The organism is Geodermatophilus sp. SYSU D00710 (genome assembly GCF_054050195.1).
On the sequence record NZ_JBJGYX010000021.1, the window covers coordinates 1 to 56,788 of the forward strand.

51 protein-coding genes, 2 tRNA genes and 1 pseudogene (1 of these 54 cut by a window edge) are annotated in these 56,788 nt (G+C 75.5%); 15 read left to right on the top strand and 39 right to left on the bottom strand.

Annotation, left to right across the window (positions count from 1 at the left end):
- Positions 1–68: 68 nt before the first annotated feature.
- The 5 genes from ACI78U_RS11790 to ACI78U_RS11810 are packed head-to-tail and all read right to left on the bottom strand — an operon-like array spanning position 69 to position 5,570.
- Complete coding sequence (locus ACI78U_RS11790; protein ID WP_456875503.1) at positions 69–758, bottom strand: hypothetical protein; 690 nt, start codon at positions 756–758, stop codon at positions 69–71.
- Entirely contained in the window at positions 755–1,237 is a 483-nt protein-coding gene (gene coaD / locus ACI78U_RS11795; RefSeq protein WP_456875504.1) for a pantetheine-phosphate adenylyltransferase, read from the bottom strand. The genes ACI78U_RS11790 and coaD overlap by 4 nt, the downstream gene beginning before the upstream one ends.
- Positions 1,234–1,788 (bottom strand): 16S rRNA (guanine(966)-N(2))-methyltransferase RsmD, encoded by a 555-nt coding sequence (rsmD, locus tag ACI78U_RS11800; RefSeq protein ID WP_456875505.1) that lies wholly within the window; start codon positions 1,786–1,788, stop codon positions 1,234–1,236. Before rsmD ends, coaD begins: the two co-directional genes overlap by 4 nt.
- The gene (gene recG, locus ACI78U_RS11805) at positions 1,785–3,971 is read right to left on the bottom strand and encodes an ATP-dependent DNA helicase RecG (RefSeq protein WP_456875506.1); all 2,187 of its coding nucleotides are present in this window, start codon (positions 3,969–3,971) and stop codon (positions 1,785–1,787) included. The genes rsmD and recG overlap by 4 nt, the downstream gene beginning before the upstream one ends.
- Positions 3,972–5,570: a DAK2 domain-containing protein gene (locus tag ACI78U_RS11810; RefSeq protein ID WP_456875507.1), complete on the bottom strand. Its 1,599-nt coding sequence runs from the start codon at positions 5,568–5,570 to the stop codon at positions 3,972–3,974.
- Positions 5,571–5,739: 169 nt separating this feature from the next.
- Here ACI78U_RS11810 and rpmB point away from each other — a divergent pair, with 169 nt between their 5' ends.
- On the top strand, positions 5,740–5,922 hold the full coding sequence (rpmB, locus tag ACI78U_RS11815) for a 50S ribosomal protein L28 (protein WP_456875508.1): 183 nt from the start codon (positions 5,740–5,742) through the stop codon (positions 5,920–5,922).
- A 77-nt stretch (positions 5,923–5,999) separates the two neighbouring features.
- Here the strand turns inward: rpmB and ACI78U_RS11820 are convergent, their stop codons facing one another.
- From ACI78U_RS11820 to ACI78U_RS11830, 3 genes are read right to left on the bottom strand one after another with little or no spacing between them, the layout of a single operon-like run.
- Positions 6,000–6,629, bottom strand: a complete 630-nt coding sequence (locus ACI78U_RS11820) for a cytidylate kinase-like family protein (protein ID WP_456875509.1) — start codon at positions 6,627–6,629, stop codon at positions 6,000–6,002.
- Complete coding sequence (locus tag ACI78U_RS11825) at positions 6,617–7,159, bottom strand: GNAT family N-acetyltransferase (RefSeq protein WP_456875510.1); 543 nt, start codon at positions 7,157–7,159, stop codon at positions 6,617–6,619. Before ACI78U_RS11825 ends, ACI78U_RS11820 begins: the two co-directional genes overlap by 13 nt.
- The gene (locus ACI78U_RS11830; RefSeq protein ID WP_456875511.1) at positions 7,143–8,177 is read right to left on the bottom strand and encodes a thiamine-phosphate kinase; all 1,035 of its coding nucleotides are present in this window, start codon (positions 8,175–8,177) and stop codon (positions 7,143–7,145) included. The genes ACI78U_RS11825 and ACI78U_RS11830 overlap by 17 nt, the downstream gene beginning before the upstream one ends.
- A gap of 68 nt (positions 8,178–8,245) precedes the next feature.
- On the opposite strand from ACI78U_RS11830, the gene ACI78U_RS11835 reads away from it, so the two are divergent.
- Both ACI78U_RS11835 and ACI78U_RS11840 read left to right on the top strand, forming a co-directional pair.
- The gene (locus ACI78U_RS11835; protein WP_456875512.1) at positions 8,246–8,503 is read left to right on the top strand and encodes an Lrp/AsnC ligand binding domain-containing protein; all 258 of its coding nucleotides are present in this window, start codon (positions 8,246–8,248) and stop codon (positions 8,501–8,503) included.
- Between the two features lie 103 nt (positions 8,504–8,606).
- Positions 8,607–9,122: a DUF3515 domain-containing protein gene (locus ACI78U_RS11840; RefSeq protein ID WP_456875513.1), complete on the top strand. Its 516-nt coding sequence runs from the start codon at positions 8,607–8,609 to the stop codon at positions 9,120–9,122.
- Positions 9,123–9,128: 6 nt separating this feature from the next.
- Here ACI78U_RS11840 and ACI78U_RS11845 read toward each other — a convergent pair whose 3' ends face one another.
- Positions 9,129–9,770 carry a hypothetical protein gene (locus ACI78U_RS11845; protein ID WP_456875514.1) on the bottom strand — a complete coding sequence of 214 codons (642 nt, stop codon included), beginning with the start codon at positions 9,768–9,770 and terminating at the stop codon, positions 9,129–9,131.
- Positions 9,767–10,903, bottom strand: a complete 1,137-nt coding sequence (locus tag ACI78U_RS11850; protein ID WP_456875515.1) for a D-alanine--D-alanine ligase family protein — start codon at positions 10,901–10,903, stop codon at positions 9,767–9,769. The genes ACI78U_RS11845 and ACI78U_RS11850 overlap by 4 nt, the downstream gene beginning before the upstream one ends.
- A gap of 84 nt (positions 10,904–10,987) precedes the next feature.
- On the opposite strand from ACI78U_RS11850, the gene ACI78U_RS11855 reads away from it, so the two are divergent.
- Positions 10,988–11,797: a CDP-alcohol phosphatidyltransferase family protein gene (locus ACI78U_RS11855; protein WP_456875516.1), complete on the top strand. Its 810-nt coding sequence runs from the start codon at positions 10,988–10,990 to the stop codon at positions 11,795–11,797.
- 97 nt (positions 11,798–11,894) lie between these two features.
- Here ACI78U_RS11855 and ACI78U_RS11860 read toward each other — a convergent pair whose 3' ends face one another.
- Genes ACI78U_RS11860 through ACI78U_RS11875 form a run of 4 tightly spaced genes read right to left on the bottom strand, consistent with a single transcriptional unit; the run spans position 11,895 to position 16,499 of the window.
- Positions 11,895–13,535: a TIGR03767 family metallophosphoesterase gene (locus tag ACI78U_RS11860; RefSeq protein ID WP_456875517.1), complete on the bottom strand. Its 1,641-nt coding sequence runs from the start codon at positions 13,533–13,535 to the stop codon at positions 11,895–11,897.
- Positions 13,536–13,540: 5 nt separating this feature from the next.
- A complete protein-coding gene (locus ACI78U_RS11865) occupies positions 13,541–14,686 on the bottom strand; it encodes a cystathionine gamma-lyase (RefSeq protein WP_456875518.1) in 1,146 nt (381 codons plus the stop codon).
- Positions 14,683–15,684 carry an NAD(P)H-dependent glycerol-3-phosphate dehydrogenase gene (locus tag ACI78U_RS11870; protein WP_456875519.1) on the bottom strand — a complete coding sequence of 334 codons (1,002 nt, stop codon included), beginning with the start codon at positions 15,682–15,684 and terminating at the stop codon, positions 14,683–14,685. Before ACI78U_RS11870 ends, ACI78U_RS11865 begins: the two co-directional genes overlap by 4 nt.
- Entirely contained in the window at positions 15,681–16,499 is an 819-nt protein-coding gene (locus ACI78U_RS11875; RefSeq protein ID WP_456875520.1) for a lysophospholipid acyltransferase family protein, read from the bottom strand. Before ACI78U_RS11875 ends, ACI78U_RS11870 begins: the two co-directional genes overlap by 4 nt.
- Before the next feature lie 102 nt (positions 16,500–16,601).
- Between ACI78U_RS11875 and cofC the strand changes: the two genes are divergently transcribed.
- Genes cofC through ACI78U_RS11890 form a run of 3 tightly spaced genes read left to right on the top strand, consistent with a single transcriptional unit; the run spans position 16,602 to position 20,319 of the window.
- Complete coding sequence (gene cofC, locus ACI78U_RS11880) at positions 16,602–17,240, top strand: 2-phospho-L-lactate guanylyltransferase (RefSeq protein WP_456875521.1); 639 nt, start codon at positions 16,602–16,604, stop codon at positions 17,238–17,240.
- A 45-nt stretch (positions 17,241–17,285) separates the two neighbouring features.
- Positions 17,286–19,394, top strand: coding sequence for an RNA degradosome polyphosphate kinase (locus ACI78U_RS11885; RefSeq protein ID WP_456875522.1), 2,109 nt, complete (start codon positions 17,286–17,288; stop codon positions 19,392–19,394).
- Entirely contained in the window at positions 19,384–20,319 is a 936-nt protein-coding gene (locus ACI78U_RS11890) for an NUDIX hydrolase (RefSeq protein ID WP_456875523.1), read from the top strand. Before ACI78U_RS11885 ends, ACI78U_RS11890 begins: the two co-directional genes overlap by 11 nt.
- On the opposite strand, the gene leuD is transcribed toward ACI78U_RS11890, so the two are convergent.
- Together leuD and leuC are read right to left on the bottom strand one after the other, a co-directional pair.
- Positions 20,316–20,921, bottom strand: coding sequence for a 3-isopropylmalate dehydratase small subunit (gene leuD / locus ACI78U_RS11895; RefSeq protein WP_456875524.1), 606 nt, complete (start codon positions 20,919–20,921; stop codon positions 20,316–20,318). The two genes, ACI78U_RS11890 and leuD, sit on opposite strands and share 4 nt — an antisense overlap.
- A gap of 1 nt (position 20,922) precedes the next feature.
- The gene (leuC, locus tag ACI78U_RS11900) at positions 20,923–22,350 is read right to left on the bottom strand and encodes a 3-isopropylmalate dehydratase large subunit (RefSeq protein WP_456875525.1); all 1,428 of its coding nucleotides are present in this window, start codon (positions 22,348–22,350) and stop codon (positions 20,923–20,925) included.
- An 81-nt stretch (positions 22,351–22,431) separates the two neighbouring features.
- Here leuC and ACI78U_RS11905 point away from each other — a divergent pair, with 81 nt between their 5' ends.
- The gene (locus ACI78U_RS11905) at positions 22,432–23,115 is read left to right on the top strand and encodes an IclR family transcriptional regulator (protein ID WP_456875526.1); all 684 of its coding nucleotides are present in this window, start codon (positions 22,432–22,434) and stop codon (positions 23,113–23,115) included.
- 42 nt (positions 23,116–23,157) lie between these two features.
- Positions 23,158–24,267 (top strand): molybdopterin-dependent oxidoreductase, encoded by a 1,110-nt coding sequence (locus tag ACI78U_RS11910; protein WP_456875527.1) that lies wholly within the window; start codon positions 23,158–23,160, stop codon positions 24,265–24,267.
- On the opposite strand, the gene ACI78U_RS11915 is transcribed toward ACI78U_RS11910, so the two are convergent.
- From ACI78U_RS11915 to ACI78U_RS11960, 10 genes are all read right to left on the bottom strand, one after another.
- On the bottom strand, positions 24,248–24,832 hold the full coding sequence (locus ACI78U_RS11915; RefSeq protein ID WP_456875528.1) for a helix-turn-helix transcriptional regulator: 585 nt from the start codon (positions 24,830–24,832) through the stop codon (positions 24,248–24,250). The two genes, ACI78U_RS11910 and ACI78U_RS11915, sit on opposite strands and share 20 nt — an antisense overlap.
- 87 nt (positions 24,833–24,919) lie before the next feature.
- Complete coding sequence (locus ACI78U_RS11920) at positions 24,920–25,234, bottom strand: hypothetical protein (protein ID WP_456875529.1); 315 nt, start codon at positions 25,232–25,234, stop codon at positions 24,920–24,922.
- Positions 25,235–25,250: 16 nt separating this feature from the next.
- Positions 25,251–26,933, bottom strand: a complete 1,683-nt coding sequence (locus tag ACI78U_RS11925) for a sodium:solute symporter family protein (protein WP_456875530.1) — start codon at positions 26,931–26,933, stop codon at positions 25,251–25,253.
- Between the two features lie 22 nt (positions 26,934–26,955).
- Positions 26,956–28,119, bottom strand: a complete 1,164-nt coding sequence (gene galK, locus ACI78U_RS11930; protein ID WP_456875531.1) for a galactokinase — start codon at positions 28,117–28,119, stop codon at positions 26,956–26,958.
- Positions 28,116–29,222: a galactose-1-phosphate uridylyltransferase gene (gene galT / locus ACI78U_RS11935; protein WP_456875532.1), complete on the bottom strand. Its 1,107-nt coding sequence runs from the start codon at positions 29,220–29,222 to the stop codon at positions 28,116–28,118. Before galT ends, galK begins: the two co-directional genes overlap by 4 nt.
- 132 nt (positions 29,223–29,354) lie before the next feature.
- Positions 29,355–29,427 (bottom strand) — tRNA-Glu (locus tag ACI78U_RS11940).
- Between the two features lie 50 nt (positions 29,428–29,477).
- Positions 29,478–29,549: transfer RNA gene (locus ACI78U_RS11945), tRNA-Gln, on the bottom strand.
- Between the two features lie 62 nt (positions 29,550–29,611).
- On the bottom strand, positions 29,612–30,865 hold the full coding sequence (locus ACI78U_RS11950) for a CPBP family intramembrane glutamic endopeptidase (RefSeq protein ID WP_456875533.1): 1,254 nt from the start codon (positions 30,863–30,865) through the stop codon (positions 29,612–29,614).
- Positions 30,862–32,331 (bottom strand): glutamate--tRNA ligase, encoded by a 1,470-nt coding sequence (gltX, locus tag ACI78U_RS11955; RefSeq protein ID WP_456875534.1) that lies wholly within the window; start codon positions 32,329–32,331, stop codon positions 30,862–30,864. The genes ACI78U_RS11950 and gltX overlap by 4 nt, the downstream gene beginning before the upstream one ends.
- Positions 32,328–33,140, bottom strand: a complete 813-nt coding sequence (locus ACI78U_RS11960; protein ID WP_456875535.1) for a fumarylacetoacetate hydrolase family protein — start codon at positions 33,138–33,140, stop codon at positions 32,328–32,330. Before ACI78U_RS11960 ends, gltX begins: the two co-directional genes overlap by 4 nt.
- A 54-nt stretch (positions 33,141–33,194) precedes the next feature.
- On the opposite strand from ACI78U_RS11960, the gene ACI78U_RS11965 reads away from it, so the two are divergent.
- Together ACI78U_RS11965 and ACI78U_RS11970 are read left to right on the top strand one after the other, a co-directional pair.
- Positions 33,195–33,575: a VOC family protein gene (locus ACI78U_RS11965; protein ID WP_456875536.1), complete on the top strand. Its 381-nt coding sequence runs from the start codon at positions 33,195–33,197 to the stop codon at positions 33,573–33,575.
- 25 nt (positions 33,576–33,600) lie between these two features.
- A complete protein-coding gene (locus tag ACI78U_RS11970) occupies positions 33,601–33,930 on the top strand; it encodes a putative quinol monooxygenase (RefSeq protein ID WP_456875537.1) in 330 nt (109 codons plus the stop codon).
- A 57-nt stretch (positions 33,931–33,987) separates the two neighbouring features.
- Here ACI78U_RS11970 and ACI78U_RS11975 read toward each other — a convergent pair whose 3' ends face one another.
- The 4 genes from ACI78U_RS11975 to serA form a co-directional block, all read right to left on the bottom strand.
- Complete coding sequence (locus ACI78U_RS11975) at positions 33,988–34,902, bottom strand: DUF559 domain-containing protein (RefSeq protein WP_456875538.1); 915 nt, start codon at positions 34,900–34,902, stop codon at positions 33,988–33,990.
- Between the two features lie 98 nt (positions 34,903–35,000).
- Entirely contained in the window at positions 35,001–36,611 is a 1,611-nt protein-coding gene (cimA, locus tag ACI78U_RS11980; protein ID WP_456875539.1) for a citramalate synthase, read from the bottom strand.
- Positions 36,612–36,770: 159 nt separating this feature from the next.
- Positions 36,771–37,793, bottom strand: a complete 1,023-nt coding sequence (locus ACI78U_RS11985; RefSeq protein WP_456875540.1) for a 3-isopropylmalate dehydrogenase — start codon at positions 37,791–37,793, stop codon at positions 36,771–36,773.
- A 15-nt stretch (positions 37,794–37,808) separates the two neighbouring features.
- Positions 37,809–39,410: a phosphoglycerate dehydrogenase gene (serA, locus tag ACI78U_RS11990; protein WP_456875541.1), complete on the bottom strand. Its 1,602-nt coding sequence runs from the start codon at positions 39,408–39,410 to the stop codon at positions 37,809–37,811.
- A 174-nt stretch (positions 39,411–39,584) separates the two neighbouring features.
- On the opposite strand from serA, the gene ACI78U_RS11995 reads away from it, so the two are divergent.
- Together ACI78U_RS11995 and ACI78U_RS12000 are read left to right on the top strand one after the other, a co-directional pair.
- The gene (locus tag ACI78U_RS11995; protein WP_456875542.1) at positions 39,585–40,496 is read left to right on the top strand and encodes a hypothetical protein; all 912 of its coding nucleotides are present in this window, start codon (positions 39,585–39,587) and stop codon (positions 40,494–40,496) included.
- 121 nt (positions 40,497–40,617) lie between these two features.
- Positions 40,618–41,211: a hypothetical protein gene (locus ACI78U_RS12000; protein ID WP_456875543.1), complete on the top strand. Its 594-nt coding sequence runs from the start codon at positions 40,618–40,620 to the stop codon at positions 41,209–41,211.
- 72 nt (positions 41,212–41,283) lie between these two features.
- On the opposite strand, the gene ilvC is transcribed toward ACI78U_RS12000, so the two are convergent.
- From ilvC to ilvD, 6 genes are all read right to left on the bottom strand, one after another.
- Complete coding sequence (gene ilvC / locus ACI78U_RS12005; protein ID WP_456875544.1) at positions 41,284–42,312, bottom strand: ketol-acid reductoisomerase; 1,029 nt, start codon at positions 42,310–42,312, stop codon at positions 41,284–41,286.
- Positions 42,313–42,375: 63 nt separating this feature from the next.
- A complete protein-coding gene (gene ilvN, locus ACI78U_RS12010; protein WP_456875545.1) occupies positions 42,376–42,903 on the bottom strand; it encodes an acetolactate synthase small subunit in 528 nt (175 codons plus the stop codon).
- Positions 42,903–44,771, bottom strand: a complete 1,869-nt coding sequence (locus tag ACI78U_RS12015; protein ID WP_456875546.1) for an acetolactate synthase large subunit — start codon at positions 44,769–44,771, stop codon at positions 42,903–42,905. Before ACI78U_RS12015 ends, ilvN begins: the two co-directional genes overlap by 1 nt.
- 231 nt (positions 44,772–45,002) lie before the next feature.
- Positions 45,003–47,666 carry a putative bifunctional diguanylate cyclase/phosphodiesterase gene (locus ACI78U_RS12020; RefSeq protein ID WP_456875547.1) on the bottom strand — a complete coding sequence of 888 codons (2,664 nt, stop codon included), beginning with the start codon at positions 47,664–47,666 and terminating at the stop codon, positions 45,003–45,005.
- Positions 47,659–50,364, bottom strand: coding sequence for a putative bifunctional diguanylate cyclase/phosphodiesterase (locus ACI78U_RS12025; protein WP_456875548.1), 2,706 nt, complete (start codon positions 50,362–50,364; stop codon positions 47,659–47,661). The genes ACI78U_RS12020 and ACI78U_RS12025 overlap by 8 nt, the downstream gene beginning before the upstream one ends.
- Before the next feature lie 81 nt (positions 50,365–50,445).
- Positions 50,446–52,149, bottom strand: coding sequence for a dihydroxy-acid dehydratase (ilvD, locus tag ACI78U_RS12030; protein WP_456875549.1), 1,704 nt, complete (start codon positions 52,147–52,149; stop codon positions 50,446–50,448).
- Positions 52,150–52,231: 82 nt separating this feature from the next.
- On the opposite strand from ilvD, the gene ACI78U_RS12035 reads away from it, so the two are divergent.
- A complete protein-coding gene (locus ACI78U_RS12035) occupies positions 52,232–53,068 on the top strand; it encodes a helix-turn-helix transcriptional regulator (RefSeq protein ID WP_456875550.1) in 837 nt (278 codons plus the stop codon).
- On the opposite strand, the gene ACI78U_RS12040 is transcribed toward ACI78U_RS12035, so the two are convergent.
- The gene (locus ACI78U_RS12040) at positions 53,050–53,430 is read right to left on the bottom strand and encodes a PH domain-containing protein (RefSeq protein WP_456875551.1); all 381 of its coding nucleotides are present in this window, start codon (positions 53,428–53,430) and stop codon (positions 53,050–53,052) included. The two genes, ACI78U_RS12035 and ACI78U_RS12040, sit on opposite strands and share 19 nt — an antisense overlap.
- A 19-nt stretch (positions 53,431–53,449) precedes the next feature.
- Entirely contained in the window at positions 53,450–54,409 is a 960-nt protein-coding gene (locus ACI78U_RS12045) for a 2-hydroxyacid dehydrogenase (RefSeq protein WP_456875552.1), read from the bottom strand.
- A 326-nt stretch (positions 54,410–54,735) separates the two neighbouring features.
- On the opposite strand from ACI78U_RS12045, the pseudogene ACI78U_RS12050 reads away from it, so the two are divergent.
- Positions 54,736–55,572: pseudogene (locus ACI78U_RS12050) on the top strand (PQQ-dependent sugar dehydrogenase); the annotation flags it as partial.
- Between the two features lie 87 nt (positions 55,573–55,659).
- Here the strand turns inward: ACI78U_RS12050 and gatB are convergent.
- On the bottom strand, positions 55,660–56,788 hold the 3' portion of the coding sequence (gatB, locus tag ACI78U_RS12055) for an Asp-tRNA(Asn)/Glu-tRNA(Gln) amidotransferase subunit GatB (protein WP_456875553.1). The gene runs 371 nt beyond the window's last position; 1,129 of the gene's 1,500 nt are visible here — the last part of the coding sequence; the start codon falls outside the window, past its right edge; its stop codon occupies positions 55,660–55,662.

Below are 56,788 nucleotides of genomic sequence, written 5' to 3' on the forward strand. Positions count from 1 at the left end.
CTCCCTCACGGTGGGACGTGAGGGAGGACGCCCGGGGATCAGGTCACCTGATCGTCGCGCGACCGGCCTCAGGACTCCCGGAGGGTCTCCCGGGCCTTCTCCACGGAGCGCAGCATCCGCTCGAGCGTGCTGCCGAAGTCGGCCAGCCGGGTGTCGACGTACTCGTCGACCTCGGCGCGCATCCGGTTGACCTCGGCGACGGTCTGCGCGCCCAGCTCGTCGGCGCGGGCGACCGCCCCGCGGTACACCTCGGTCTCGGTGACCAGCCGCTCGTGCTCGGCCTCGGCGGCGGCGATCATCTCCGCCTGCTGCGCCGCGCCGTCGGCGAGCAGCGCCTCGTGGTGGGCGCGCGCCTCGGCGACCAGCCGGTCGGCCTCGGCCTCGGCCTGGGCGAGCAGGTCCTCGGCCTCGGCCCGGGCGCGGGCGAGCAGCTCGTCGCGCTGCCGGCGGGCGGTGCCGAGGACCTCCTCGCGCTGCCGGCGGGCGGCGGCGACCAGCCGGTCGGCCTCCTCGCGGGTGCGCCCGGTGAGCTGCTCGGCCTCGGCCTGGGCCTGCTCGAGGATCTCGGTGCGCTGCTCCACGATCGCGCCGGCGGCGTGCACCTCGTCGGGGAGGTTCTCCCGGAGGTCGTCGAGCAGGTCGAGCAGCTGGTCGCGCGGCACCATGCACGAGCCCGACATGGGCACGCTGCGGGCGCTCTCGATGACCCGGCTGAGCTCGTCGACGGTCTCGTAGAGCCGGTACACGACCTCGGTCACGGCGCGGCGTCCCGCTTGGCCAGCAGCCGGTCGAGGACCGCCTTGGGCACCAGCCGGGAGACGTCGCCGCCGAAGGTGGCGATCTGCTTGACCAGGCTGGAGGACAGGTGGCCGACCTGCGGGGCGGTGGGCACGAACAGCGTCTCGACGCCGGCGAGCTCGCGGTTCATCTGCGCCATCTGCAGCTCGTACTCGAAGTCGCCGACCGCGCGCAGGCCCTTGACCACCACCGGGATGCCGTGGCTGCGGCAGTAGTCGACGAGCAGGCCGCTGAAGCTGTCGACGACGACGTTGGGCAGCTCGGCGACCGCGTCGCGCAGCAGGTCCATCCGCTCGTCGACGCTGAACAGCCCGGCCTTGCCGGGGTTGACCAGGACGGCGACCACGAGCTCGTCGTACAGCGCGGCGGCCCTCGTGATGACGTCGACGTGGCCGTTGGTGACCGGGTCGAACGACCCGGGACAGACCGCTCGCCTCACGGCAGCCGACCGTACCGGAGCAGCGCCTCCCCGTAGCGGCGGTCGCGGATCCCGGCGAGGGGTGTCGGCCACTCCCACGGCTCCTCGCGGGCCGGCCGCTCCGCGACGACGACCGCCCCCGGGGCCAGCCACTCCCCCGCGACCAGCGCCTCCAGCACGCCGCGCACCTGTGCGGCGGGGACGGCGTAGGGCGGGTCGGCGAGCACCAGGTCGAAGCGCTCCGGCGGCCGGCCCGCGACGACGGCGGGCACCGAGCCCGTGACCACCCGCGCACCGGGCAGCCCGACGGCGGCGACGTTGGCGCGCAGCACCGGCAGCACCCGCGGGCCGTTCTCGACGAGGACGACCCGGGCCGCGCCGCGGGAGAGCGCCTCCAGGCCGAGGGCCCCGGAGCCGGCGTAGAGGTCGAGCACGGTGGCGCCGTCGAGGTCGAGCAGCGTGCCGAGGCTGTTGAACAGCCCCTCGCGGGCGCGGTCGCCGGTGGGCCGCACGCCGCTGGGCGGCACCTTCAGCCGCCGCCCGCGGGCCGCGCCGGCGATGATCCGGGTCACGCCTTCTCGAGGTAGCCGGCCCGCTCGTCGGTGGCCAGCGCGGCGACCTCGGCGGCCAGCCCGGGGTGGTCGGCGAGCCCGCGGTCGGTGGCGAGCAGCGCGGTGGCCTCGGCGCGGGCGGCGGCGATGAGCTCCTCGTCCTCGAGCAGGGACAGCAGCTTGACCGTCGAGCGCCGGCCGGACTGGGCGGCACCGAGGACGTCGCCCTCCCGGCGGGTCTCGAGGTCCACGCGGGCGAGCTCGAAGCCGTCGGAGGTGCCGGCGACCGCGGCCAGCCGCTGCCCGGTCGCCGTCGACCCGCGGACCTCGGTGACCAGCAGGCACAGCCCGCGGTGCTCGCCGCGGGCCACCCGGCCGCGCAGCTGGTGCAGCTGGCTGACCCCGAACCGGTCGGCGTCCATGACGACCATCACCGTGGCGTTGGGCACGTCGACGCCGACCTCCACGACGGTGGTGGCGACCAGGACGTCGACCTCGCGGGCGGCGAAGGCCCGCATGGTCGCCTCCTTGGCCTCGGGCGTCATGCGGCCGTGCAGCACCGCCAGCCGCAGCCCGGCGAGCGGTCCCTCGCCCAGCGCCTCGGCGACGTCGAGGACGGCCAGCGGCGGGCGCCGGTCGCCGTCGCCGCCGCCCTCCTGCGGGGCGTCGGCCTCGTCGGGCTCGTCCTCGCTGCCGGCGTCCTCGTCGCCGATCCGCGGGCAGACGACGTAGGCCTGGCGCCCGGCGGCCACCTCCTCGCGCAGCCGCTCCCACGCGCGGTCGAGCCAGGCGGGCTTGTCGCTGACCGGCACCACCGAGCTGGCGACGCCGCCGCGGCCGCCGGGCAGCTGGCGCAGGGTCGAGGTCTCCAGGTCGCCGTAGACGGTCATGGCGACGGTGCGCGGGATCGGGGTGGCCGTCATGACCAGCACGTGCGGCGGGCGGTTGCCCTTGGCGCGCAGCGCGTCACGCTGCTCGACGCCGAACCGGTGCTGCTCGTCGACGACGACCAGGCCGAGGTCGGCGAAGTCGACGCCCTGCTGCAGCAGCGCGTGCGTGCCGACGACGATGCCGGCGCTGCCGTCGGCCACCGCGGCGCGGGCCTCGCGGCGGGCCGCGGCCTTGAGCGAGCCGGTGAGCAGCACGACCCGCGTCCCGGCGGGGTCGCCGTCGAGCTCCCCGGCGCGGGCGAGCGGGCCGAGCATGGCGCCGATGCTGCGGGCGTGCTGCGCGGCGAGCACCTCGGTGGGGGCCAGCAGCGCGGCCTGACCGCCGGCGTCGACGACCTGCGCCATCGCCCGCAGCGCGACCACGGTCTTGCCCGACCCGACCTCGCCCTGCAGCAGGCGGTGCATCGGGGTGTCGCGGGCGAGCTCCGCGGCCAGCTCCTCGCCCACGTCGCGCTGGCCCTCGGTGAGCGCGAACGGCAGCGCGGCGTCGACGGCGTCGAGCAGCCCGCCGGGACGGCGCGGGCGCGCGGTGCCCGGCTCCAGGGCGGCCGCGCGGCGGCGGGCGCCCAGGACGAGCTGGAGGGTGATCGCCTCGTCCCACTTGAGCCGGTCCTGGGCGCGCTCGACGTCGTCGGCCGTGGTGGGCCGGTGGATGTCGAGCAGCGCGGCCGGGAGGCTCAGCAGCCCGTGCCGGGCGCGCAGGTCCTCGGGCAGCGGGTCCTCGACGAAGCCGAACCCGCCGGCCGCGTCGAGCAGCAGCTTCACCGACTTCTGGAGCACCCAGCTGGAGACGTCCTTGCTCGCCGGGTAGATCGGGATGAGCGCGCGCGCCCAGTCCTCGTCGTCGTCGCCGCTGATGAGGTGGAAGTCCGGGTGGGCGAACTGCTTGGACCGGCGGTACTCCCCCACCGTGCCGGCGAACAGTCCCCAGGCGCCTTGCTCGAGCTTCCCGAACTTCCGGTTGAAGAAGACCAGCTGCATCTCACCGGCGCCGTCGCCGACGGTGACCTCGGTGAGCGTGCCGGGCCGGTTGCGCATCTTCCGGCTGGTCACCCGCCGGACCTGGGCGAGCACGGTCACCCTGTCGCCGACCTGCAGGTCGTCGAGGCGGGTCATCTCGCCGCGGCGGGCGTAGCGGCGCGGGTAGTGGCGCAGCAGGTCGCGGACGGTGCGCAGGTCCAGCGACTCGGCCATCGCCTTGGCCGTCTTGGCGCCGAGGACCCGGGACAGCTCGGTGTCGAGGGTGACGGCCACTCACTCCACCCCGATCTGCAGCGGGATCGCGGCCCCGCCCTCGTAGCGCACGACCTCGACGGTGGGGTGCGCGGCGGCCAGGTGCGCGCAGGCGGCGTCGCCGAGCGCGGGGTTAGGGCCGACCAGCAGCGTGGCCATCTCCCCGCCGGCCGAGAGCAGCCGGTCGAGCAGGTCGCAGGCGACGGCGGCGAGCTCCCGGCCCACGACCACGACGTCGCCCTCCGCCGCGCCCAGCACGTCGCCGGGACGGCAGGGGCCGGCGCTGGTCAGTGCCTCCTGCTCGGCGACGGTGACCTCGGCCCAGCGGGTGGCGGCCGCGGCCTCGGCCATGCCGATGACGTCGTCGCCGAACCGGCGGGCGGGGTCGGCGACGGCGACGGCGGCCAGCCCCTGCACCGGCGACCGGGTGGGCACGACGGCGACCTCCCGGCCGAGCTCGCGGGCCCGCTCGGCGGCGCGGGAGGCGGCGCGGGTCAGCGCGGGGTCGTTGGGCAGCACGACCACCTCGGCGGCCGAGCACGCGACCACCTCGGCGAGCACCTCGTCGGCAGTGACGCCGGCGGGCCCGCAGGGGACCGCGCGCACGCCCACGGCGGCGAACAGCCGGGCCGGCCCCTCGCCGGGGACGACGGCGACGACCGCCCGGCGGCCGGGCACCGGCGGGGGCGGGAGCACGGGGGCGAGCGGGGTGACGCTGATGCCGTGCGGCCGGCCGGCCTCGATGCCGGCCTCGATGGCGGCGCCGATGTCGCTGGTGTGCACGTGCACGTTCCACTGCCGGCCGGACGGGGTGTCGACGCCGACCACGACCAGGCTGTCGCCGAGGGCAGCCAGGCGGCTCTGCAGCACGGCGACCGCGGCGTCGTCGGCGTCGGCGAGCAGGTACTGCACCTCGCTGCCGGGGCCGGCCGGGGGCTGCGCCGGGACCGCGGCCGGGTCGGCGGGGCGGGACCGGCGCGGCACCAGCGGAGGGCGGGCCGGCTCGACGCCGGTGACGGTGGTGACCAGCGCGTCGAGCACCACGCACAGGCCCGCGCCGCCCGCGTCGACCACGCCGGCGTCACGCAGCACGTCGAGCTGGGCGGGGGTGGCCTCCAGCGCCGTCCGCGCGCCGTCGGCGGCCGCGGTGACGACGTCGGCCAGGCCGGTGCGCTGCTCCGCGACGGCGGTGACCGCGGCCTCGGCGCCGGCGCGGGCGACGGTGAGGAAGGTGCCCTCCTCGGGGTCGGCGACCGCCGAGTAGGCGCCCTCGGCGGCCTTCTGCAGCGCGGCGGCGAGGGAGGGCCCGTCGGCGGGTCCGGCGTCGGCGAGCTGGTCGGACAGGCCGCGCAGCAGCTGGGCGAGGATGGTGCCGCTGTTGCCGCGGGCGCCCAGGACCGCGCCGCGGGACAGCGCGGCCCAGGCCGGCTCGGCGCCCTCGCCGTGGTCGTCCAGCGCGGCGAGGGCCGCCTGCGCGGTGAGCAGCATGTTGGTGCCGGTGTCGCCGTCGGGCACGGGGAAGACGTTGAGCTCGTCGAGCCGGTCGCGGGCCGCGGACAGCGCCGCGACCGCGGTGCGGCACCACTGTCCGACCGCGGCGTCGTCGAGCGCCTGCAGCACGGCCGGAGGGTACCCAGGGACGCCGACGGTGCGGCCCCGGCGACGGCGACCGGAGGGCTCGGCGGCGTCCGCGCGCCCGAGCGGTTAGGATGGACGACGGTCTCGCGGTCGCCGTCGGCGCACCGCCGTCTTTCGAGCGATTCTCTGGGAGTGATCCACCGTGGCTGCCGTGTGCGATGTCTGTGGCAAGGGGCCCGGTTTCGGTATGTCGGTGTCGCACTCGCACCGCCGCACGCCGCGCCGTTGGAACCCGAACATCCAGTCGGTGCGGGCGCTCGTCGCCCCCGGCACCCGCAAGCGGATCAACGCCTGCACCTCGTGCATCCGCGCGGGCAAGGTCGTCCGCGCCTAGTCGGAGCGCCCGCTCCAGCATCTCGCCAGGACCCCGGAGGTCGCCGACCTCCGGGGTCCTTCGCGTGCGCGCCCGGGTCAGGCCCGGGTGGTGCCCTTCGCGCGGGCGGCGGTGACCACCAGGTCCACGACCGCCGGCAGCGGCAGCGCCGTCCCGTCGACGACGAGGTGGTAGTGCCGCGCCGCCGCCGGGTCGCACCGGTAGTAGTGGCGCACGTAGGCCTCGCGGGTGCGGTCGTTGGCCTCCATCTCCTGCCGCAGTTCGTCCTCGGGCCGGCCGTAGCGCTCGACCGCCGCCCGCAGCCGCGCCTCCGGCGGGCCGTCGAGCCGCACGTGCAGCACGTCGGGCCGGTCCCGCAGCACCATCGCGCCGGCGCGGCCGAGGACCACGCCGCCGGCGCCGTCGGCGATCTCGCGCAGCACCCGCTCGGTCTGCTCGCGGTAGGCCCGCTCGTCGGGCTCCCCCGTCGTCGGCATGACGCCGCCCACCGGGTCGGGCATCGCCCCGAGCGAGGCGACCAGGCGCCACAGCCCGCGGACGACGCGCTCGTCGTTGGCCTCGGCGTCGTCCCGGGACACCCCCAGCCGGCCGGCGACCTGCGCCGGGATCGCCCGGTCGTGGAAGGCCAGCCCGAGCCGCTCGGCGACGGCGGCGCCCACCTCCGGGCCACCCGCCCCGTACGAGGCGGAGATCGTCACGACGCCCACGGCCGCTCCTCTCCCGCCGGGGCCCGTCCCAGGTCCCTGCCCAGGAACACCGCGCCCGGCTCACCGGCGTAGATGCCGTACCCCGGGACGGGCCGGTAGCCCATCGCCGCGTACAACGCGAGCGCCTCGGGCTGGCGGTCCCCGGAGTTGAGCACCACCGACCGGTACCCCGCGTCGCGGGCGGAGTCCTCCAGCGCCCGCACCAGCACCTGCGCCAGGCCCAGCCGGCGGAACGCGGGGTCGACGTAGACCCGCTTGACCTCGACGACGCCAGGGGGGTCCTCCTCGGTGTGCCGGCGCCATGCGCCGCACCCGGCGGGCCGGCCGCCCACCTCGGCCACGAGGAACAGCCCGGCCGGCGGCACGAACTCGGCGGGGTCGACGACGGCGCCGTCGGGCCCGCCGTACCGGTCGACGTACTCCTGCTGCACCCGGGCCACGAGGTCGCGCGCAACCGGGTCGTCGTAGGGCACCGCGCGCAGCCGGGCCACCGACCCGTCGCGCAGCCGGTGCTCAGCCGAAGTGGACATGCCCGGTCCTCCCCGCTCCCACGGCCAGCGCGACGTCGGCCGCCGGCTCGCCGCTCACCGTCACCCCGGGGGCGCCCTCCCGGACCTCCCCGACCACCGCCCAGCCCCCCGGCAGCACGGTGCCCGGCGGGAAGGTGGCCAGCAGCGCGTGGTCCTCGCCGCCGGTGAGGACCCAGGCCAGCGGGTCGGCGCCGAGCGCGGCCGCCACCTGCTGCAGCGGGCCCGGCGGCTCGAGCATCGTGCGCACCAGCGCCGCCCGGTCGACGTCGACGACCACACCGCTGTCGGCCGCGAGGTGCCCGGCGTCGGCGAGCAGCCCGTCGCTGACGTCGCACATGGCGGTGGCACCGGCGTCGGCCGCCGCCGGGCCGGCGGCGTAGGGCGGGCTGGGCCGCCGGTGCGCGGTGACCGCGGCCAGCGGGCTGCTGAAGCCGCGGCGCAGCACGGCCAGCCCGCAGGCCGACCAGCCGAGCCGCCCGGCCACCGCCAGGAGGTCGCCGGGACGGGCGCCCGAGCGCAGCACCGGCGCGCGCCCGCCGAGGTCACCCAGCGCGGTGACCGACAGCACGACCGCACCGCTGCCGGGGGCCGAGGCCACGGTGTCCCCGCCGACCACGGCGGCGCCCAGCGGCGCGCACTCGGCGGCCATGCCGGCGGCCACCCCCTCCAGCCACGACGTCGGGGTGTCGGCCGGGCAGGCGAGGCCGACCAGCAGCGCGGTGGCGGTGCCGCCCATCGCGGCGACGTCGGCGAGGTTCGCGGCCGCGGCCTTGTGGCCCACGTCCTCCGCGGAGGACCAGTCGCGGCGGAAGTGCCGCCCCTCGACCAGCACGTCGGTGGTGGCGACCACCCGCCCGTCGGGCACCCGCAGCACCGCCGCGTCGTCACCCGGGCCGACGTCGGCCACCGCGGCCGACCCGGCGCGGGCCACGACCCGGGCGATCACGCCGAACTCGCCGACCACCCGCACGGTGTCGGCGAGGTCGCCGCGACCGGTCAGCGGTCGGGGCCGTGTCACCGGTGCCCTCCCCCTGCTGCGGTAGGTTGCGGGCGAGTCCACCAGCCGGGGCCGGGGAGCCGCCGGACGTGCTGCCCGAGGAAGGTCGTTCCGTGGTCCACGCCTACATCCTGATCCAGACCGAAGTCGGCAAGGCCGCCCAGGTGGCCACGACGATCGCCGAGATCGCCGGGGTGACGAAGGCCGAGGACGTCACCGGCCCCTACGACGTGATCGTCCGCGCCGAGGCCGAGACCGTCGACGAGCTCGGCCGGCTGGTCGTGGCCAGGGTGCAGTCGGTCGACGGGATCACCCGCACGCTGACCTGCCCCGTCGTCCACATCTGAGCCGCTGAGCGAGCACTTCCCCGCCGAGGACGCGCCCCGCGACGGGGAGCCCGCGCCCGCCCCCGTCCGCCCCGACCCGCTGCGCCGGCTGGCCCTGCTCAGCGTGGCCGTCGTCGTCCCGGTGCTCGTCGTGCTCGTGCTGGTGCGGGTCCTCGGGGACGGCGACGACGCGGGCGGCGGGGACGACGGCTCCCCCGTGGCCGACGTGAGCGGCTCCGGCGAGCAGCGCGAGGACCTGCCGGTGCTGCCGGTCGACGTCCCGCCGCCGACCCCCGAGGCCGACGCGAACTGCCCGGCGCTGATGGGCGCGCTGCCGCTGGACCTGCTCGGCGAGCCCGCGCGCCTGGTCGACTCCGACACGCCCTACGCCGCCGCCTGGGGCGACCCCGCCGTCGTGCTGGTGTGCGGCGTGCCGCAGCCGGAGGGCCTGGTCCCCGGCGAGGGCCTGTTCACCATCAACGGCATCACCTGGTTCGTCGACCAGTCCGACCCGGACGCCACCGTGTGGACCGCGGTCGACCGGGTCGTGTACGTGCAGGTGAGCCTGCCGCCCGACGTCGACAGCGCCCCGGTGACGGCGCTCAGCGACGTCCTCGGCGCCACGCTCGCGCCCCGCTGAGCCGGCTCAGGCCGGGGGCAGCTCGGCCAGCTGGGCGAGCACCACGTCGCGCGCCTGCTCGGTGGCCGCCTGCTCGCTGTCGGCCACGACGGTCACCGCGACGCTGAACGCGCCGTGCCCGCACCAGGCGAAGGCGGTGGGCCCGGCCAGGCCGGTCTCGGGGTCGGCCTCGGGCACGGTGAGCGTGCTGCAGCCGACGGGCAGGTCGTCGGGATCGTGGCTGAGCACGCCGTCGTAGACCTCGGCGTCGTTGCCGGCGAGGTCGCGGGCGTAGGTGCTCGCGCCGCCGTGGTCGTCGAACTGGTCGAGGAAGACGCTGGTCAACGGGCCGGTGGTGGAGCCCCAGAACCGCTCCCAGCCGTAGCGGTAGCCGTAGTCGCGCAGCACCGTCCGCTCCCGCTGCGGGTCCTCGGCGTAGGAGGCGACGTCGTCGACGGTCTTCGCACCGGCGGGGGGCTGCAGGTCCCCGTCGGGGATCCGCGGCAGGCCGGAGGGGACCTCGGTGAGCACCAGGTCGCCGAGCTCCTCGGCCGACCCCGGCGTCGGCGAGGCCGGGCTCGCGGTGGCGGTACCGGCCTCGGTGGGGGTGCAGCCGGCCAGCGCGAGCGCCCCGGCCAGCAGCGCGGCCGCCGGCGCGCCGGAGGTCACCGGGGGGCCGGCCGGCCCGCCCGCGCCAGCGCGGAGGCGACCAGCCGGTCGACCAGCTCGGGGTAGGACACCCCGCTGGCCGCCCACATCCGCGGGTACATCGAGATCGGCGTGAAGCCGGGCATGGTGTTGACCTCGTTGACCACCAGGCGGTCGGCGCCGTCGGGGCCGGCGGCGAGGAAGAAGTCGACCCGCGCCAGGCCCTCGCAGTCCAGGGCGCGGTAGGCCCGGCAGGAGGCCTCCTGCACCGCCCGGGTCTGCTCGGGGGTCAGGTCGGCCGGGACGTCGAACTCGACGGCGTCCTCGAGGTACTTGGCGCTGAAGTCGTACCAGTCGGTGCCGGGCCGCAGCCGGATCTCGGCGGGGAGGCTGGCCTCGGGCGGCCCGCCGTCGGGGCCGGCGAGCACCCCGCACTCGATCTCCCGGCCGGGGACGGCGGCCTCGACGACGACCTTCGGGTCGACGGCGGCCGCGGTGGCCACCGCCTCCGGGAACTGCGCCCAGTCGGTGACCTTGGTGATGCCGATGCTCGACCCGGCGCGCGAGGGCTTGACGAACACCGGCAGCCCGAGGCGCTCGCGGTCGGCCGCGGTGAGCACGTCGGGGTCGGGGCGGACCGCGCCGCCGGCGTCGCGCAGGACCACGTGGTCGCCCTGGGGCAGCCCGGCGGAGGCGAGGAGCTTCTTGGTGAACTCCTTGTCCATCGAGGCGGCGCTGGCGAACACGCCCGACCCGACGTAGGGCAGCCCGCTCGTCTCGAGCAGCCCCTGCACGGTGCCGTCCTCGCCGTAGGCGCCGTGCAGGACGGGGAAGACGACGTCGACCTCGGTGAGCGCCGGCCCGATCGCGACCGTGGGCTCGAGCACGGCCAGTCCTCGTGCGGCCGGGTCGCCGACCAGCGACACCGCCGTCCCGCCGGTGACCTCGGGGAGCTGCCCGTCGGTGATCGCCAGGCGCTGGCCGGCCTCGGGGAGCACCCACCGGCCGTCGCGGGCGATGCCGACCGGCACGACCTCGTAGCGCTCCGGGTCCAGGGCGGCGATCACGCTCCCCGCCGAGATGCAGGAGATGGCGTGCTCGGCGCTGCGCCCTCCGAACACGACCGCGACGCGCACCCTGCCTGTCCCGCTCATCGCGGCCGACCCTAGTCGACGCCCCCGCCCCTCCCGCGGCTGCCGCGGGGGTTCCGGCCCGCCGGGTGTGGGAACCTCCTCGCGATGCGGGAGAACGCGGCCCCTCCGGTGGACCCCCGGCCTCCGGCGGCGACGGCGCACGAGGGGGATCCCGGTACACCTCGCCATCCGCTGTCCCTGCGGCTGGCCGGTGCCGCGGTGCACGCCTACACGGCCCTGGGCTCGGTGCTGGCGCTGCTGGTCGTGCTCGCCGCGGTCGAGGGCGAGGCGGTCACCGCGCTGTGGATCGGGCTGGCCGCGCTGGTCGTCGACGGCACCGACGGGATGCTCGCCCGGCGCGCGCGGGTCAAGGAGACGATCCCCTGGTTCGACGGCGCCCTGCTCGACAACATCGTCGACTACCTGACCTACGTCTTCGCCCCCGTGGTGCTGCTGTGGACCACCGGCGCCCTCCCGCACGGCCCGCTGGGCTGGCTGCTCGCCGCGCTGCCGCTGCTGGCCTCCAGCTACCAGTTCTGCCGGGTCGACGCGAAGACCGACGACCACACCTTCCTGGGCTTCCCGAGCTACTGGAACGTCGTCGCCTTCTACGTCGTCGTCCTCGACGTGCCGCAGCCCGTGGTCGCCACCGCGCTCGTCGTCTTCTCGGTCCTGGTGTTCGTCCCGGTGCGCTACCTCTACCCCTCGCGCACCGAGGCGCTGTGGCCGGTGAGCATGGGCCTGACCGTGGTGTGGCTGGTGACCTACGGCGTCCTGCTGCTGCAGTACCCCGACCCGCACCCGGTCGTGGTGGTGCTCTCGTTCGCCTACGTCGTCTACTACCTGGCCTTCAGCGGCTGGCTGACCGCCCGCGCCGCCCACCGCCGGCGCAAGGCGGCCCGCGCCGCGGCCTGACCCCGCCGGGAGCGGGCGGTGCCGCGGTGATGTGCGCCCGCGGCACATCGCGGGCGCAGGACGCACCGGAAGCGCACACCACCCCGGCGGCCCGGGCTCAGAAGGGCGCGCGCACGACCAGCTCGACGTTGCGGTCGGCGGGCGTGCCGGCCAGCGCCGAGCCCAGCCCCGTCCCGGGCACGTTGGCCGCCAGCTCGCGGTGCAGCGAGGCCAGCGCGGCCGGCTCCCGCGAGGCCGGGTCGCCGGCCTCCGGCGGCCGGGCCGGGCTGCCGTGGTCGACCATCGTGCAGACCAGCGACAGCGTGCCGTCGCCGTTGTCGAGGACCTCGACCAGCCGGGCCTGACCGGGCCAGTCGACGACGGCGCAGGTGGCCACCTCCCACAGCCCGCGGCCGGGCTGGGCGGGGTGCGCCCACGCCCGCACGGCGCTGACGTGGGTGTGCCCGTTGAGCCACAGCACGACGTTCGGCCAGCGGTGCAGCAGCCGGAGCAGCTCGGGGGCGCCGAGCGCGTCGTCACCGGCCACGGGGCGGCCGCCGAGGGCGTCGGAGCGGGTCAGGGTGCTCGAGCCGTGGTGGGACAGGAGCACCACGAGCCGGTCGGCGTTGCCGGTGGCCACCCGCGTGCCGTCCGGGCCGGGCGCCGACGACGACACCTCCCGCAGCCGCTCCTCCAGCCACCGCGCCTGGACGGCGTCGACCGAGCCGGCCGCACCGCCGGTGACCCGGGTGGTGTCCAGGCAGACGACCCGCACGCCGGGCACGCCGTCCCAGGCGTAGTAGGCGGTGCCGGCGCGCAGGTTCTCCTCGGTGAACCCGTGCCCGGCCGGCTGCCCGCCGTCGGCGAGATGGGCGGCGACGAAGGCGCGGCGGTCGATGAACCGGCGGTCGGCCACCGGGGTGACCGGCCGGGAGACGGCGGTGGTGAAGACCTCCGAGGAGTGCGTGAACAGCGCCAGCGCGTCCTCCAGCGGCACCGCCGGGTCGACGTCGACCGGCTTGCGCCCGGCCTCGAGCACCGCGGCCAGGGCGGGCGTGGGCACACCGACGCCCTGGATGAGTGCCTCGTGGTTGCCGTGGCAGCCCAGCCACGGCGCCCGCAGCCCCTCGGCGGCGAACGCCGCGAACGCCGCGTCCAGCAGACCCGGCCGAGCCGGGAAGCCGAACCGCTCGCGGTACAGCCCGCCGTCGTCGTCGGGCCGCCAGAACAGGTCGTGCGGCCAGCCGGAGGCCTGCACGCCGTCGTAGGCGGTCAGCCCCGCCCCCGGGTGGACCGCTCCCCCACGCAACACGGCCAGGAACAGCTCCAGCTCGTTCCACTGGGCGTTGTCGATGGCGTCGCCGGTGGTGACCACCAGCTGCAGCGGCTCCCCGGTGCGCGGGGCGCCGGCCAGGCCGTTGAGGGTGCGCACCAGCGCGTCGACGGCGTGCGCGGTCAGCGCCTCCTGCGGCCGGTGCATCGGCACCAGCGCGCGCATGCGCGGATCGGCCTCGAAGCGGTGGAAGAACTCGAACCGCGCCGGGGAGCAGACGTCGGCCAGCTGCAGGTCGGTGACGTGCGCCAGGCACGCCAGCGCCCGCACGCCCCGCCGCGGCGGCTGCCAGGTCGGGCCGACCAGGTCCCGGCGGACGCGGTGCGGCTCCCCCGCGGCCCACGCCAGGGCCCGGTAGGCGCCCTCGCGCCCGTGGTGGAGCACCGGGCCGCCGGCCAGGACGCGGTCGAGGGTGGTGCGGCTCATCCGGGTCAGACGGCGGCCGAGACGGCGTCGAGCGCGGCGGTGAGGTCGGCGACGACGTCGGCGGTGTCCTCGATGCCGCAGGAGAAGCGCACGAACCCCCCGGGCACCGCGTCACCGCCCCACTGCGCCCGGCGGTCGACCGTGCTGTGCACCCCGCCGAAGCTGGTCGCCGCCGTCCACAGCCGGCTCGCGCCGAGGAAGCGGGACACGGCCGCCTCGTCGGCGAGCTCGGCGGAGACGACGCCGACCGGACGCAGCATCTGCCGCGTCGCGAGCGCGTACGAGGGGTCCTCCGGGCGCCACGGCCACCGGACGCCGGTGACCGCCGGGTGCGCGGCCAGGACCTCGGCGACCGCGGCGGCGGTGGCGCCCTGGCGGGCCAGCCGCAGGTCCAGCGTGCTCATCGACCGGTGCCCCAGCCAGGCGTCGAACGCGCCCGCCGTGGCCCCGGTGTGGTCGCGCCAGCCCCGGAGCCGATCGTGGACCTCGTCGGAGGAGGTGCTGACGTGCCCCAGCAGCAGGTCGCTGTGCCCGGTGAGCGCCTTGGTGTCGGCGCCGACGGTCAGGTCGGCGCCCAGCGCGAGCGGCCGCTGCCCGAGCGGGGTGGCGGTGGTGTTGTCGACGGCGAGCAGCGCCCCGGCGGCGCGGGTGGCCCGGGCGACGGCGGCGACGTCGCACACGTCGAGCTGCGGGTTGCTCGGCGTCTCGAGGAACACCATGCGGGCGCCGTCGAGGTCGCCGCGGGCGGCGACGTCGGCGATCTCGAGGGTGGACACGTACTCGACCCGGATGCCGAGCCGCTCGAGCTCGTCGCGGGCGAGCAGCCGGGTCGTGTAGTAGCCGTCGGAGGGCAGCACCAGCCGGTCCCCGGCCGAGACCAGCGCCAGCACCGCCGCGGTGATCGCCGCCATCCCGGTGGCGAAGGACAGGCAGCGGCCGCCGTCGAGCTCCCCGACGGCGGCCTCGAACGCGCGGGAGGTGGGGTGCTCCGTGCGGGCGTAGGCGTCGACCCCGCCGGCACGGGGCGGGAGGTCGCCGAGGTGGAAGGGCGCCGCGAACACCGGCGAGGGACGCAGCGGCGTCCCGGGCACCGGGGGCGCCTCGCCGGCGCGGACCGACCGGGTGCCGTCCCCCCACTCGGCGAGGCTCACTCGGGCTTGGCCTCCCGGCTCATGATCTCCTTCAGCACCGCCCCGGCGGGGACGCCCTCGTGGCACACCTTGACGACCGCCTCGGTGAGCGGGACGTCGACCCCGTGCGCGCGGGCCAGGTCGAGCACCGGCCGGCAGCTCTTCACGCCCTCGGCGGTCTGGCGGGTGGTGGCCTGCACCTCCTCCAGCGACTGGCCTCGGCCCAGCTTCTCCCCGAACGTGCGGTTGCGCGAGAGCGGCGAACTGCACGTGGCCACCAGGTCACCGAGCCCGGCCAGCCCGGCGAAGGTGGTCAGCTCCGCGCCCAGCGCGATGCCCAGCCGGGCGGTCTCGGCCAGCCCGCGGGTGATCAGCGAGGCGCGGGTGTTGTCGCCGAAGCCCATCCCCTCGGCGATGCCGCAGGCCAGCGCGATGACGTTCTTCACCGCCCCGCCGAGCTCGCAGCCGACCAGGTCGGTGTTGGTGTAGGGCCGGAAGTAGGGCGTGTGGCAGGCGGCCTGCACGGTGGCCGCGCGCTCGGGGTCGGGACAGGCGATCACGGTGGCCGCCGGCTGCTCCTCGGCGATCTCCCGGGCGAGGTTGGGGCCCGACAGCGCCGCCACCCGGTCCGGGCCGGCGCCGGTGACCTCGCAGATGACCTCGCTCATCCGCTTGGTGCTGCCCAGCTCGATGCCCTTCATCAGCGACAGCAGCGTGGCGCCGGCCGGCAGCAGCGGCGTCCACTCCCCGAGGTTGGCGCGCAGCGACTGCGAGGGGACGGCGAGCACGACGACGTCGGCGCCGTCGAGCGCCCGGGCCGCGTCCGTGGTGGCCTTCAGCGAGCCGGGCAGCCGGACGCCGGGCAGGTAGTCGGGGTTCTCGCCGGTCTCGGTGATCGCCGCGGCCAGCTCCGCGCGGCGTGCGTGCAGGGTGACCGTGCAGCCGGCGTCGGCGAGCACCTTGGCGAAGGTCGTGCCCCAGGACCCCGCCCCGAGGACGGCGGCGCGGACCCCGCTCACGCGGCGCTCCCCGGGACGTCGCCGGGCAGCTCCCGGCGCGGGCGGGGGGCGAAGCCGAGCGGCGCGGGCTCGCCGCGGAGGTCGGCCAGGAGGTCGCGCACCCGGCCCATGATGAGGTCGGTCGTCTCGCGCAGCAGGTCGGGCGTCAGCGGGCGCCCGGCGCGGACCTCCGCGCGCAGCGCCGCCAGGTCGACCGGCTCGCCGACGGAGTAGTGCGTGGGCGTCCGCAGCCGCAGGTGCAGCTTCTTGGTGTGGTAGTCGTGCACCCGCTGCGGGCCCCACTGGGCCACCGGCAGGACCACCGCGTCGGTGGTCAGCGCCAGCCGCGCCACGCCGGTGCGGGCCTGCATCGGCCACCACTGCGCGTCGCGGGTCACCGACCCCTCCGGGTAGATGACGACGACGTTGCCCGCCTCGAGGTCGGCGGCCGCCGCGGCCAGCGCGCCCCGCGCCTCCGAGGAGCCGCGGGCCACCGGGATCTGCCCGGCGTCGCGCAGGATCGTCCCGGCCAGTCCCCTGAACACCGCCGCCTTGGCCAGGAAGTGCGGGATCCGCCCGTTGTCGTACACCAGCCGGGCGCAGGCCAGCGGGTCGAGCACCGAGACGTGGTTGACCACCAGCAGCACCGGCCCGGTGCGCGGCAGCCGCTCGCCGTGCCGGTAGCGCAGCCGGAACAGCAGCGAGGCCACCGGGTAGACCACGACGACGGCCAGCCGGAGCGACCAGGGCAGCCGCCCCCGCTCGTGCAGCACCCGCGGTGCCGGCTGCCCCGGGACCGCGGGGGTCCCCGGGCTCGGGTCCTCGGTCACCGGCATCCCCACTCCCTCGTCGGAACGACCGGCCCATGATCGACCCTGACCGGGGCCGGTGTGCGCACCGGGGGTCCCGCGTCGTCCGTGGTGTGCTCACATGGGGCCGTGCGGTGGTCCCTGGTCGTCCCGGCGAAGCGGCTCGGCGCGGCCAAGACCCGCCTGGCGCCCCTGACTGGCGGCGACCGGGCCGGCGGGCCCGGCCTGCACGCCGAGCTCGTGCTGGCGCTGCTCGCCGACACCGTCGCGGCGGCGCTGGCCTGCCCGGCGGTGACCGACGTCGTGGTGGTCACCGACGACGAGCGCGCCGCGGCCACGGTGCGGGTGCTGGGGGCGCGGACCGTGCCCGACGAGCCCGACCGCGGGCTCAACCCGGCGCTGGCGCACGGCGCGCGGGCCACCGGGTCGGCCGCCGTCGCCGCCCTCTCCTCCGACCTGCCGGCGCTGCGGCCCGGGGAGCTGGCCGGCGCGCTCGCGGCGGCCGCCGCCGTCCCGCGGGGGTTCGTCGCCGACGCGGCCGCGACCGGCACGACGCTGCTCAGCGCGGTCGGCGTGCCGCTGGACCCGCGCTTCGGCCGCGGCTCGGCCGCCGCGCACGCCGCCTCGGGGGCGCGGGCGCTGACCGGGGACTGGCCGGGGCTGCGCCGCGACGTCGACACCCCGGCCGACCTGCGCGAGGCCGCGGGGCTCGGCCTCGGGACGGCGACGGCGGCCCTGCTCCCGCGACTGCCCCGGCCGGCGGCCTGAGTCCGGCGCCCCTCGTCGTTCACCCGCGTGGGGCACGATGACGTCGTGGTAGCCGAGACGACCTCCCCGATCGCCGGGCCCGAGCGCCCCGCCGCGCCGGAGGCCGGCGCGGCCCTGCCGCCCGACCGCTTCCTCAACCGCGAGCTGTCGTGGCTCGACTTCAACGCCCGGGTGCTCGAGCTGGCGGAGGACGTGTCGCTGCCGTTGCTCGAGCGGGTCAAGTTCCTGGCGATCTTCGCGGGCAACCTCGACGAGTTCTACATGGTGCGCATCGCCGGGCTGAAGCGGCGGCTGAGCACCGGGCTGACCGTCCGCTCCCCCGACGGGCTGACCATCCGCGAGCAGCTGGCCCGGGTCACCGAGCGCACCCAGGAGCTGGTGCACCGGCACGCGGTGTGCTTCGAGCAGGACGTCACGCCGCGGCTGGAGGCCGAGGGCATCCGGATCGTCCACTGGGACGACCTCGCCGAGACCGAGACCCGGCGGCTGCGCGAGTACTTCCGCGACCAGGTGTTCCCGGTGCTCACCCCGCTGGCGGTCGACCCGGCCCACCCGTTCCCCTACATCAGCGGCCTGTCGCTCAACCTCGCCGTCGTGGTGCGCGACCCCGAGACCGGCGCGCCGCGGTTCGCCCGGCTCAAGGTGCCCAACAACGTGCCGCGGTTCGTGCCGGTGGGGTCGGCCGACCCGCAGGCGACGTTCCTGCCGCTCGAGGACCTCATCGCCGCGCACCTGTCGCAGCTGTTCCCCGGTCTCGACGTCATCGACCACCACCTGTTCCGGGTCACCCGCAACGCCGACCTCGAGGTCGAGGAGGACCGCGACGAGGACCTCCTGCAGGCCCTCGAGCGCGAGCTCGCCCGCCGCCGGTTCGGGCCCGCGGTCCGGCTCGAGGTCACCGAGACGATGGACCCGCAGATCCTCGACGTCCTCGTCTCCGAGCTCGAGGTCAGCCCGCAGGACGTCGTCACCGTGCCCGGACTGCTCGACCTGGCCTCGCTGTGGGCGCTGTACGACATCGACCGTCCGGAGCTCAAGGACGAGCCGTTCGTGCCGGCCACCCACCCGCGGCTGTCGGAGGGCGAGACGCCCAAGAGCGTGTTCGCCACGCTGCGGGAGGGCGACGTCCTGGTGCACCACCCGTACCACTCGTTCGCCACCAGCGTGCAGCGCTTCATCGAGCAGGCCGCCGAGGACCCGCACGTGCTGGCGATCAAGCAGACGCTCTACCGCACCTCCGGCGACTCCCCCATCGTCAACGCGCTGATCACCGCCGCGGAGCTCGGCAAGCAGGTGGTCGTCCTCGTCGAGATCAAGGCGCGGTTCGACGAGGAGGCCAACATCAGCTGGGCCCGGTCGCTGGAGCGGGCCGGCTGCCACGTCGTCTACGGCCTGGTGGGCCTGAAGACGCACTGCAAGACGGCGCTGGTCGTGCGGCGGGAGAGCGGCGTGATCCGCCGCTACTGCCACATCGGCACCGGCAACTACAACCCCAAGACGGCGCGGCTGTACGAGGACCTGGGCATCCTCACCGCCGACCCGCGGGTGGGCGCCGACCTCACCGACCTGTTCAACGTGCTCACCGGGTACTCCCGCCAGACCACCTACCGGCAGCTGATGGTGGCCCCGCACGGCATCCGCACGGGGCTGGTCGAGAAGATCCGCCGCGAGGCCCGGCACGCGGCCCAGGGCCGGCCGGCCGGCATCCGGATCAAGGTCAACTCGCTGGTCGACGAGCGGATCATCGACGCGCTCTACGAGGCCTCGCGCGCCGGCGTGCCGGTGGAGCTGTTCATCCGCGGCATCTGCACCCTGCGCCCCGGCGTGCCCGGGCTGTCGGAGAACGTGCGGGTCCGCTCGGTCGTCGGCCGCTTCCTCGAGCACTCGCGGGTCATGGCGTTCGTCAACGGCGGCGAGCCGGAGTGGTGGATCGGCAGCGCCGACCTCATGCACCGCAACCTCGACCGGCGGGTGGAGGTGCTGCTGCGGGTGTGCGACGACCCCGCGCAGCGCGAGCTCGGGCGGGTGTTCGACGCCGCCATGGCACCGGGCGTGCAGTGCTGGGAGCTGGGTCCCGACGGCGCCTGGGCCCGCACCGGCGAGGTCGACTACCAGGCCGCACTGGTCGAGGCGGTGACCGAGCATGCCGGCTGAGCGGACGCGGACCGTCGTCGCGGCGGCCGGGGGCGCGGTGTGGCGCCCGGCCGAGGGCGGGGGCATCGAGACCGTCGTCGTCCACCGCCCGCGCTACGACGACTGGTCGCTGCCCAAGGGCAAGCTCGACGCCGGGGAGAACGCGCTGGCCGCCGCGGTCCGCGAGGTGTGCGAGGAGACCGCGCTGGAGGTGGTGGCCGGCCGGCGCAGCGTGCGCACCCACTACGAGGTGGCCGCGGGCCCCAAGCACGTCGACTACTGGCTGATGCAGGCGGTGGGCGGCAAGACGTTCGAGCCCGGCGACGAGGTCGACGAGCTGCGCTGGCTGCCGGTGGACGACGCCGCGGCGCTGGTCACCCACGCCCACGACCGCGCGGTGCTCGTCGACCTCGCCCGCGACGACGTCCCGCGGGCGCCGTCGCTGCTGCTGGTGCGGCACGCCAAGGCCGGCAGCCGCAAGAACTGGGACGGGCCCGACGAGGAGCGCCCGCTCGACGCCCAGGGCCGGCGGCAGGCCGCGCAGCTGGCCGCGGTGCTGCCGCTGTTCGGCCCGCTGGAGCTGTACAGCGCCGAGCGGGTGCGCTGCCGGCAGACGCTGGAACCGCTCGCCGAGCGGACCGGGCTGGAGATCCGGCCGCTGCCGGAGGTCGGCGAGGAGGAGTACGACTCCGACCCGGAGGCGGGGCTGGCCGCGCTCTCCAGGCTGCTGGAGCGCGGGGACGACGACACCCCGGGCGTGCGGGTGGTGTGCAGCCAGGGCGGGGCGATCCCGTCGGCGCTGGTGTCCCTGGGCGTGCGCTTCGGGGGCACCGAGGTGCCCCCGCCCGCGGCCAAGGGCAGCGTCTGGGCGCTCGGGGGCTCACCCGGGCAGGTGTCGGCCGACTACTACCGCGACCTCGGCGCCGACCCCGACGCCCCCGGCTAGGCGGGCAGCGCGGGGAGCGCGCGGGGCAGCCAGGACGGGCGGCGGGCCTCGTAGGCCTCGACGTCGGCCAGGTGCCGCTCGGTGAGCCCGACGTCGTCGAGCCCCTCGAGCAGCCGCCAGCGGGTGTAGTCGTCGATCTCGAACGGCACCGACGTGTCGCCGTAGGTGACCCGGCGGGCCTGCAGGTCGACGGTGACCGGGGTCGCCGGGTCGGCCTCGACCACCTGCCACAGCGCCTCGACGTCGGCCTGCGGGAGGACGACGGTGAGCAGGCCGGACTTGGTCGAGTTGTTCTTGAAGATGTCGGCGAACCGCGAGCTGACCACCACCCGGAAGCCGCCGTCGAGCAGGGCCCACACCGCGTGCTCGCGGGAGGAGCCGGTGCCGAAGTCGGGGCCGGCGACCAGGATCGAGGCGTCGGCGTACTGCGGCTGGTTAAGCACGAAGTCCGGCTCGTTGGTGCGCCAGGCGACGAACAGGCCGTCCTCGAAGCCGGTGCGGGTGATCCGCTTGAGGTACTCGGCCGGGATGATCTGGTCGGTGTCGACGGCGCTGCGCCGCAGCGGGGCCGCGGTGCCGGTGTGCGTGGTGAAGGGCTGCATCTCAGACTCCGGCGCTGGTGAGGTCGGCGGGCTGCAGGTCGGCCGGGGCGGTGAGCCGCCCGGTGAGCGCGGTGGCCGCGGCCACCGACGGGGACACCAGGTGGGTGCGCCCGCCCTTGCCCTGCCGGCCCTGGAAGTTGCGGTTGCTGGTCGAGGCCGAGCGCTCCCCCGGCTTCAGCTGGTCGGGGTTCATGCCCAGGCACATCGAGCACCCCGCGCCGCGCCACTCGGCCCCGGCCTCGGTGAACACCCGGTCCAGGCCCTCGGCCTCGGCCTGCGCCTTGACCCCGATCGACCCGGGGACGACGAGCATCCGGGTGTCCGGGTCGATGCGCCGGCCGCGCAGCAGCTCGGCGGCGACCCGCAGGTCCTCGATGCGGCCGTTGGTGCACGAGCCGAGGAAGACGGTGTCCACCTCGATCTCCCGCAGCGGGGTGCCCGGGGTCAGGCCCATGTAGGCCAGCGCCTGCTCGGCGGCGCGCCGCTCGTTGTCGTCGGCGAACGAGGCCGGGTCGGGCACCTGGCCGGTGATCGGCAGGCCCTGGCCGGGGTTGGTGCCCCAGGTGACGAACGGCGCCAGGTCCGCGGCGTCGATGACGACCTCGGTGTCGAAGACGGCGCCCTCGTCGGTGTGCAGCGAGCGCCAGTGCTCGACGGCGGCGTCCCAGTCGGCGCCCTGCGGGGCGTGCGGACGGCCCCGCAGGTAGGCCAGCGTCGTCTCGTCGGGGGCGATGAGCCCGGCGCGGGCACCGGCCTCGATCGACATGTTGCAGATCGTCATCCGCGCCTCCATCGACAGCGCCCGGATGGCGCTGCCGCGGTACTCGATGACGTGGCCGGCGGCGCCGTTGGTCCCGATCCGGGCGATGACGGCGAGGATGACGTCCTTCGCCGAGACGCCCTCGGGCAGCTCGCCCTCGACGGTGACCGCCATCTGCCGGGGCCGGTTCTGCGGCAGCGTCTGGGTGGCCAGCACGTGCTCGACCTCGCTGGTGCCGATGCCGAAGGCCAGCGCGCCGAAGGCGCCGTGGGTGGAGGTGTGGCTGTCGCCGCAGACGATGGTCATCCCGGGCTGGGTGAGCCCCAACTGCGGGCCGATGACGTGCACGATGCCCTGGTCGCGGTCGCCCATGGGGGCCAGCCGGATGCCGAACTCCGCGGCGTTGGCCCGCAGCGCCTCGACCTGCGCGCGGCTCACCGGGTCGGCGATCGGCGCGAGCACGTCCAGCGTCGGGACATTGTGGTCCTCGGTGGCCATGGTGAGCTCGGGACGGCGGACGGGGCGGCCGGCCGTGCGCAGCCCGTCGAAGGCCTGCGGGCTGGTGACCTCGTGCACCAGGTGCAGGTCGATGTAGAGCAGGTCGGGCTCGCCCTCGGCACGGCGCACGACGTGCGCGTCGTAGACCTTCTCCGCCAGCGTCTTCGGCACGGGTCCTCCAGGTGGGTGGTCCCACGGTGGCCATCCCACGTCGTGAGATGGGAGTATCGCGGTGTGGGACAGCCTAACCCGGTGGCCGTGTTGGACAAAGCCGTGGCGATCCTCCGCGCCGTCGCGCACGAGCCGGCCTCGCTCGCCGACCTCGTCGGCCGGACCGGGCTGCCGCGGGCGACGACCCACCGCCTCGCCGTCGCGCTGGAGGGCCACCGGCTGCTGCGGCGGACACCGGCGGGCGCCTGGGCGCCGGGCCCGGCGCTGGTCGAGCTCAGCCACGGCAGCGTCGACCTCGCCCAGGTGGCCGGTCGGCACCTGGTGGCGCTGCGCGACGCCAGCGGCGAGAGCGCCCAGTTCTACGTGCGCGAGGGCGGCTCGCGGGTGTGCGTGGCCGTGGCCGAGCGGGCGCACGGCCTGCGCGACACCGTCCCGGTCGGCGCGCGGCTGCCCATGACGGCGGGGTCGGCGGCGCACGCGCTGCTGGCCTTCGCGCCGGCCGAGGAGGTCACCCCGCTGCTGCCGAGCGCCAGCTTCACCGCCCGCACGCTGCTCGACGTCCGCCGTCGCGGGTGGGCGCACAGCGTCGCCGAGCGCGAGGCCGGGGTGGCCTCGCTGTCGGCGCCGGTGCGGGACCCGGCCGGCGCGGTGCTGGGCGCGGTGTCGATCTCCGGCCCGGTCGAGCGGCTGGGCCGCCGGCCCAGCCCCGAGGTGGTCGGCGCGGTGCTGGAGACGGCGGCGGCGATCGCCCGCGCCGCCTCCTGAGGGGGTTCACCGACGGCCCGATGGGGCGGACACTCCCCGGGCATGACGACGACGGAGCCGGTCCACCGCGGCCGCGCCCGCATCGCCGGGACCGGGGAGGGCATCGGCCTCGACGAGCTCGCGCTGGCCACCCGCAACCACGGCATGCCGCTGGAGGCGCTGCGCTACGACGTGACGCCGCCCGGCCTGCACTACGTGCTCACCCACTACGACATCCCCGCCGTCGACCCGGGCGGCTGGTCGCTGGAGGTCACCGGCGCGGTCGAGCGGCCGCTGCGGCTGGACCTCGACGACCTGCGCCGCCGGCCGGCGGTCACCTCGCGGGTGCTGCTCGAGTGCGCCGGCAACGGCCGGGCCCGGCTGGAGCCGCGGCCGGTGAGCCAGCCCTGGCTGCTCGAGGCGGTCGGCAGCGCCGAGTGGACCGGGACGCCGCTCGCGCCGCTGCTCGAGGAGACCGGCGTCTCGCCCGGCGCGGTCGACGTCGCCTTCACCGGTGCCGACCACGGCGTCGAGCGTGGGGTGGAGCAGGACTACACCCGCGGCCTGCCGCTGGCCGAGGCGCTGCGTCCCGACGTCCTGCTGGTGTGGGCCATGAACGGCGCCCCGTTGCCGCCGCAGCACGGCGCTCCGCTGCGGCTGCTGGTCCCGGGCTGGTACGGCATGGCGCACGTGAAGTGGCTGACCCGCGTCGAGGTGCTCGACCGCCCGTTCGACGGCTTCCAGAACGCCGTCGCCTACCGGGTGAAGGTCGATGCGCAGGAGGCCGGCGTGCCGGTCACCCGGATCGCGCCGCGGGCGCTGCTGGCCCCGCCCGGCTTCCCCGACTTCATGACCCGCGAGCGGTTCCTGCGCCCCGGTCCGGTGACGCTCACCGGGCGGGCCTGGTCGGGCCGCGCGCCGGTGACCGGCGTGGAGGTCAGCACCGACGGGGGCGTGACGTGGGCGCCGGCCGACCTCGCCCCCGCCGACCCCGCGCACCCCCACGCCTGGCGGGCCTGGACCTGCACCTGGGACGCCCGCCCCGGCGCCCACGAGCTGGTGGTGCGGGCGGCCGACGAGCAGGGCGCCCAGCCGGTCGAGCAGCCCTGGAACCGCCAGGGCATGGCCAACAACCTCGTCCAGCGGATGCCGGTCACCGTCCTGGACGGCTGACCCCGTCGAGCACGGGCCGCGGGGCGTGCGGGAGCGCTCGCGCGGCCGCCTCGGCGAGCGTGTGCGTCCCGCACTTCTCGCGGATGCGCTCGGCGTGCTTGCGCACCGTCCCGCGGGCGATCCAGAGCGCGGCGGCGATGTCGTCCGTGGACAGCCCGGCACCGGTCATGGCCAGCACCTCCCACTCCCGCCGCGTCAGCCGGGGCACTCCGGCCCGCCGCCGTTCGCCCGGCAGGAAGAGCTCCTGGACGTGCGGGCGGGCGAGCTCGAGCAGCCGCCGGTCCCGCTCGGTGAACGGGGTCCCGTCGGCTCGCGTGAACAGCAGCCGGCGGGCCTCCCCCGGCGGCGCGGGCAGCGACACCATCAGCTCGGCGGTGACGTCGGCCAGGCACTCCGCACTCATCGGGTCGGCCCGCCAGGCGCGCTCGGTGGGGAACAGGTCGCCGCTGTGGATCACGCTGCGCAGGTCGCCGGTGCGCTGTGGCCAGCTGCACATCGAGGACCAGAACAGCTGCCAGAAGCGGTCGTGCTCGGGGTTGAGCTCCGGCGTGAGCTCGGGCCGCACGACGAGCCGGGTGCCGTCGGGTTCGAGCCTTCCTGCGACCTGGGGCCCGCGCTGGTGCTGGGCCGTTCTGCTGAGACGCCGCCCCGCTCAGTGGCCGTGCGGGGCGGTCCGCCCGGTGCCGTCGTCCTCGGGGTCCTGCCGGTCCGGCGGGGCCTCGACGACGATCGGTCGCAGCCGCGACCACAGCGCGAACGCGGCGGCGAAGACCAGCATCGCGAGCCCCGCCCACAGGTTGGCGTTGACGTCGCCGGTCTTCTCCTGCTCGGTCCCCGAGTCGGCGAACAGGCCCATGACGACCAGCACGAGGCCGTAGAAACCGATCAGGACGGCGATCACGTTGCGGACGTCGAACGCGCCGGCCGCGTGCGGCGACCCGCCGGTGCGGGAGGTGCTGCTGCTCATGACCGTGCTCCTGACGTCAGCGGAAGATCACGTTGAGGATGATGACCATGACCAGCGCGATCCCGGCCAGCTTGGTCGGCGACTGGTACCAGGGCAGCCGGTGCGCGTCGGGGTCGGTGCGCTGCTCCTTGGGCGTCTCGGAGTAGACCAGCCCGGCCAGCTGGGCCACCGGCTTGGGCGCGGTCACCTGGCTGACCACCACGCTCACCAGGATGTCGACGACGAACGCGGCGCTGGCGGCGACGAAGCTGGCGCCCTGGCCGCTGAGCGGGAGCACGCCGAGGGAGACCGTGCCGAACGCGTCCTCGCTGAGGAAGGCGACGGCGACCGCGGCGAGCGTGCCCGACACCAGGCCCGCCCAGCCGGCGGTCGGCGTCATCCGCTTCCAGAACATGCCGAGGATGAACGTGGCGAACAGCGGGGCGTTGAAGAACCCGAACAGCGTCTGCAGGTAGTCCATCAGGTTCGTGTAGCCCGACGCGATGATCGCCGTCCCGATGGCGGCCACGGTCGCGCCGACGGTCGCCCACCGGCCGATGGCGAGGTAGTAGCCGTCGGGCCGGTCCTTCACCACGTACTGCTGCCACAGGTCGTAGCTGAAGACGGTGTTGAAGGCGGAGATGTTGGCCGCCATGCCGGCCATGAACGCCGCCAGGAGCCCGGCCAGGGCCACGCCGAGCAGACCGTTGGGCAGCGTGTCGCGGATGAGCAGCAGGATCGAGTTGTTGTAGTCGAACTCCGGGTCGGCGGTGGCCCGGGCCTCGACCACCTCCGGCACCAGGATCGTGGCGATCATGCCGGGGATGACCACGATGAACGGCACGAACATCTTCGGGAAGGACCCGATGACCGGCGTGCTGCGCGCCGCGGACATCGACTTGGTCGCCATCGCCCGCTGGACCTCGACGAAGTTCGTCGTCCAGTAGCCGAACGACAGCACGAACCCGAGGCCGAAGACGATGCCGATCACCGACAGGACGGGGCTCTCGATGCCCGACAGCTCCGTGGCCGGCCACGAGGTGAGCTCCTCGGCGCGGCCCGCGTCGTTGTAGGAGTCGATCAGCCCGTCGACGCCGCCGACGCGGCTCAGGCCGATGAGGGTCAGGGGCAGCAGCGCGGCGACGATGACGAAGAACTGCAGGACCTCGTTGTAGATGGCCGCCGACAGCCCGCCGAGGGTGATGTAGCTGAGCACCACCGCGGCCGCGACGATGAGCGCGAGCCACAGCGGCCAGCCCAGCAGCGCCTCCACGATCGTGGCCAGCAGGAAGAGGTTGATGCCGGCGATGAGGATCTGCGCGATCGCGAAGCTGAGCGCGTTGACCAGGTGGGCGCCGGTGCCGAACCGGCGGCGCATGAACTCCGGGACGCTGCGGACCTTCGACCCGTAGTAGAAGGGCATCATCACCACGCCCAGGAACAGCATGGCCGGGACCGCGCCGATCCAGAAGTAGTGCATGGTGCTCATGCCGTACTGGGCCCCGTTGGCCGACATGCCGACGATCTCGACCGCGCCCAGGTTGGCCGAGATGAACGCCAGGCCGGTGACCCACGCCGGCAGCGACCGGCCGGAGAGGAAGAAGTCCAGGCTGTCGGACACCCGTCTGCGGGCGGCGAAGCCGATCATCAGCACGACGGCGAAGTAGGCGGCCACCAGCAGGTAGTCGACGAACGACGCGTCCAGTCTCAGGTCGTCCACCAGGACCTCCAGTCCGGATCGGTCACAGCAGGCGCCGCGCCCCCGCGGAGGGGACCACGGCGTAGGAGCGGGGGGCGCCGGCGCGCTCGGCCACGGCCGTGCCGACGGCGTCCACGGACCCGGCGTCGACCAGCGCGACGGCGCTGCCGCCGAAGCCGCCGCCGACCATCCGGGCGCCGTGGGCGCCGGCGTCCAGGGCCACCTCGACGACCGTGTCGAGCTCGGGGACCGACACCTCGAAGTCGTCGCGCAGGGAGGCGTGCCCGGCGGTGAGCACCGGGCCGATGGCGCGCGGGTCGGCGCCGCCGCGCAGCAGGTCCACCACCTCGGCCACGCGGGCGTCCTCGGTGACGACGTGGCGGGCCCGGCGCAGCAGCACCTCCCCCTCCGCGGTGCCGTCGTCGAGCGCGGCCAGGCCGGCCACGTCGCGCACGTCGCACAGCAGCTCGACGCCCAGCCGCCGGGCGGCCTCCTCGCACTGCCGGCGGCGATCGCCGTAGCCGCTCTCGGCGTGGTCGTGGGTGGTGCCGGAGTCGACGACGAGCAGCGCGAGGCCGGCGGCCTCCAGGTCGAGCGGCACCTGCTGCCAGGTGCGGTCGCGGGTGTCGAGGTGCAGCGCGTGGCCGGCGGTGCACAGCACCGACGCGGACTGGTCGAGGATGCCGGTGGGCGCGCCGACGAAGTCGTTCTCGGCCCGCCGGGCGACGTCGACCAGGTCGTCGGGGCGCAGCCCCAGGCCGAACAGGTCGCTCACCGCCAGGGCGACCGCGCACTCGAGCGCGGCCGAGGAGGACAGCCCGGCACCGGCCGGCACGTCGCCGTCGACGAACAGGCTCAGCCCGCCCGGCACGGACGCCCGCACCTGCTCGACGACGCCGGCCGGGTAGCCGGCCCAGCCGCCGGGGGTGCCCGGGGTGAGGTCGGCGACCGCCACGTCGGCGTCGGCGCCCGGGTGCTGGGCGGAGGTGAGGACCAACCGGCCGTCGTCGCGGCGGGCGACCGCGGCGCGGGTGGTGTGCGGCAGGGCGACCGGCAGCACGTGCCCGCCGTTGTAGTCGGTGTGCTCGCCGATGACGTTGACCCGGCCGGGCGCGGCCCAGACGCCCTCGGGTGCGGTGCCGAAGCGGCCGGTGAAGGCGTCGGCGGCGCGGGCGGCGGCCTCGGCGTCGGTGGGGACCCCGCTCACTCGGCTGTCACCTTCACGGCGCGCAGCTGCTCGGCGACGTCCTCGGGGTTGGTGTCGGTGATGAAGGCGCCCATGCCCGACTCCGAGCCCGCCAGGTACTTGAGCTTGCCCGGGGCGCGGCGCAGCGAGAACAGCTGCAGGTGCAGCCACCAGTCCTCCCGCCCGGTCCGCACCGGCGCCTGGTTCCACGCGGCGATGTAGGGCATCGGGGTGTCGAAGCGGTGCGCGAAGCGGCCCAGCACGTCGAGGTAGAGGGCGGCGAGGTCGTCGCGCTCGGCGTCGTCGAGGGCGGGCAGGTCGGGCACCCGGCGGGTGGGGAACAGCAGCACCTCGTAGGGCCAGCGGGCCGCGGCGGGCACGAAGGCCACCCAGGAGTCGTTGGCCGCCACCACGCGCGGGCCGGTGCGCTCGGCCTCGACCAGCTCGGCGAACAGGTCGCCGCCGGTGGCCTCCCGGTGCCGGCGCACCGAGGCGAGCACCTTCTCCACCCGCGGCGTGACGAAGGGGTAGGCGTAGATCTGCCCGTGCGGGTGCGACAGCGTCACCCCGATCTCCTCGCCGGAGTTCTCGAAGCAGAACACCTGCTCGACGCCGTCGAGCGCGCCGAGCTCGGCGGTGCGCTCCGCCCACACGTCGACCACCAGCCGCGCCCGTTCCTGACCGAGGCCGGCGAAGTGCTGGTCGTGGTCGCTGGTGAACAGCACCACCTCGGTGCGGCCGAAACCGGGGCGCAGCTCGGTCAGCGGGCCGCCGGGCGCGGTCGGCTCGACGTCGGTGTCGACGGCGGTGGCCAGCGACGGGAAGCGGTTCTCGAAGACGACGACCTGGTAGTCGCTGTCAGGGACCTCGGTGGGCCGCCCCGGCCGCGAGGGGTCCAGCGGGCACTGGTCGGCCGGCGGCAGGAACGTGCGGGTCTGCCGGTGGGCGGCGACCACCACCCACTCCCCCAGCAGCGCGTCCCAGCGCAGCTGCGAGCGGGTGCTGACCGGCGGGAGGTCCCGTGTGTCCTCGGCGTCGTGGGCGCCCTTGGCGGGGACGCTGCCGTCGGCGTCGTAGTAGAGGATCTCGCGACCGTCGGCCAGCCGGCGAGAGGTTCGGATCACCCTGCGACCTCCGTTCGCGGCCCGAGGAGGAGGGGCCCCGGGAACGCTATGCCCCCCGGCGATCATGGGCCACTCGGGGCCAGGAACGCCGAGAGCCCCCGGCCGGGTGGCCGGGGGCTCTCGCTCGCGCTGTAGCCCCGAAGGGATTCGAACCCTCGCTACCGCCGTGAGAGGGCGGCGTCCTGGGCCGCTAGACGACGGGGCCGTGCGGTGGTGCTGTCGTGCAGGTCGTGCTGAGGAGGTGGTGCTTCCTCGCTGGGGTACCAGGACTCGAACCTAGACTAACGGAGCCAGAATCCGTCGGGCTGCCAATTACCCCATACCCCAAGGTCTTGGCCGGCACCTCGCGGCGCCGGAGAAGACGATACCCGACCTCCCGGACGCACGTGTCACCACCCCCGGACCCGCGGGTCGCCGGCCGGCACGCGCAGGTCCCGGGCGTCGGTGAGCACCTCCGGGCGCAGCCGCGTGCGCGAACGCGCCACCGCCGTCACGTAGGCACCCATCGCCAGCAGCGTGAGCAGCAGCGACACCAGGCCGACGCCGGCCGGGACCTCCTCGGTGGCGACGCCGTCGCCCAGCGTCCCGGCCAGCAGGAACACCAGCACGTTGTTGACCGCGTGCAGGACGATCGCCGCCTCCAGGCCGCCGGTCAGCCACACCACGGCCGACGCGGCCAGGCCGAAGACGAACCGGTCGAGGAAGGTGACGACGTCGCCGGGCGCGTGCGCCAGCGAGAACAGCGCGGCGGTGACCACCGCGGCGGTGACCGCGCCGGTGCGCGGGTTGCCCATCCACCCGGCGATCGCCTGGCTGAGGTAGCCGCGGAACACGTACTCCTCGGCGGCCGACTGCAGCGGTGTGGTGAGCACCACCACCAGCAGCAGCCAGGCCAGGTCGTCGACCGGGCCGGTGACCTCGGTCTCGCCGAACGCGAAGCCCAGCCCCACCGACAGCGCGATCCCGATCCCGAGCGTGACCAGCGCCAGCACGGTCATGGGCACGAACAGCCGCCAGCGCACCCGCGCCAGCACCGACGACGACCAGCCCGGCCGCATGCCGTGGGCGACCACCCACAGCAGCCAGACGATGGGGATCGCGACGATGAGCGAGAGGTTGGTGATGAGCAGCACGCCCGGGTCGACGAGGTCGAGCAGCTGCAGGTCGGGCTCGACGCCGGTCAGCAGCACCAGCAGGACGACGACGAACGCCGCGACGGCGTAGGCCACGGTGAACAGCAGCAGCCCCAGCAGCGGCCGCCACCACGCCCAGTCCCGCGCGCGCATGACCAGCAGGTAGGGCACCGGCACGTCGTGCGGCGGGGTGCCCGGCGGCGGCGCCAGCGCGACCCCGGGCGGGAGCGCGCCCGGCGGCGCGGGCCACGGCGGACCGTGCGGCCCCGGCGGGGGCGGGGCGGGCCAGGCGTGGCCCGGCGGCAGCGGCACCGGCCCCAGCGGCCACGGCACCGGGCCGGCGGGCGCGCCGGGCCCCGGGGCGGCCCAGGGCGGCACTCCCGCGCCGAGCGCCCCGGGCACCCGCGGCGGCGCCCCGTAGGGCCCGGTGGGCGGCGGGCCGGTGTAGGGCTCCTCGCCCGGGTCGCCGGGCCACGGCCCCCCGGGGAACCCGCCGGGCGGGGTGCTCATCCGCCGGTGGCGACCGCGCGGGCGCCCTCGAGGCGGCGCACCGTGCGGTCCCGGCCGAGCAGCTCGATCGACTCGTAGAGCGGCGGGGACACCGTGCGGCCGCTGACCGCCACCCGCACCGGCCCGAACGCCTGGCGCGGCTTGCGGCCCAGGCCCTCGACCAGTGCATCCTTGAGCGCCTGCTCGATCCCCGGCGTCGTCCACTCCGCCAGGTCGCGCAGCGCGGCGGCCGCGGCGTCGAGCACGTCGCTGTCCTCCGGGCGCAGGTTCTTCGCGGCCGCCGCGGGATCGATCTCGACGTCCTCGGTGAACAGGAAGCCCAGCAGGCCGACGGCGTCGGAGAGGACTACCGTGCGCTCCTGCGCCATCGGTGCGATGGCGCGCAGCACCCGGTCCTGCTCCGGTGTCGGCGGGTCGCTGACCAGGCCCGCACCGGCGAGGAAGGGCACCACGCGGGCGACGTAGTCCTCGACCGGCAGCGCGCGCACGTGGGTGGCGTTGATCGCCTCGGCCTTCTTCAGGTCGAAGCGCGCGGGGTTGGCGCTGACCCGGGTGACGTCGAAGGCCGTCACCATCTCCTGCGGGCTGAAGACGTCGCGGTCGTCGGCGATGGCCCAGCCGAGCAGCGCCAGGTAGTTGACCAGCCCCTCGGGCAGGAAGCCGCGCTCGCGGTAGACGTCGAAGTTCGACTGCGGATCGCGCTTGGACAGCTTCTTGTTGCCCTCGCCGAAGACCAGCGGCAGGTGCCCGAACCGCGGCGTCCCGGCGGCGACGCCGACGTCGGTGAGCGCCTGGTACAGCGCGATCTGCCGCGGCGTGGAGGGCAGCAGGTCCTCGCCGCGCAGCACGTCGGTGACGCCCATGAGGGCGTCGTCGACGGGGTTGGTGAACGGGTAGAGCGGCACGCCGTTGCCGCGCAGCAGCACGAAGTCGGGCACCGACCCGGCGGCGAAGCGCACCTCGCCGCGGACGAGGTCGGTCCAGGCGAGGTCGGTGTCGGGCATCCGCAGCCGCAGCACCGGCTCGCGGCCCTCGGCGCGGAAGGCCGCCTTCTGCGCGTCGGTGAGGAAGCGGTCGGCGTTGTCGTAGCCGAGCTTGGGGTCCTGCCCGGCCGCCCGGCGCCGCGCGTCGACCTCCTCGTTGGTGGAGAAGGACTCGTAGGCGTGCCCGGCCTCGAGCAGCTCGGCGGCGACCTCGCGGTACACCTCGTGCCGCTCGGACTGCCGGTACGGGCCGTGCGGGCCGCCGACCTCGGGGCCCTCGTCCCAGTCCAGCCCGAGCCAGCGCATGCAGTCGAGCAGGTGCCGGTAGGACTCCTCGGAGTCGCGGGCGGCGTCGGTGTCCTCGATGCGGAAGACGAACGTGCCGCCGGTGTGCCGGGCGTGCGCCCAGTTGAACAGCGCCGTCCGCATGGCGCCGACGTGCACCAGGCCGGTCGGCGAGGGGCAGAAGCGGGTGACCGTCACCGGGCACCGCCCGCGGTGGAGACGGTGTCGGCGCCGCTGACGCCGTTGACCAGCGAGCCCAGCCCCTCCACCGCGCACTCGACCCGCTGGCCGGGCCGGATCGGGCCGACGCCGGCCGGGGTGCCGGTGAGGACGACGTCGCCGGGCAGCAGGGTCATGACCTGGGAGATGTAGGAGACCAGCGTCGGGACGTCGAAGAGCAGCTGGCTGGTGCGGCCGGCCTGGCGCTGCTCGCCGTCGACGGTGCAGGTGATCTCCAGGTCGGCCGGGTCCTTGCCCAGGCCGCGCAGGTCGGTCTCGATCCAGGGGCCCAGCGGGCAGAACGAGTCGAAGCCCTTGGCCCGGGTCCACTGCCCGTCGGCCTTCTGCATGTCCCGCTCGGTGACGTCGTTGCCGATCGTGTAGCCGAAGACGCTGCCGGGGACCTGCTCCGGGGTGAGGTTGCGGGCGCCGCTGCCGCCGATGACGACGGCGAGCTCGACCTCGTGGTGCACGTTGGTGCTGCCGGCCGGGATGCGGATGGCGTCGCCCGGGCCGATCACCGAGGTCGAGGGCTTGAGGAACAGCATCGGCCGCTCCGGGGCGTCCCCCGTGTTCATCTCCCGGACGTGCTCGGCGTAGTTCTTCCCGACGCAGACCACCTTGCTCGGCAGGATCGGGGAGAGCAGCCGGACGTCGGCCTGGGCGAAGCGCCGGCCGGTGAAGGAGAGGGTGGCGAACGGGTGACCCTCGATCTGGGCGACCTGGCCGTCGCCGTCGAGGACGCCGAAGGACAGGCCCGAGGGCGAGGCGAAGCGGACGATGCGCACGCCGTCGAGGCTACTGACCCCGCGCCGACCGGCCGTCCCGCCTACGGTGCCCCTGTGGCCTGCCGCCTGAGCGAGATCGTCGTCGACAGCCGCGACCCCGAGGCGCTGGCCGCCTGGTGGGCGGAGGTGCTCGGCTACCGGGTCCTCGGCCGCGACGAGGACGGCGCCGTCGAGATCGGCCCGGAGGCCGGCTTCGGCGGTCCGGCCCCCACCCTGGTGTTCACACCCGTCGACCACTGGGAGCCGGCGAAGCCGCGGCTGCACCTCGACGTCAACGCCACCGACCGCGACCAGGACGCCGAGCTGCAGCGGCTGCTCGACCTCGGCGCGACCCGGGCCGACGTCGGGCAGACCGGTGAGGAGAGCTGGCACGTGCTCGCCGACCCGGAGGGCAACCCGTTCTGCCTGCTGCGTCGCCGGCTCGACCCGCTGTGACCCGCTTCGACCACAGGAGGACCCCGTGATCCTGATCGTCATCAAGTTCCCCGTCCGCCCCGACCGGATCGACGAGTTCCGGGCGCACGCCGACGAGTACGCGGTGGCGGTGAACGCGGAGGAGGGCAGCCTGTTCTTCGAGTGGTCGCGGAGCGTGCTCGACCCGAACACCTTCGTCTGCATCGAGGGCTTCCGGGACTCCGAGGCCGGCGCCTCGCACGTGGCCACCCCGCACGCCAAGGCCGCCTTCGACTGGATGTCGGAACTGGTCGCCGAGCAGCCGGAGATCATCTACGTCGACGCGCCGGAGGTCAGCGGCTTCGGCCCGATGGGCGAGGTCAAGCCGCGCAGCTGACGTCGCCGGTGGCGACAGCGTGCGCAGGGGTGCACCACACGGCCCTCCTGCCGCACCTCAGCGCACGCTGTCGCCGCCCATCAGCCGCCGGCGAGCCCGGTACACCGCCAGGATGTCGCGCCGGCAGGCGCCGGGTGTGCTGGTCAGCCGGCGGTAGCTGTACCGCAGCGTCTGCCAGCCGGCCGTCGCGACGAGTGAGTCCCGACGGATGTCGGACTCCCGCTGCCGGCTCGACCCGTGCCAGGCGGCGCCGTCCATCTCGACCGCGAGCATCACCTCCTCGTAGGCGGCGTCGAGGACGAACGACTCAGCACCCACGGTGATGCGCCGTTGCTGTGTGAAGGCGGGCATCCCCGGCGCACGCAGCACCTGGGTGCAGCCCCAGATCTCCAGTTCGCTCCGGCATCCGTCGGCCAGCAGGTCCACCAGGGTGGTGAGCTCGGCCCGGTGCCGCAGCCGCGTGCTGTGGGCCAGCTCGGCGGCGAGGTCCGCCGGTGTGCACAGTCGCCGTCTGACGGCTGTGATGGCAGCGGCCCGGACATCCGCCCTCGACGGCGGCGCCGGAGCGCCCCACGCATCGACGACCGCGCGCTCGGCGGAGGTGACCGGCAGTCCGCCCGCTCGCCGCCGGTCGGCGTGGGCCCGGGAACTGCGGTGCAGCACCACCCCGGCGGACCCTCGTGCACTGCGGTGGTCCGGGACGGTGACGTGCACCGGGCCGGCCGGTGGAGGGACGAGCTCCCACAGCGCCAGCGCGGTGCCGTGACTGGCCACGGCGTTCCGGCCGGCGAGCGCCGCAGCGACCCGCACCGCCCACCGACCGGCGGCGGAGGGAGCGGCGAACACACCCGACTGGAGCCTGACCACCCTGCCGGTAGTCACCCAGTCGGAGAGGGTCCTCGCGCTGATCTGGCCGAGCAGTTCGGCCCGGGTGGCCCACCCCCGGGACCCCACGACCGCCTCGACGTCCACGGGCAGGACCCTGCGGGCGCACCCCGGCCTGAGCCAGGAGACCGCGGCATCTGTGGACGGCGCGGACGGTGTGTGCACACCACCGCGGTCCGCCGTCGTCAGCGGCAGTGGACGGCGTAGGTGAGGGCGTCGACGAGGGCGTGCCAGGAGGCCTCGACGATGTTGGCGTGGACGCCCACGGTGGTCCACTCCCCCACCCCGTCGGTGGTGTCGACGAGCACTCGCGTGGTCGCGCTGGTGCCGCCCTTCCAGCCGAGGATGCGGACCTTGTAGTCGGCCAGCGCGACGTCGGCCAGCTCCGGGTGGCGGCTCACCAGCGCCTGCCGGAGCGCGTTGTCCAGCGCGTTGACCGGGCCGTTGCCCTCCGCGGTGCTGATCACCCGCTCGCTCGTCCCGTCGGCGCCCGGCAGGTGCACCTTCACGGTCGCCTCGCTGACGACCACGCCGTTGCCCCAGTGCTCGACCGTCGTCCGGTAGCTCTCCAGCTGGAACAGCGGCGCCGGCGCGCCGGGCAGCTGGGAGCGCAGCAGCAGCTCGAAGGAGGCGTCGGCGGCCTCGAACGACCACCCCTCGGACTCGAGGACCTTGACCTGGTCGACGACACGACCGACGGCGTCGGCGTGCCCGGAGAGGTCCACGCCGAGCTCGCGGCCCTTGAGCTCCACCGAGGCGCGGCCGGCCATCTCGGTGACCAGGATGCGCATGTCGTTGCCGACCACCGCCGGGTCGAGGTGGTTGTAGAGCTCGGGGCTGACCTTGATCGCGCTGGCGTGGAGGCCGGCCTTGTGCGCGAACGCCGACGCGCCGACGTAGGGCTGGTGGTCGTCGGGGGCGATGTTGGCCAGCTCGGCGATGGCGTGGCTGACCCGCTGCAGCTCGGCCAGGCACTCGGCGGGCACCACCGGCAGGCCCATCTTGGTCACCAGGTTGGCGACCAGCGCGAAGGTGTCGGCGTTGCCGGCCCGCTCGCCGTAGCCGTTCGCGGTGCCCTGCACGTGGGTCACCCCGGCCTCGACGGCGGCCAGCGAGTTGGCGACCGCGCAGCCGGTGTCGTCCTGGCAGTGGATGCCCAGCCGCCCGTCGACGCGCGACCGGACGTCGGCCACCACCCGGCCCACCCCCATCGGCAGCATGCCGCCGTTGGTGTCGCACAGGACGCCGACCTCCGCGCCCGCGGCGAACGCCGCCTGCAGCACCGCGACACCGTGGTCGGGGTCGGCGGCGTAGCCGTCGAAGAAGTGCTCACAGTCGACGAACACCCGCCGGCCGTGCGCGACGAGGTACGCGACGGTGTCCGACACCATCGCGAGGTTCTCCTCGAGCGTGGTCCGCAGCGCGTCGCGCACGTGCCGGACGTCGGACTTGGCGACCAGGCACACCACCGGCGTCCCGGCGTCGAGCAGCGCGCGCACCTGCGGGTCGTCCTCCACCCGGACGCCGGCCTTGCGGGTGGCGCCGAACGCGACCAGCACCGCGTGCCGCAGCTTGAGCTCGGTGCGGGCGCGGACGAAGAACTCGGTGTCCTTGGGCAGCGCCCCCGGCCATCCGCCCTCGATGTAGCCGACGCCGATCTCGTCGAGCAGCCTCGCTGTGGCGAGCTTGTCGGCGACGGAGAAGCTGATCCCCTCGCGCTGGGCGCCGTCGCGCAGCGTGGTGTCGAAGACGTGGAAGTCGCTGCCGGCGGAGAGGACGGGGCTGTCGGTGGCCACGGGTGCTCCCGGGGGTTCGACGGCGATCAGGCCCCTCACACGAGAAAGACCCCCCGGGAACGGGAGGTCTGCGCGCGGTCGGGGAGGTGACCGCGCGCTAGGCGATGATGGGGGTGCTGCCGTTCAGGTGCATCGCCGGGGAGTCTAACCCCGGGACCGTCAGCCCCCGGCGAGGGCGGCCAGCCGGTCGCCGACCTCGACCGTGCGCACCCGGCCCCGCGGGTCCCGGGTGGACAGGTCGAAGGCGACGGCGGCGCCGACCTTGCGTGCGAGGTCGGCGTGGCCGAGGTGCTCGAGCAGCAGCGCCACCGACAGCACGGTCGCCGTCGGGTCGGCCACCCCCTGCCCGGCGATGTCGGGCGCCGAGCCGTGCACCGGCTCGAACATGGCCGGGTTGGTGCCCGAGACGTCGAGGTTGCCGCTGGCCGCCAGGCCGATGCCGCCGGTGACCGCGGCCGCGACGTCGGTGACGATGTCGCCGAAGAGGTTGTCGGTGACGATGACGTCGTAGCGGCCGGGGTCGGTGATGAAGAACATCGACGCGGCGTCGACGTGCTGGTAGGCGACGGTGACCTCGGGGAACTCCGCGGCCACCTCCTCCACCGTCCGCGACCACAGCGACCCGGCGTGGGTGAGCACGTTGGTCTTGTGGATCAGCGTGAGGTGCCGGCGCGGCCGGGCGGTGGCCCGCTCGAAGGCGTAGCGCACCACCCGCTCGACGCCGAAGGCGGTGTTGAGACTGACCTCCGTGGCCACCTCGTGCGGGGTGTCGCGGCGCAGCACGCCGCCGTTGCCCGCGTAGGGACCCTCGGTGCCCTCGCGCACGCACAGCATGTCGATCTCGCCGGGCTCGGCCAGCGGGCTGCGCACGCCGTCGTAGAGCCGGGCCGGGCGCAGGTTGACGTGGTGGTCGAGCTCGAAGCGCAGCCGCAGCAGCAGACCCCGCTCGAGGATGCCCGGCGGCACGCCGGGGTCGCCGATCGCGCCGAGCAGGATCGCGTCGTGCCCGCGCAGCTCGTCGAGCACGGTGTCGGGCAGCAGCTCCCCGGTGCGCTGCCAGCGGGCCGCGCCCAGGTCGTAGGGCGTCGTCTCCAGGTCCGGCACGACCGCGCCGAGGACCTTGAGCCCCTCGGCCACCACCTCGGGGCCGATGCCGTCTCCCGCGATCACAGCCAGGCGCATGGCGACGACCCTAGGTCAGCGCGGGTCGAGATCCGCCGAGCGGGCCTCGCGCGCGCCGATGCGGCGGGCGATGTCGCCGAGCAGCTCCGCGCCGACCGGGCTGTCGACGACGACGGCCATCAGCGCCTCACCGCCCCGGGTGGTCCGGCTGACCTGCGCGCCGGCGATGTTGATCCCGGCCTCGCCCAGCGCCGCGCCGACGGTGCCCACGACGCCGGGCCGGTCCTGGTAGAGGAAGAACAGCAGGTGGCCCGAGAGGTCGAGGTCCATGTCGAAGCCGTCGACCTCGACCAGCTTGGGCACCTGGTTCTTGCCGAACAGCGTCCCGGCGACGGCGATCTCGCGGCCGTCGGCCATGACGCCGTGCACCCGCACCAGGTTGCGGTAGTCGGGGCTCTCGACGTCGCTGGTCAGCGAGACGTCCAGGCCGCGCTGCTCGGCCAGCAGCGGGGCGTTGACGTAGGTGACCTGCTCCTCGACGACGTCGGAGAAGACGCCCTTGAGGACGGCGAGCTGCAGCACCGAGTCGTCGAACTCGGCCAGCTTGCCCCGCACGTCGACGGTCACCGACTGCGCGAGCCCGCCGGCCACGGCGGTGAACACGGTGCCCAGCTGCTCGGCCAGCGGCAGGCCGGGCCGGACGTCCTCGGCGACCACGCCGCCGGCCTGCACGTTGACCGCGTCCGGCACGAACTCGCCCTGCAACGCCAGGCGCACCGAGTGGGCCACGGCGGTGCCCGCCTTGTCCTGCGCCTCCGTCGTCGAGGCACCCAGGTGGGGGGTGACCACGGTGGTGGGCAGCCCGAAGAGCGGGCTGTCGGTCGTGGGCTCCTGCGCGTACACGTCGATGCCGGCGGCGGCGACCTGGCCCGACCGCAGCGCGTCGGCCAGCGCCGCCTCGTCGACCAGCCCGCCGCGGGCGGCGTTGACGACGATCACGCCGCGCTTGGTGGTGGCCAGCTCCGCGGCGCCGATGAGCCCGAGCGTCTCCGGCGTCTTCGGCAGGTGGACGGTGATGAAGTCGGCCTCGCGGAGCAGCTCCTCCAGCGACACCATCCGCACCCCGAGCTGCGCGGCGCGGCCGGGCTGGATGTAGGGGTCGTAGGCGATCAGCGTGGTGCCGAAGGCGGCCAGCCGCTGGGCGACCAGCTGGCCGATGCGGCCCAGGCCGACGATGCCGACCACCTTGTCGGTGACCTCGACGCCCATGAACCGCGACCGCGCCCACCGGCCCTCGCGCAGCGACGCGTCGGCCGCGGGGATCTGCCGGGCGGCGGCCAGCAGCAGCGCGACGGCGTGCTCGGCGGCGCTGACGACGTTCGACGTCGGGGCGTTGACCACCATGACGCCGCGCTCGGTGGCCGCGGCGACGTCGACGTTGTCCAGGCCGATGCCGGCGCGGGCGACGACCTTCAGGTTGGGTGCGGCGGCCAGCGCCTCGGCGTCGATCCGGGTGGCGCTGCGGATCATGACGGCGGCGGCGTCGGCGAGCGCGGGCAGCAGCGCCGAGCGGTCGGCACCGTCGACGTGGCGGACCTCCACGTCGTCGCCGAGCACCTCCAGCACGCTGGGGGCGAGCTCCTCGGCGATCAGGACCACGGGGGCGCGCTCGGTCACGGGGCCACAGCCTAGGGACGAGGCGGATCCGACCCGGTCACGGGCCGGGAACTTCCCGTCCCAGGGGCCACGACATCCCGCTGACGGGGTAGTACCTGTTTGCCGTCGTCCCTGGTACCCCAGCATCCTGGCGGCCAGCAGCGCCGGCACCGGCCGACGCCTCCGGAGGGGACCATGACCGACTTCAGCAAGGACCAGGGCCAGGGCCGCGACCCCGGGCGTGACCCCGGTGAGGGCGGTGCCACGCCGTACGGCCGGCAGGACCAGCCGTCCGGCTCGTCGCAGTACGACCCGCAGGGGCAGTCGTCCGGCGAGACGGCCGGGCAGTCCTACGGGCAGCAGCCGGGGCAGTACGGCCAGCCCGGCCAGTACACCCAGCCCTACACCCGGCAGCCCCAGCCCCCGCAGCAGTACGGGCAGCAGGAGTACGGCCAGCAGGAGTACGGCCAGCAGGAGTACGGCGGCCAGTCCTACGGACAGCAGTACGGGCAGCAGCAGTACGGCCAGCAGTACGGGCAGCAGGGCTACCCGCAGCAGTACGGGCAGCAGGGCTACGGCACCGAGCAGTACGGGCAGTACGGGCAGGCCTACGGCCAGCAGTACGGGCAGGGCGGCGTCCCGGCCAAGCCCGGCAGCGTGGTGACCGCCGTGGTGCTCGGGTTCGTCTTCGGCGCCATCGGCGTGCTGTTCAGCCTGCTCCTGATCTTCGCCGGGGCCCTGGCCAGCGGCGCCGGTGACGAGCTGGACAACGAGATCCCCGGCTTCGGCTCGGTCGCCGGCGCCGTCGGCGGCGTCATCCTGGTGTTCGGCCTGCTGGCGCTCGTGTGGACGGTGCTCATGATCTGGGGATCGGTCTGGGCGCTCACCGGCCGGAGCCGCGTGATGCTCCTCGTCGGCGGCTCGATCGCGCTGGCGGTCACCCTGCTGGGCCTGATCGGCAACCTGGCCGACGCCCAGAACGCGGGCGCCGGCGGGATCATCACCAGCCTGCTGTTCTTCCTCGGGTCGCTGGCGATCGTCGTCCTGCTGTCGATGAAGCCGGCCGCGGCGTTCTTCGCCGCGCACCGCGCCCGCCGCGGCCGCTGACCATCCCCCCGCCGAGGGACCGCCCGCGACGGCGGGCCCCCACGGGGCGTGGTCCCAGCCCTACACTCCGCCGACCGCCGACCCGGCGCCGTCCGTCCGTCCAGAGGAGATCCGCAGGCACATGACCAGCCCGAGCTTCGACAACAACACGCCGCCGGGTGGTCAACCCGGGTCCGGGGTGCCCGGCCAGCAGCCCTACGGCCAGCCCGCCTACGGGCAGCAGGCGTACGGGCAGCAGCCCTACGGGCAGGCCCCGTACGGCCAGCCGGCGCCCTACGGCAACTTCACCGGCCCGTCCCCCTACGGCGGTGGGCCGTCGGGCCGGCGTCCCGGCCAGGTCACGGCCGCCGCGGTCATCGGTGTCGTCATCGGTGGCCTGGGCTCGCTCTTCGGCCTGCTGGCGCTGCTGGGCATCGGCCTGCTGTTCGCGCTGAGCCCGCTGCTCGGGTTGGTCACCCTCCTGGCGATCGCCACGGCCGTGGTCGTCCTCGTCGGCGGCATCCAGGTGCTCACCGGCAAGGGCCCCCGGCTGCTCCTGCTCGGCAGCTACGCCTCGGTCGGCATCCAGCTGCTGACCCTGGTCATCTCACTGGCCGTCGGCGGCGGGTTCGAGTTCTCGGCGCTGCTGGGCTTCCTGCTGCCGGGGCTGATCATCTTCCTGCTGCAGCAGCCGCACGCGAAGCAGTACTTCGCCTCCCGGGGCCTGTCGTACTGAGTCCCACCCCGTCCCGACGCGCAACGGCCCCCGCTGCCAGCAGGCAGCGGGGGCCGTTCGCGTTGCCGGACGCTACGAGCGGGCGGCGGTGCCGGTGTAGTCGTCGGAGGCCGACACCCAGCTCATCAGGCCGCGCAGCTTGCGGCCGGTCTCCTCGATCGGGTGCGCCTCGGCCGCGGCGCGGCGCCGCGTGAAGTCGGGGGCGCCGGCGTCCTGGTCGGCGATGAAGGCCGCGGCCCACGAGCCGTCCTTGATCGCGGCCAGGACCTCCTTCATCGACTCCTTGACGCGGTCGTCGATGATCTTCGGGCCGGAGGTGTAGTCGCCGTACTCGGCGGTGTCCGACACCGACCAGCGCTGCTTGGCGATGCCGCCCTCGTACATGAGGTCGACGATCAGCTTGAGCTCGTGCAGGCACTCGAAGTAGGCGACCTCGGGCTGGTAGCCGGCCTCGGTCAGCGTCTCGAACCCGGCGGTGATGAGCGCGCTGGCGCCGCCGCAGAGCACCGCCTGCTCGCCGAACAGGTCGGTCTCGGTCTCCTCGGCGAACGTCGTCCGGATGACGCCGGCGCGGGTGCCGCCGATGGCCTTGGCGTAGGACAGCGCGAGCGGCAGGGCCTGCCCGGTGGCGTCCTGCTCGACGGCGACCAGGCAGGGCACGCCCTTGCCGTTCTCGAACTCGCGACGGACCAGGTGGCCGGGGCCCTTGGGGGCGACCATGGCGACGTCGACGCCGGCCGGGGGCTTGACGTAGCCGAACCGGATGTTGAAGCCGTGACCGAAGAACAGCGCGTCGCCGTCCTGCAGGTTGGGCTCGATCGACTCGGTGTAGAGGGTCCGCTGCACGTGGTCGGGGGCGAGGACCACGACGAGGTCGGCCTCGGCGGCGGCCTCGGCCGGCGTGACGACGCGCAGGCCCTCGGCCTCGGCCTTGGGCCGGCTCTTCGAGCCCTCGGGCAGGCCCACCCGGACGTCGACCCCGGAGTCGCGCAGCGACAGGGCGTGCGCGTGGCCCTGGCTGCCGTAGCCGATGACGGCGACGGTGCGCCCCTGGATGATCGACAGGTCGGCGTCGTCGTCGTAGAAGATCTCGGCGGCCATGCGGTGGTGCTCCTCTGCTGTGGTGCCTTTATCGCGATAAAGGCCGGTTGGGACGGTCGGGGACTAGGCGCTGCGGTCGACCGGGCGCAAGGTACCGGCGCCGCTCATCGACCGCGGTCCGCGGCCCAGGGCGACGGTGCCCGACTGCGCCATCTCCTTGATCCCCAGCGGGGCGAGGACGGCGAGCAGGGCCTGCAGCTTGTCCGGCGTGCCGGTGGCCTCGAGGGTCACCGTGTCGGTGTTGACGTCGACGACGCGGGCGCGGAACAGCTCGGCGGTCTGCAGCACGGTCGTGCGGTCGGCCAGCGGGGCGCGCACCTTGACCAGCAGCAGCTCGCGCTGCACCGCCGCGCCGCCGTCGAGCTCCACGATCTTGATGACCTCGACGAGCTTGTTCAGCTGCTTGGTCACCTGCTCCAGCGGCGCGGACTCGGCGTCGACGACGATCGTCATCCGGGACAGGTCGGGGTTCTCCGTCGGGCCGACGGCGAGGGACTCGATGTTGAACGCGCGCCGGCTGAACAGCGCCGAGACGCGGGCGAGGACACCGGCCTTGTTCTCGACCAGGACCGACAGGGTGTGGCGGCTCATCAGACCTGTCCCTCTCCGAAGACCGGGCGCAGGTCGCGCGCGGCCAGGATGTCGTCGTTGCTGGCGCCGGCGGCGACCATCGGCCAGACCTGGGCGTCGGCGCCGACGACGAAGTCGATGACCACCGGGGCGTCGGTGATCGCCATGGCCTTCTCGATGACGGCGTCGACGTCGTCCTTGGTCTCGCAGCGCAGCCCGACGCAGCCCAGCGCCTCGGCCAGCATGACGAAGTCGGGGATGCGCACCGGCTTCGGCCGGCCCTCGTCGTCCACCGGGTGCAGCTTGGTGTTGGAGTAGCGGCCCTCGTAGAACAGGGTCTGCCACTGCCGGACCATGCCGAGGTTGCCGTTGTTGATGACGGCGACCTTGATCGGGATGCCCTCGATCGCGCAGGTGGCCAGCTCCTGGTTGGTCATCTGGAAGCAGCCGTCGCCGTCGATGGCCCAGACGGTGGCGTCGGGGCGGCCGTACCGGGCGCCCATGGCCGCGGGCACGGCGTAGCCCATGGTCCCGGCGCCGCCGCTGTTGAGCCAGGTGCCCGGCTTCTCGTACCGGATGAACTGCGCGGCCCACATCTGGTGCTGGCCGACCCCGGAGGTGTAGATCGCGTCGGGGCCGGCGATCGCGCCGATCCGCTCGATGACGTACTGCGGCGACAGCGAGCCGTCCTCGGGCCAGTCGTAGCCGAGCGGGTAGCGGGTGCGCCAGTCGTCCAGCTGCGCCCACCAGGCGGCGAGGTCGGGCGTGCGGCCGGCCTCGTGCTCGGCGCGCAGCGCGCCGACGAGCTCGGCGATGGTCTCCTTGGCGTCCCCGACGATCGGGACGTCGGCCTTGCGGTTCTTGCCGATCTCGGCCGGGTCGATGTCGGCGTGCACCACCAGTGCGCCGGGCGCGAAGGTCGACAGCTTCCCGGTCACCCGGTCGTCGAACCGGGCGCCGAGGGCCACGAGGACGTCGGCCTTCTGCAGCGCGGTCACCGCGGCCACGGTGCCGTGCATGCCCGGCATGCCCAGGTGCTGCGGCGAGCTGTCGGGGAACGCGCCGCGGGCCATGAGGGTGGTGACGACGGGCGCGCCGGTCAGCGCGGCGAGCTCGGCCAGCTCCTCGGTGGCGCCGGCCTTGAGCACCCCGCCGCCGACGTAGAGGACCGGCCGGCGGGCGCCGGCGATCAGCGCCGCGGCCTCGCGCACCTGCTTGCCGTGCGGGCGGGTGGTCGGCCGGTAGCCGGGCAGGTCCAGCCGCGGCGGCCAGGCGAAGTCGGTGGTGGCCTGCAGCACGTCCTTGGGGATGTCGACCAGGACCGGGCCGGGGCGACCGGTGGCGGCCAGGTGGAAGGCCTCGGCGATCCGCTGCGGGATCTCCGCCGGGTCGGTCACCAGGAAGTTGTGCTTGGTGATCGGCATCGTGATGCCGCGGATGTCGGCCTCCTGGAAGGCGTCGGTGCCGATCGAGGCGCTGGGCACCTGGCCGGTGATGGCCACGATCGGGACCGAGTCCATGTGGGCGTCGGCCAGCGGCGTGACCAGGTTGGTCGCGCCCGGCCCGGAGGTGGCCATGCAGACGCCGACCCGGCCGGTGGCCTGGGCGTAGCCGGTGGCCGCGTGACCGGCGCCCTGCTCGTGCCGCACCAGGACGTGGCGGACGTGGGAGTCGAACAGCGGGTCGTAGGCGGGCAGGATCGCGCCGCCGGGGATGCCGAAGACGACCTCGACGCCGACGGCCTCCAGCGAGCGGACCAGGCTCTGCGCGCCGGTGATGCCCGAGGCCGGCCGGGCGGCGGACTCGGCGATCGAGCGGGCCGTCGTCTCGACGCCGGTGAGGGCGGCGGCGGCCTCTCGGGTGGCGGACTCACTCCGGGTGGTGGTCATGCGGGGCGTCTCCTGGGCCGGACGTGCGGGGGTCGTGCGGTTCGGGTGCCTGCTCGGGCAAGAAAAAACCCCTCGTGCCGCGGGCACAGAGGGGCGTAGCGCGTCGGTCGGTCGACCGGCGCGCTAGGCGACTACGAGGAGCAGGCAGGCGGAGGGCACGACGACACTGTGCGCCTCCCCCGCCGGGACGTCAACCACGCCGTCCCACTCCGTGGGACGGGCTCGCCCGCGTCATGGGACGGCGACGGGCTCCCGGACGGCGTCGGCGAGCAGGGCGGGGTCGAACCCGTCGACGAGCGCGGGCAGGTCGGCGGCCGGCACCGGGCGGCCGATCAGCCAGCCCTGGAGGAAGGTGCAGCCCAGCCGCGTGAGCACCTCGAGCTGGGCGGGGGTCTCGACGCCCTCGGCGACGACGTCCATGCCGAGCGTGCGGCCGAGGTCGACGACGCTGCCGACCAGCGCCGCGCCGCGGGGGTCGGTGTCGATGCCGGAGACGAACCCGCGGTCCATCTTCAGCACCTGCACGGGCAGCCGGGCCAGGTAGGCCAGCGAGGACCAGCCCTTGCCGAAGTCGTCGAGGGACACGATGCAGCCCAGCGCCGACAGCTCGGCGAGCTCGCTGAGCAGCCGCTCGTCGTCGTCGATGAGGACGCTCTCGGTCACCTCGATCATCAGCATCCGCGCGGGCAGCCCGGAGCGGCGCAGGGCGCGGGTGACGTCCTCGACCAGGCAGCGGGCCTGCAGGTGGCGCACGGAGATGTTGACGCCGAGCTTGAGGTCGCGGCCGCCGGCGACCAGGCGGGCGTGCTCGGCGGTCGCGGTGTCCAGCACCCAGCGCTGCAGCGGCACGATGAGGCCGTCCTGCTCGGCCAGCCCGATGAACTCCTCGGGGGAGACCGGGCCGAGCTCGGGGTGGTCCCAGCGGGCCAGCGCCTCGACGCCGAGGACGCGCCGCTCCGCGGTGCCCGCGACCGGCTGGTAGACCAGCCGGAGCCGGCCCTGCTCGATGGCGGCGGGCAGGTCGCGGGCCAGCCGGCTGCGCCGGGCGGACTCCTCGACGAGGGCCTCCCCCGACGCCCGGACGCCGTTCTTGCCCTGCGCCTTGACGGTGCGCAGCGCCAGGTCGGCCTCGCGGACGGTCGCCGAGACGTCCGCGCCGGGCAGCACCTCGGTGACCCCGACGCTGGCCGAGACGTGCAGCAGCGGGCCGGAGTCGTCGTGGCGGCGGGTGTGGTCCAGCCGCCGGACCAGCCGCTCGGCCAGGGCGAGCGCCTGCTCGGGGCCGGCGTCGACGACGAGGGCGAACTCGTCACCGCCGAGGCGGGCGACCAGGTCGGTGGCGCGGGCCTCGGCGCGCAGCGCGTCGGCCACCTCGCACAGCAGCCGGTCCCCCGCGTCGTGGCCGGCGACGTCGTTGACCGCCTTGAAGCCGTCGAGGTCGACCAGCAGCACGCAGGCGCTGCGGCCCCGGCCCGCGCGGTCGAGGGCGGTCTCGAGCGCGGCCATGAAGCGGGCCCGGTTGGGCAGGCCGGTGAGCGAGTCGGTGTAGGCCAGCCGCTCCAGCTCGCGGTGGGTGGCGCGGCGCTCGGTGACGTCGCGCAGGTGCAGTACCAGGCGCTCGGAGCGGCCGGCGTCGCGGACCGCGCCGGAGACCTCGACGTCCCGCCAGGTCCCGTCGGCGGTCCGCAGCCGGCCGGCCAGGGGCAGCGCGGCGGCGGAGTCGTCGCCGAGGGCGGCGGCCACGCGGTCGAGCAGGTCGGCGTCGTCGGGGTGCAGCAGGGTCGCGAACGACCGCCCGACCAGCTCCTCCTCCGGCCGGCCGAGCTGCGCGGCGACCGGCCCGGACACCGCCGAGACCCGGCCGGCGGCGTCGAGGACGACGGTGACCGCGTCGCCGCTGTGCACCAGCGCGCGGAACGACCCCTCGGTCCGCTCGAGGCGGCGGGTGAGACGGGCGGCGTCGAGCGCCCACAGCAGCGTGCGGGCCGAGGTGAGCACCAGCAGGACGACGGCGCAGGCGGCCTCGGCGGCGGTCACGGGGCGGCCGGTCACCGCGGCGCTGCAGACGGCCACCAGGGCCAGGGTCGCCGTCCCGTGCGCGAGGACCCCGCCCCGCAGCGGCAGGGCGCGGCCGGCCGGCAGCGGCGCGCCCTCCCCCGGGTCGGCGGCGGCGGCGCGGAGGCCCGCGCCCAGCATGGTCAGCCAGCCGAGCACGGTGAGCACGCCCCAGCCGGCCGCGGCGTCCGGCGTCGCCCGCTCGACCGCGCCGCAGAGCGCCACGACGGCCATCGCGAGGAAGGCGCCCAGCAGCCAGGTGGCGCTGCGCCGGCGCGGCTCGGCGACGGCGGTGACCGCGACCAGGCCGACGCCGGCCAGCACCGCACCGACCAGCGGGTACCCGGCCGTCACCAGCCCCGGGCCGCCCGCGGTCCCGGTCACGAGGTCGGTGAGCAGGACCGCGCCGCACAGGGCGAGGGACAGGGTGACCACCACGGCGTCGAGCAGCACCCGTGTGCCGACCCGGCGGGCCGACCGCGGCGGGAGCAGCAGCAGTGCCGCGGCCACGCCCAGCGGCACCCCGGCCAGGGTGAGGAGGTCCTCGACCCCAGCGGCGGGCAGGTCCCGGGCGGGGCGGGTCAGGGCCAGCGCCTGGCCCAGGGCGAGCAGCGCCCCGGACGCGGCCAGCGCCCACCAGGGACGCCCGGCGCGGCCCGGCCGGCGCAGCGCGCACGGGACCAGGACGGCGGCCGACGCGGCCGACGCCAACCCGAGGACGGCGGGCACCACGGTGACCGTCGCCGGGGACCCGGTGAGCTGCAGCGCCGTCGTCGCGGCGCCGAGCAGGGCCAGCAGCACCTGCACGGCCGTCCCGGCGCGGGCGGGGAGGTCACGCACCGCGCACCACCCGGACCGCCGGCTCCCCCACCGGCGCGGCCGCCAGCCCGACCAGGCCGGGCCACAGCGCGCCGGCGTTGTCCTGCAGCACGTGCGCCAGCTCGGCCGCCGGCAGCGGGCGGGACAGCAGGAAGCCCTGCGCGAAGCCGATCCCCATGCCGCGCAGCACGCCGAGCTGCGCGGGGGTCTCCACGCCCTCGGCGACGACGTCGAGGCCGAGCGTGCGGCCGATGGTCACCACCGACTCGCACAGCGCGCGGCTCTGCCGGTCGCGGTCGACCCGGGAGACCATCGCGCGGTCGAGCTTGAGCACGTCGATGGGCAGGCGGGTGAGCTGCACCAGCGAGGAGGAGCCGGTGCCGAAGTCGTCGAGCGCCACGTGCACGCCCATCAGGCGCAGCGCCGAGACGTCGCCGGCCGCGGAGTCGCCGTCGGCGAGCACGGTCGCCTCGGTGATCTCCAGGACGAGCCGCTCGGGCTCCAGCCCGGAGTCCGACAGCGCGCCGGCGACGTCCTCGACGAGGGTGCGGGCGGCGACGTGCGCGGCGGAGATGTTGACCCCCAGCCGCAGCGGCACGCCCCGGACGGCGGGCAGCGCGGCGGTGGTCGTGCACGCCTCCCGGAGCGCCCAGCGCTGGAGCTCGGCGATGACGCCGGCGCGCTCGGCGACCGGGACGAACTCGCGCGGCGGGACCTCGCCGAGCTCGGGGTGCCGCCAGCGCAGCAGCGCCTCGACGCCGGTGACCCGCTGCTCCTCCATCGAGACGATCGGCTGGAAGGCCAGCCACAGCTCGCCGCGGGCGGCCGCGCCGGCGACGTCCTCGCGCAGCCGGTCGCGGCGCGCGGCGGCCGCGCCCAGCGCCGGGGTCCACAGGGTGGCGCGGGCCGTACCCGAGGCTCGGGCGGTGGTGACGGCCAGCTCGGCGCGGGCGGTCAGCTCGGCGACGCCGAGGCCGGGCTCGACCACGACGACGCCGACGTCGCCGGTGAGGTCGAAGACGCCTGCGGGGGTGGTCACGGGCTGCTCGATGACGCCCAGGCAGCGGTCGCCGAGCAGGACGGCGGTGTCGGCGTCGCCCGCCGCGAGGACGCCGAACGTGCCGCCGGCCAGGCGGGCGACCACCTCCTCGCCGCGGACGGTGGCACGCAGCCGCCGGCCGAGCTCGACGAGGACGGCGGAGACGGTGTCGCGGCCGGCGTGCTCGCGCACGGCGTCGAGGCCGCGGACGTCGACCAGGAGCACCGCGGGGCCGGGGACGGGGCCGGACACGGCGGCGGCCAGCGCGGCGTGCCAGCCGGCCCGGTTGGGCAGGCCGGTCAGCTCGTCGGCGTAGGCGACCTCCTCGAGGGCGCGCTCGCGGGCCTCGCGCTCGGTGACGTCGCGGCAGTGCAGGACGACGGCCGCGACCGACTCCTCGGCCCGCAGGTCGGAGACGCTGGCCTCCAGGCAGCGGACGCCTCCCGCCGCGTCGCGCAGGTGCAGCGTCACCAGCCCGGCGGTGCCGTCGGGGCCGCCGTCGAGGACCCGCCGCAGCCGGGCGGCGTCCTCGGGGTCCATGGTCCCGGGCCGGCCCGCCGCGCCGGTGAGCAGGTCGCGGCCGGCCAGCTCGGCCGGCGTGGTGCCCAGGAGCGCGGCCAGCGCCGGGGACGCCCAGTCGACCCGCAGCCGGCGGTCGAGGACGAGCACCGCCTCGCGGGTGGAGTGCAGCAGGTTGCGGAAGTAGGCCTCGTCGTGGCGCAGGCGGGCGCTGCGCTGCTGGTCCTCGCGGGCAGCGACCCAGCGGTGCGCCGCCGACAGCGCGACGCACAGCAGGACCCCGGCGAGGGTCACCCAGGTCGGTGCGGTGCCCACCGCCAGCGGGACGAGGGCGGTCGCGACGACGACGACCAGCGCGAGCTGCGGCAGCACCGACCGCAGTGCGACGGCGAGGCCGCCGGCCGGGACGTCGGAGGACGCGGGAGCCGCGGCCGGGCCGGTGTCGAGGGAGCGCGCGAGCACCAGCAGCGCCAGCCCGAGGACGACGGCGACGCGGGTGGCGGCGACGACGTCGGGCGCGCCGAGCAGCGCGGCGGAGGTGCCGGCGCCGCGGCCGGCGGCGAGCAGCACCAGCGCGCCGAGCAGGACGCCGGCCATGCGCTGGCGGTGCGCCTCGACGGCGCCGAGGACGGTGAGCGCGGCGGCCATGACCGCCCCGGTGGCCGCGACGGCAGCGCCGAGCACGAGCTGCGCGCCGAGGGAGAGGGTGGTCCAGCTGGTCCCGGGGCCGACCATGAGCACCTGCATGACCACCACCGCGGCCGTGCCGAAGAGGGCGAGCTCGAGCACGGTCCGCGAGCCGGTGGCGCGCAGGGTGGCGCGCCCGGCCATGCCGAGCAGGCCGGCCACCGTGACCACGTAACCGGGGACGGTCGGCAGCCAGCGCAGGACCACCTGGTGCAGCACGGTGTCCGGCTGGGCGGCCCAGGAGACGACCAGCGCGAGGACGGGGAACAGCGGGGCGAGGGCGAGCAGCCGCCAGGGGCGGTCGGCGGGCCCGCCGGTGCGGCTGGCGGCCCACAGCGCGGCCGACGTCGCCACCCCGGCCAGGCCGGTGACGACGTCGCCGAGCAGGTGCAGCGCCGGGACGGCGGTGGCGCACACGCACGCCACGGCGGCCGGGACGGCCGTCGCGAACAGCCACCTGGTCCGTCGCTCCACACCCCGGGTGTCGGCACCCCGGCGGACCCGCCACACCCCGCCCCGGGACCGCTCACCCCAACGAGGGGGGAACGCCCCGGGTCAGCCGCAGATGGCGCCCGAGGCCGCGGAGCCGACGAGCTTGGCGTACTTGCCGAGGACGCCGGTGGTGTAGCGCGGGGGCAGCGGCTGCCACTCCGCTCGGCGGCGGGCCAGCTCGGCGTCGTCGACCAGGAGGTCCAGCGTGCGGGTGGTGAGGTCGAGGCGGACCGGGTCGCCGTCGCGCACCAGCGCGATGGGGCCACCCTCGGTGGCCTCCGGCGCGACGTGCCCGATGCACAGCCCGGTCGTGCCGCCGGAGAAGCGGCCGTCGGTGAGCAGCAGGACGTCCTTGCCGAGCCCGGCGCCCTTGATCGCGCCGGTGACGGCGAGCATCTCGCGCATGCCCGGCCCGCCCTTGGGCCCCTCGTACCGGATGACGACGACGTCGCCGGACTGCAGCGTGCCCTCGGTGACCGCGTCCATGGCGCCCTGCTCGCCGTCGAAGACGCGGGCGGTGCCCTCGAAGACGTCGCGGTCGAATCCGGCCGACTTCACCACCGCCCCCTCGGGCGCCAGCGAGCCGTGCAGGACGGTCAGCCCGCCCGTCCTGTGGATGGGCCGGTTCATCGCGTGGATGATCGCGCCGTCGGGGTCGGGCGGGGCGATCTCGGCGAGGTTCTCGGCCATCGTCCGCCCGGTGACGGTGAGCGTGTCGCCGTGCAGCAGGCCGGCGTCGAGCAGCGCACGCAGGACCACCGGGACGCCGCCGATGCGGTCGATGTCGGTCATGACGTACCGGCCGAAGGGCTTGACGTCGGCCAGGTGCGGCGTGCGGTCGCCGATCCGGTTGAAGTCGTCGAGGGTCAGCTCCACCCGCGCCTCGTGCGCGATGGCCATGAGGTGCAGCACCGCGTTGGTCGACCCGCCCAGCGCCATGACCACGGTGATGGCGTTCTCGAAGGCCTCGCGGGTCATGATCTGGCGGGCGGTGATGCCCTTGCGCAGCAGGTTCACCACGGCCTCGCCGGAGGCGACGGCGAAGGCGTCGCGGCGGCTGTCGGGGGCCGGCGGGGCGGCGCTGCCCGGCAGCGCCATCCCGAGCGCCTCGGCGACGCTGGCCATGGTGTTGGCGGTGTACATGCCGCCGCAGGAGCCCATCCCGGGGCAGGCGGCCCGCTCGACGGCGGCCAGCTCGTCCTCGCTGATCAGCCCGCGGGCGCAGGCCCCGACCGCCTCGAAGACGTCGATGATCGTCAGGTCGTCGCGGTCGCCGAGCCGGCCGGGCAGCGTCGAGCCGGAGTAGAGGAAGACGCTGGCCAGGTCGAGGCGGGCGGCGGCCATGAGCATGCCGGGCAGCGACTTGTCGCAGCCGGCGAGCAGCACCGTGCCGTCGAGCCGCTCGGCGAACACCACCGTCTCCACCGAGTCGGCGATGACCTCGCGGCTGACCAGCGAGGCACGCATGCCCTCGTGGCCCATGGAGATGCCGTCGGAGACCGAGATGGTGCCGAACTCCAGCGGGAAGCCGCCCGCGGCGTGCACGCCCTCCTTGGCCCGCTTGGCCAGCCGGTCCAGCGAGAGGTTGCACGGGGTGATCTCGTTCCACGACGAGGCGACGCCGATCTGCGGCTTGTCCCAGTCGTCGTCGCCCATGCCCACCGCGCGCAGCATCGCCCGGGCGGGGGCCCGGGTGATGCCGTCGGTCACCTCACGGCTGCGGGGCTTGACGTCGGCGGTGGCGCGGGGCTCGTCCACGGTGGTCACGGGAAGGGAGGGTAGGCCGGTCCGCGGCACCGTCCCAGACGCGCTCGATACTGGTACCGCCACCACCACCGAGGAGCCGTCCGTGTCCGCCACCGCCCGTCAGGAGCTGGCCGGGTTCCTGCGCTCGCGCCGCCGGCAGGTCGACCCGCGGACGGCCGGGCTGCCCCCGTCCGGCGCCCGCCGCACGCCGGGTCTGCGCCGCGAGGAGGTCGCGCTGCTCTCGGGGGTGAGCGCCACCTGGTACACCTGGCTCGAGCAGGCCCGCGACATCCACCCGTCGCGGCAGGTGGTCGACGCGCTGGCCCGCACGCTGCGGATGTCGCCGGCCGAGCACGGCTACGTCCTGCGACTGACCGGGCACGGCGGCGCCCCGGTCGACCCGGCCGAGGGGATGCCCGGGCACGTGCAGCGGCTGCTCGACGCGCTGGGCCCCTCCCCCGCCTACGCCATCACCGCCGACTGGACGATCGCCGGGTGGAACCGCGCCTACGAGCGCTTCTACCCCGGGGTGGCCACCGTCCCCCTCGCCGAGCGCAACCTGCTGTGGCTGGTGTTCACCGACCCCGCGGTCCGTGCCCTGCTCGGTGACTGGCGCACCGACAGCCGCCGGTTCCTCACCCAGTTCCGCGCCGAGGTGGGCCCGCGGCTGGCCGACCCGGCCGTCGTCGACCTGGTGTCGCGCCTGGAGGCGGCCAGCCCGCACTTCCGCGCCGGCTGGGCCAGCCGCGACGTCGACCGGTTCAGCTCCGGCGAGCGGCGCTTCGAGCACCCGGAGGTCGGCACGCTGCTGCTCGAGCACCACCAGCTGACGCCGGCCGACGCCCCCGGGCTGCAGGTGGTCGTCTACACCGCCGCCGCGGGCAGCGAGACCGCCGGTCGGCTGCGGGTGCTCGCCGGGGGTCAGTCCCCCGGCGGCTGAGGGACGTCGAAGCGCCCGCCCGACCACCCGGCCAGCCGCGGCAGGTCGCGGGCGCGCAGCACCGGCAGCGGCACCTCCCCGCCCCCGCGGGTGACCAGCCGCAGCCGCGCGTTGCGGACGACGCGGATGCCGGCCAGGTCGTCCCACGCCACCCGGCGCTGCCCGAGCAGCCCGCGGGTGGTGATGCCCGCGTCGTCGACGTCGACGCCCACCCGCAGCACCCAGGCCGCGGCGAGCAGCGGCAGCAGCAGGACCAGCGCGGCGGCCGGTGACGCGGCGGCGAACGGCAGCACGCAGACGGCGAGGAACACGACGGGGAGCAGTGCGACCCGGCTCAGCCGCATGCGTGCGAGGACAGCCACGTCTCCCGATCATCCCCGCTCAGTAGGCGTCGACGACGTCGGCCAGCGGCTCCCCTGCCAGCACCCGCCGCAGCTGGGCGACGACGGCGTCCTGCGCGCGGGCACCGGCGTCGGGGACGGTGCCGGCCACGTGCGGGGTGAGCAGCAGGCCCGGCGCCGACCACAGCGGGTGGCCCGCGGGCAGCGGCTCGGGGTCGGTGACGTCGAGGACGGCACGCAGCCGGCCGCGGGTCAGCTCGGCGAGCAGCGCGCCGGTGTCGACGACGACCCCGCGCGCGGCGTTGACCAGCAGGGCGCCATCGGGCATGGCGGCGAGGAAGGCGGCGTCGACCAGGCCGGTGGTCTCCGCGGTGACCGGCACGATCACGACCACGACGTCGGCGTGCGGCAGCAGGGCCGGCAGCTCCCCGGCGCCGTGCACGCCGTCGCGGGCGGTCCGCCCGACGTAGGTCAGCTCGACGTCGAAGCCGGACAGCATCGCGCCGACCCGGCGGCCGATGTCGCCGGCGCCGACCACGAGCACCCGCGCCCCGACCAGCGACCGGTAGGGGCGCGGCGACCACCGGCCGGCGTCCTGCTCGCGCACCAGGTCGGGCAGTCCGCGCTGGGCGGCCAGCGTCGCGGCCACCACCCACTCCGCCGTCGCCGGGGTGTGCGCGCCGCGCGCATTGCACAGCACGACGCCGTCGGGCAGCCGGCCGGCGAAGCGCTCGGCGCCGGCGCTCTGCAGCTGGACCAGCCGCAGTCGCGGCAGCGCGGCGAGGAACTCCGGCGCCGGCGCGCTCCCGCCGAACGAGGGCACCCACACCTGCGCCTGGGCGGCCTCCCCCGCCGGCGGGCCGGCGTCGGCGTCGACCGGGACCGCGCGGACCCGCGGGGAGAGCTGCGCGACGGCGTCGGCCATCTCCCGGTCGGGGACCAGGACGGTCAGCGTCTCGTCGGGACCGACGACGTCGGTGCCGAGGATCTCCGGTGCCACGGCCCCCGACCGTAGGCAGCGGCCGGCCGGGCCGCCCGGCGGGCACCGCGCGCCCCGCCCGCGCCCGTACCCTGGGCCCGGTGAGGCGGCAGCGGGGACGGCGGGCGGCCGCCGCCGCGTGCACCGCGACCCTGACCCTGGTGCTCGCCGGCTGCGGCGACGACGGATACGAGCCCGCGGGGCCCTTCCGGCCGCTGCCCGAGGGGCCGCCGCCGCAGGTCGGGCCGCCGACGGAGTCCTCGCCCGCGCCGGCGCCCGGCGAGCCGGCCGACCCGAACTCGGGCCAGACGGGCGGGGACCCGAACGTGGTCGCGACCGACCTGCTCGTGCCCACCGGGCTGGTCGTGCTGCCCGACGGCACGGCGGTGGTGGGCGAGCGCGAGACCGGGCGGTTGCTGCAGGTGTTCCCCGACCGCTCCCCCGCGCGCGAGCTGATGGTCGTGCCCGGCATCGACACCGGCGGCGACGGCGGGCTGCTGGGCCTCGCGCTGTCGCCGACCTTCGACGAGGACGGGCTGTTCTACGCCTACGTGTCGACGGCGACCGACAACCGCGTCGTCCGCTTCCCGATGGGGGGCACGCCCAACCCGGTCCTCACGGGCATCCCGCGCGGCGAGACCCACAACGGCGGTGGCCTGCGGTTCGCCCCCGACGGCACCCTCTTCGTCGGCACCGGTGACACCGGGAACCCGGCGCTCGCGCAGGACCCGGCGTCGCTGGGCGGCAAGGTGCTGCACGTCGACGTCTTCGGGCAGCCGGCCAACGCCGCGGGCCCGGTGTTCAGCAGCGGGTTCGCCGACGTGACCGCGGTGTGCCTCAGCGGCGACCAGCCGGCCACCGTCTACGCCGTCGACGAGTCCGCCGCCGGGCCCGACGAGCTCAACGTGCTCAGCGAGGGCACCGACCACGGCTGGCCGGTCGCCGGCCCCGGCACGGCGGAGCCGGTGCTCCGGCTCGACAACGGGTCCGCCGGGCTCGGCGGGTGCACCGCCGCCGGCACCACGGTGTTCCTCGGCGCGCTCGACGGCCAGCGGGTGTACGTCGTCCAGCTCGACGGCGAGGGCAGCGTGGTCGAGCAGCCCGAGGAGCTGCTCGGCGGCCGCTACGGCCGGCTGCGCACCGTCGTCCTCGACGGCGAGGGCGCGCTGTGGATCACGACGTCGAACGAGGACGGGATCGGCACGCCCGCCGAGGACGACGACCGGGTGCTGCGGATCCTCCCGCCCAGCTCGACGGGCTCCAGCCCGGTCTCAGGACCCGAGCACCCGCTCCTCGAGCATCCGGCGGACCGTGGCCGCGTCGGCCTTGCCGCGGGTGGCCTTCATGACCGCACCGACCAGCGCGCCGAGCGCCTGCACCTTGCCGCCCTGCACCTTGGCGACGACGTCGGGGGCGCCGGCGATCGCGGCGTCGACGGCGGCCACCAGCTCGTCGGACTCCCCCAGCACCGCCAGCCCGCGGGCCTCGACGACGGCGCGCGGGTCGCCCTCCCCGGCCAGCACGCCGTCGAGCGCCTGCCGGGCCAGCTGGTCGTTGACGGTGCCCTCGGCGACCAGCGCGCTCAGCTCGGCGACCTGGCGCGGGGTGACCGCCAGCGCGGACAGCTCCACGCCGGCGTCGTTGGCGCGGCGGGCCAGCTCGCCCAGCCACCACTTGCGCGCGTCGGCCGGCGAGGCGCCCGCGGCGACGGTCTCCTCCACCAGCCCCAGCGCGCCGGCGTTGACCAGCCAGGCCATCTCGGTGGCCGACAGGCCCCACTCCTCGCGCAGCCGCACCCGGCGGGCGGCCGGCAGCTCGGGCAGCGCGGCGGCGAGCTTCTCCACCCACTCGGCGTCGGGGGCCAGCGGGACGAGGTCGGGCTCGGGGAAGTACCGGTAGTCGGTGGCCTCCTCCTTGCTGCGGCCCGGCGAGGTGCTGCCGGTGTCCTCGTGGAAGTGGCGGGTCTCCTGCACCACCCGGCGCCCGGCGTCGAGGACGGCGGCCTGCCGGCGCATCTCGAAGCGCACGGCCCGCTCGACCGACCGCAGCGAGTTCACGTTCTTGGTCTCGGTGCGGGTTCCCCACTCGAGGCTGCCGATCGGGGCCAGCGAGGTGTTGACGTCGCAGCGCAGGCTGCCCTGCTCCATGCGGACGTCGGAGGCGCCGAGAGTCTGGATGATCTCCCGCAGCTCGGTGACGTACGCGCGGGCGACCTCGGGCGCCTTCGCCCCGGCCCCGGCGACCGGCCGGGTGACGATCTCGACCAGCGGGATCCCGGCCCGGTTGAAGTCGACGAGGGAGTACTCGGCGCCGTGGATGCGGCCGGTGGCCCCGCCCACGTGCAGGTTCTTGCCGGTGTCCTCCTCGAGGTGCACCCGCTCGATCTCCACGCGGTACGTC

Excerpts from the sequence above, each read along its gene's own strand:
- ACI78U_RS11825 (WP_456875510.1), bottom strand. The coding sequence starts at position 7,159 with ATGTCCACTTCGGCTGAGCACCGGCTGCGCGACGGGTCGGTGGCCCGG.
- ACI78U_RS11850 (WP_456875515.1), bottom strand. The coding sequence starts at position 10,903 with ATGAGCGGGACAGGCAGGGTGCGCGTCGCGGTCGTGTTCGGAGGGCGC.
- ACI78U_RS11855 (WP_456875516.1), top strand. The coding sequence starts at position 10,988 with ATGCGGGAGAACGCGGCCCCTCCGGTGGACCCCCGGCCTCCGGCGGCG.
- ACI78U_RS11860 (WP_456875517.1), bottom strand. The coding sequence starts at position 13,535 with ATGAGCCGCACCACCCTCGACCGCGTCCTGGCCGGCGGCCCGGTGCTC.
- ACI78U_RS11875 (WP_456875520.1), bottom strand. The coding sequence starts at position 16,499 with ATGCCGGTGACCGAGGACCCGAGCCCGGGGACCCCCGCGGTCCCGGGG.
- ACI78U_RS11890 (WP_456875523.1), top strand. The coding sequence starts at position 19,384 with ATGCCGGCTGAGCGGACGCGGACCGTCGTCGCGGCGGCCGGGGGCGCG.
- leuD (WP_456875524.1), bottom strand. The coding sequence starts at position 20,921 with ATGCAGCCCTTCACCACGCACACCGGCACCGCGGCCCCGCTGCGGCGC.
- ACI78U_RS11910 (WP_456875527.1), top strand. The coding sequence starts at position 23,158 with ATGACGACGACGGAGCCGGTCCACCGCGGCCGCGCCCGCATCGCCGGG.
- ACI78U_RS11920 (WP_456875529.1), bottom strand. The coding sequence starts at position 25,234 with ATGAGCAGCAGCACCTCCCGCACCGGCGGGTCGCCGCACGCGGCCGGC.
- ACI78U_RS11950 (WP_456875533.1), bottom strand. The coding sequence starts at position 30,865 with ATGAGCACCCCGCCCGGCGGGTTCCCCGGGGGGCCGTGGCCCGGCGAC.
- ACI78U_RS11985 (WP_456875540.1), bottom strand. The coding sequence starts at position 37,793 with ATGCGCCTGGCTGTGATCGCGGGAGACGGCATCGGCCCCGAGGTGGTG.
- ACI78U_RS11995 (WP_456875542.1), top strand. The coding sequence starts at position 39,585 with ATGACCGACTTCAGCAAGGACCAGGGCCAGGGCCGCGACCCCGGGCGT.
- ACI78U_RS12000 (WP_456875543.1), top strand. The coding sequence starts at position 40,618 with ATGACCAGCCCGAGCTTCGACAACAACACGCCGCCGGGTGGTCAACCC.
- ilvC (WP_456875544.1), bottom strand. The coding sequence starts at position 42,312 with ATGGCCGCCGAGATCTTCTACGACGACGACGCCGACCTGTCGATCATC.
- ilvN (WP_456875545.1), bottom strand. The coding sequence starts at position 42,903 with ATGAGCCGCCACACCCTGTCGGTCCTGGTCGAGAACAAGGCCGGTGTC.
- ACI78U_RS12015 (WP_456875546.1), bottom strand. The coding sequence starts at position 44,771 with ATGACCACCACCCGGAGTGAGTCCGCCACCCGAGAGGCCGCCGCCGCC.